The following is a 57,671-nucleotide window of genomic DNA, read 5'->3' as shown; positions in this document are numbered from 1 at the left end:
TTATTGGCCCGCCAGTTGACGCCATTCTGGCGATGGGTTTAAAAGCCACCTCTAAAGCCTTGATGGAAAAAGCCGGCGTACCACTGACACCGGGTTATCATGGCACCAATCAGGATGCTGCGTTCTTAAAACAGCAAGCCGATGACATTGGCTATCCGGTGCTGATTAAAGCCAGCGCCGGCGGTGGCGGTAAAGGGATGCGTCTGGTTGAGCGCAGTGAAGATTTCCTTAGCGCCCTGGCCTCATGTAAGAGTGAAGCCCGTTCCAGCTTTGGCAATGAAGATGTACTGATTGAACGCTATGTAGTGCAGCCGCGTCATATTGAAGTGCAAGTGTTTGGCGATACCCATGGCAACTATGTGCATCTGTTTGAGCGTGATTGCTCGGTACAGCGCCGCCATCAGAAAGTACTGGAAGAAGCACCAGCACCGAAAATGCCGGAAGATAAACTGGAAGCCATGCGCCAGGCCGCAATTGATGCCGCGCGTGCCGTAAATTATGTCGGTGCCGGCACCGTCGAGTTTATTGTCGAGCAAGACGGGACCGCCTACTTCATGGAAATGAACACCCGTCTGCAGGTTGAGCACCCGGTGACTGAAATGATTACCGGTCAGGATCTGGTCGAGTGGCAATTACGCGTCGCCTTTGGTGAGCCTTTACCAAAACAGCAGCACGAATTGCAGATTCACGGCCATGCTTTAGAAGCACGTGTTTATGCCGAAGAACCTGAAAAAGGCTTTATTCCGGCGATTGGTCAAATCAGCTATCTGCATTATCCAGCACAAAATGAAGCGGTACGTGTCGACAGCGGTATTGTTGAAGGCGATGAAATTAGCACCTACTACGACCCAATGATTGCCAAACTGATTGTCTGGGGCAAAAACCGTGAAGCAGCATTAACGCAAATGCACCATGCTTTAGGTCAGTTCCATGTCGATGGTCTGGGCAACAACATTGCCTTCCTGGATCGTCTGGTACTGTGCGATTCTTTCAAGAATGCCAATTTGGATACTGGCCTGATTCAGCGCGAAGAAGAATTCCTGCTAAAACCGGCCACAGAGCTGAACAGTACACTGGTGGTCAGCGCGGCCTTCATCGAATTGCTGTCACGTTTGGCCCAGAACCCGAGCGCCAGCAATCCGGTCTGGCAGACCAATGCTTTCTGGCGTTTAAACCTGCAATCGGGGCAGACAATCAAATTACAATGTAATGACAAAACTTTAAATATCCAGTTTGCAGCACAAGAACATGGCTTTGTCGCACAGTATGAGGGTCAGACTTTTGAGCTTGAGGGTCAGTTACTGGATGCGCATACCCTGCAATTCAAGCTGGCCGGCAAACAGCAAAAACTGGCCTTTAGCCAGACTGAACATGGCATTACCCTGTTCCAGAATGGCCAGAGCTATAAATTTACCTATCTGAAACCGGTATTTAACCAGGATGATGAACAAGGTGCTGAAAACAACCTGACTGCGCCAATGCCGGGTGTCATCACTCAGGTACTGGTCGCGGCCAATGACAAAGTCAAAAAAGACGATGTCCTGATGACCCTCGAAGCCATGAAAATCGAATACTCGATTCGTGCACCGCATGATGGCATCGTGGCCAGCTCTTACTTCCAGGCCGGTGATCAGGTCAAAGCTGGCGATGAGCTGGTGGAATTCCAGCCGCTGGCGGAGGAAGTCGCATGAGCGAATTTGTCAAAATTGTTGAAGTCGGGCCACGCGATGGCCTGCAAAATGAAAAAACACCCTTAACCCTGGATGACCGCAGACAGCTGATTCTGGATTTAATGCAAACCGGTTTACAGGCCATTGAAGTTGGTTCCTGTGTATCGGCCAAATGGGTACCGCAAATGGCAGACAGCGATGTGCTGTTTGCCGGCTTGCCCAAAGATCCAAATATTCAGTTCAGCCTGCTCACGCCAAACCTGAAAGGTTTTGAATCTGCGCTGGCAGTGGGTTGCAAAGAAGTGGCGGTCTTTACCGCCGCGTCTGAAAGTTTTACCCGCAAAAACATCAATTGTTCGATTGATGAAAGCTTTGAAAAATTCAGCGATGTAATGCGTGAAGCCAAAGCGCACAACATTCGTGTGCGTGGTTATGTGTCCTGTATGGTCGATTGTCCGTATGAAGGCGCAATTGATCCGCAGCAGGTGGCAAAAGTTTCGCAGCGCCTGCTGGATATGGGCTGCTATGAAGTATCTTTAGGTGAAACCATTGGCACCGCCACACCCGACCGGGTGAAAAAAGTCTGGGATGCCTGTCTGGCCGAACTGGATACGACGGTGCTGGCCGGTCATTTCCATAATACCTATGGCATGGCCATCGCCAATATTTACCAGTCACTGCTGCAAGGTATTCGCGTTTTTGACTCGTCAATTGCCGGTTTAGGCGGCTGTCCTTATGCCAAAGGCGCATCCGGCAATGTCTCAACCGAAGATCTGTATTACCTGCTGTCCAACATGGGCTATGAAACCGGCATTCAGCTGGATGCCTTGATGCAGGCCAGCCGTAACATCAGCAATGTTTTACAGCGCAATAATCCATCCAATTATGCCAATGCCTACTGGCAAAAAGCCTGCGCTTAATAACCGAATAAAACCCGGCTTGAGCAATGCCCTCAAGCCACTCAAGGATGTAACAGCAGCAATCTGCTGAAAAAAGGATAAAAATAGAGGTGACACATGGCAAATAAAGTCTATGACAGCGCACAAGCCGCCTTAAATGGCGTGGTTCAGGATGGTCAAACCCTGGCCGTGGGTGGTTTTGGCCTGTGCGGGATTCCTGAAGCATTAATTGCCGCGCTAAAAGACACCGGTGCCAAACAGCTGACCTGTATTTCCAACAATGCCGGTGTCGATGGTTTTGGTCTGGGGCTGCTGCTTGAAACCAAACAGATTAAAAAAATGATTTCATCCTATGTCGGTGAAAACAAGGAATTTGAACGCCAGTTCCTGAGTGGTGAACTGGAAGTTGAACTGACCCCGCAAGGTACACTGGCAGAAAAATTACGTGCCGGCGGTGCAGGTATTCCAGCCTTCTTTACCGCCACCGGTGTCGGTACCGTCATCGCGGAAGGCAAAGAAGTGCGCCAGTTTAAAGGTCAGGATTATATCTTAGAAGAATCTTTAACTGCCGATGTTGCCTTGGTCAAAGCCTATAAAGCCGACAAGGCCGGCAACCTGATTTTCCGTAAAACTGCACAAAACTTTAATCCGGTCTGTGCCATGGCGGGCAAAATCACCATTGCCGAAGTCGAAGAAATTGTAGAGATTGGCGCGCTCGATCCAGATGAAATTCATCTGCCGGGGATTTATGTCAACCGCATTGTGTTAAATGCACATCCTGAAAAACGTATTGAACAAATGACTTTAAAGGCGGAGGCTTAAACCATGGCTTGGACGCGTAATCAAATGGCGCAGCGCGCCGCACAAGAACTGGAAGATGGTTTCTATGTCAATTTAGGGATTGGTTTACCAACTTTAGTCGCTAACTATATTCCAGAAAATATCAACGTCTGGCTACAGTCAGAAAACGGCCTGCTCGGGATTGGGGAATTCCCAACTGAAGCCACGGTCGATGCTGACCTGATTAATGCCGGCAAACAGACGGTCACAGCTCGTCAAGGTGCTTCGTTTTTCTCTAGCGCAGACTCTTTTGCCATGATCCGTGGCGGCCATGTCAATATTGCCATTCTGGGGGCCATGGAAGTCTCTGAACAGGGCGATCTGGCCAACTGGATGATTCCGGGCAAAAAAGTCAAAGGTATGGGCGGTGCCATGGACCTGGTCGCAGGTGTGCAAAAAGTGGTGGTGTTGATGGAACACTGCGCCAAAGATGGGACACCTAAAATCGTTTCACAGTGTAGCCTGCCGCTGACCGGTAAAGCCGTGGTTCATCGCGTAATTACCGATTTGGGCGTTCTGGATATTACCCCAACCGGCGTGCAGCTGGTGGAACTGGCACCGGAGGTCAGTTTTGATGAAATCCAGAAAGTCACCGGGGTGCCTTTAATACGTAATGCAGCTTAATGGCTGGTTTTAAAAGCGGGCATCGGATGGTCGTGAATACATCCCCACCGCTACCTCCGCTTTTCAACTAAACCAAAAAGGACGACTTGACGTCGTCCTTTTCTATTTCCTTAACTCAATCCTTACTCTGCTTTTTTCTCGACAATACCTTGGTCATCGACCGCACGTACCACCCCGGTTTCTGTATTTAATACTTCAAACTCAATACGACGGTTCTGGAACTGCCCTTCTGGGGTTGCATTTGGTTCCATCGGCTGTTGCTGGCCATACCCCACGGCCTGTAACTGGGAAGGATCAACCCCGCGTTGTACCAGATAATCACGTACCGCTTCAGCACGGCGTAAGGACAACAGATTATTGGCTTCATTGCTGCCTACTGCATCGGTATGGCCTTTAATGGTCAAATGTACATGCGGCGCACGCTGGATTAAGGCCGCAGCCTGATCCAGAATTGGCTGATTGGCTTCCGGTACAGTCGAAGATGCCGACTCAAAATGAATCGCCTCCAGATTTAAGGCTGTGGCGACATCCAGCGCCTGAATATTATCCGGGTTAATCACGGCCAAGGCTTGTGCTGCGGTCGTGGTCGCTGGTGTGGCGGTCTGTACATCGAGATCCTGCTGCACCGTAATGGTCATATTCTTGGCCAAAGGACGCAGCTGATTGGCCACACGCTGCGCATCTGCCGGATTGGTGGACTGAATCGCAATCTGCTCACCCATCCAGGTCATATTGGTATTCGGCACATCTTTCAGGATTTTCAGTGCCGTTGGAATCACATCCTGATCAATAAATTCACTATGATAATTACTGGCGCTATTCACCCCACAACCTGTCGGATGGTTAAAAATCCGTTTAACTTCTGTTTGCAGAATGTCGGTATAAGCCGGATTGTTCAGATACAACTGACAGGTGACCAGATCGCCATTGGAACCGGTATTGACCTGCAAATAGGCCGGTTCCGTCGCTGCTGCCTGGGTAACAGGCACCTCTTCTTCATTACGGTCAGAACAGGCTTTAAATAAAAAGGCCAGTAACAATGCCAGAATAATAAAAATCAGAATCGGTACCCACGGCGAGCGCTTCTGCTCTGGCACCTCTTCATATAACTCAGGCGCCTGATGAATAGTCTGCCCGGCAGTGGCATTGACGCCCAAACCGGCCAGCAGCGCAGCGGCCCATTCCGGCAAAGCAGCCTGAATGTCCGGCATATGCTGATCAAGCAAATGCACAATCGCCTCAGGATCGGTCGAGCCGGCCTCGCTTTCTAAAAAACCTAAGGTTGGTACGATGGCCCGGTTCAGGATAGATTCAATTTCATCTGCCGGCGCCTGACCGCGGCTAAATTCCAGAAACTGCTGTTTCAGGTTCAGGTTGGTACCAAAAATTTCAGCCAGCCGCGGATTAAGCTGATTTCTCAGGCTGTCAATGAGGGATGGCCGGTGTCTTAACACCGATAAAAATACCGGATAAAAATCATTTAAGGCACGGTTTTTCTCAATGAGGTAATCCGTTTCCCCGTCTAGCACAATGGATGACACGCTATTTTTCAATAATTCTATCAATCTGGTTTGCATGATATGGCCTCATTTTTGTCATTGTTCTACTCGCATTATTTAGTGTATCTGGTCATTTTTTAGACGTTGTAAATAATTGTATTTTTCTTTATGTACTTAAATTAAAACATAAAAAAAGCCAGCAAATGCTGGCTCTTGAACAGGTGAATTTAGGCCAGGAAAGTCTGAATTACCTTGCCTTTCACGGTTTGCTGAATCAGCGGTGTATTCTTGCCTTGGGACAGAATGCTGTCTTTGTCCAGCGTCCACTCCAGTTCAGGATCAATCAGAATCCAGCCGGCTTCCTGCATCCAGCGATCTGCCATTTGCGCAACCGTCGCCGGTGCCAGTGTCACGGTATGCACCCATTCCAATGGACTGAACAGACCTTCCTCAACCAGTTGCACACCCAAGGGCACAAAGGTATCAAAAGCGGTAAAGCCCGGTAAGGTTTCAGCAAACGGTGCCATTTTGGCCGAACTGCTTAAGGGTTCATGATGGGTACAGATCGCATCAATTACGCCATCTTTTAAGCCCTGACGCAGCAATTCTTTGTCTTTTTCAGCACGTAGCGGTGGACGCACATGCGCCAGCGAGTTAAAGCCATCAATCACCTGATCAGTTAAATGCAGCTGATGCATCGCCACATCACAGGTTACTGGCAGGCCTTTTTCTTTGGCAATTTTAATCAGCTCGACCGAAGCGCCACAGGACAGCAAACCGAAATGCGCACGGACTTTGGTCGCTTCAATCATCAACAGGTATTTGGCAATGGCTACGGTTTCGGCCAGCGCCGGAATCATAGGCAAGCCCTGACGTGAAGCAATAAAACCTTCATGCACACAGCCATCTTTGGCAATTTGCGGTTCTTCGGCATAGAACACCACGGTCAGGTCCAGACCGGCTGCATATTCCAGCGTGCGAATCACGACATCATCATCAGCAAAGGATGCATTGGCATTGGAAACTGCAGTACAGCCGCCCTTTTTCAGACCGGCCATATTGGCAGGCTGTTTGCCTTGCAAGCCTTGGGTTTGTGCGCCAATCACCTGTAAATAAATACCACCATCCAGCATGGCTTTTTCGACCAGACCGTGAATCAAAGCACCATTGTCCTGCACAATCGGCTTGGAATCTGGTGGGGTAAACACGTGCAGAATACCGTTTTCACGTGCCGCCTTGCCTTCTGATTTTAAAGTACCATGCTGCTGCTGACCCGGTTCACGCATCCGCGCGCACAGATCAACCATGGTTGGCATCAGCCATTTGCCTTGTCCATCAATGGTTTCAGTCACATCTGCTGTTTCTGCAACCAGCTTGCCATTTTCCAGATATACCGTTTGCACGCGATCAGTCTTTTGCATTGGATCAAGAACGCGGACATTTTCAATTTTTACAATACGCATGACTGATTCCTTATACCGCAATCGCTTCAATTAAACCTTGTTCCTGCAGTTGACCCTGCATCGCCAGTGCCAGCACAGCCATACGCACCGCAATACCATTGGTCACCTGATTTAAAATCACCGATTGCGGACCATCGGCAATGCTGGAATCAATTTCCACACCCCGGTTCATCGGTCCCGGGTGCATCACGATACAATCCGGTTTGGCCAGCGCCAGACGCTCTTTGTTCAGGCCATACATTTTGTAGAATTCTGCCGGTGAGGACAGCGCCGGTGAATCAATCCGTTCATTCTGGATACGCAAGGTAATAATCACATCACAGTCACGGATGCCATCTTCCATTTTATTAAACAGGCGTACATCGGCCCCGTACTCCTCAAAACCAAATGGCAGCAAGGTATTCGGTGCAATCACGCGAATATCTTTACAACCTAAAGTTTGTAACGCCGCCACATCAGAACGTGCCACGCGCGAATGTTTAATATCGCCAATAATGGCAATGCTCATGTCAGCAAAGTCTTTTTTGGTTTCACGGCGAATGGTCAGCATATCCAGCATCGCTTGAGTCGGATGCGCATGACGGCCATCTCCGGCATTAATAATCGCGATATTTGGACAGACATCCTTGGCAATAAAATGCGCTGCACCTGAAGAGGAATGACGCACCACAAAAATATCGGCGGCCATGGCTTCCAAGTTCCACAGCGTATCGCGCAGGGTTTCGCCTTTAGAGGTACTGGAACGGGCAATGTCAATGTTAAGCACGTTGGCCGAAAGACGTTTCGCTGCAGCTTCAAAGGTGGTGCGGGTACGGGTTGAGTTCTCAAAAAACAGGTTCATAACCGTACGACCTTCCAGCAGGTTGTTAGTGATCAGCTGATTTTGGTCATTAAAAAAGGACTGCGCGGTGTCCAAAATTTTGGTGAGGGTTTGTTTGGAAAGCCCTTCGATGGTGATGAAATGTTTTAGATTTCCATCTTTATTGAGTTGAATCTGGCTCGGAGTATGCAATGCCGCCAAGTGCATGAGAGATTCCTTATACGTTAAGTCAACGTATTATACAGAGAATCGCCATTCTTGGCACTTGGCAATTCGGCTACTTGTATAAAAACCGGCTCGATAATAAAAATTGATTTTGAAATTCCTATGTATTTTTTCAATAAGATAATTTAAACGAATTTTTAGAATGAATATTTTATGTTCTAAAATGGCACCCAAGTCTGGAGCTTGAATGCCATAACTGATCTAGCGTAGTGCGCCAATATAATGATGTGAGACTTGTGCCCGATAAATGTCATCTTCAGTTGGTTCAACTTTCATTAATTCATCGTTATTTTTTTGCTGTAAACCCGCTTTTTGACTTATGTTCGAATCGGAAGAGAACTCGAATACGTCTTTAAATTTTTCAACCAGACGCAGTAATTCCGGATCGCGTGTGGCTTCGGCTAATGCAATCACATGTTCGGCATAATCACTATTTTCAGACAGATAAATGGCATCAATTACCCGGCCTGAAACTCGTCTCAAACGTGCATAGATTAAAGTCGCAATTGAAAAACTTTCTGTATTGACCATTCTTGATTCCCCAATCATTTAAAAATCGAGATTGCAGCCTCTCCCCAGCGACTGCAATCTCGTGATAATTACAGCAATATCCATACCAAAATTAAAAAGCCCATCTGCAATTAAGACAGGCTTTTTATAAAAACTACAATTCAGTTATAAATCAGAATAGGCTAAAACTTACATGGCCTTCATCATATTTGGCCGAACCACCTTTTCTTGATACATCATCCTGAATATTCTCATAATTTCTTCTTTCCAGCTGTTCGTCATCTGGAAGATCCAGCAACTGACGCAAACGCTCGACATGCGTTGCCAGTTCAGCATCCCGGGTTTCTAGCGCCAGCGTAATCACATGATGTGCATAGGAGCGATCCTGCATCAGATACATCACGTCAATTACTCGACTATTCACTTTTCTTAACCGTGCATACAACAATGTTGCAATGGAAAAAACATCATCACGACCGGATGTAATATTCACCCTATATCCCTCTGTAAAATAAAAGATTTAATCAACAAGTTCCTCTTGTTGATGGTGTGTAATTATACATATCTCATGAATTTTCAATTTGCTTTTTATGCCAAGATTAAGAGCTTTTTATAATTATTAGCTCTAACAGAGATGTGCCAGATTTATAAAAAATTCCACAGCTTTAATAGCCAAAATACGGTAAACTTGGCGCAGTTTTTATTTATTCTTTTCCGGTCTCTCTATTTTATGAATACCTCTTCACGTTTAAGCAATTATTGGGTCACCTGTGCCGATGGTCTGGAAACCTTATTAGAAGAAGAAATCAAAGGTTTAGGTGTTCAAAATGTTGAACGTTTCCCGGGTCGTCTAACCTTCAAAGGTACGCTGGAAAATGCTTACCGCATCTGCATGTGGTCTCGTCTGGCGTCGCGTGTCCTGATGCCAATCCACACCCATGAAATTGAATTTTCACATGATGCCCGTGATGTTGCTGAAGAGCTTTATGAAGGTGCAATCAGCTTTGATTGGTCACTGATTTTTGCACCACAAAGTACCTTCGCCATTCGTTTACACGTTGAACGTGAAATTAAGGTCAATACGCAGTTTGCTACGCTACGTGCCAAAGATGGTGTGGTTGATTCATTTATGGAAGCTGTCGGTAAACGCCCAAGTATCGACACCAAATCACCTGAAATCACCATGTATATTTTGGCAGGTAAAAAAGAACATACCTATTGCTTAGATTTATCGGGTGATTCACTGCATAAACGTGGCTACCGTCGTTTTATGACCGACGCCCCAATTAAAGAAAACCTGGCCGCGGCAATTTTGCAAAAAGCCAAACTCAAAGAAAAGAATCCGGACATTATTCTGGACCCGATGTGTGGTTCAGGTACCTTTATTATTGAATCCCTGCTGATTTTAACCGACCGTGCACCGGGTCTGGTACGCCGTTTCGGCTTTAATGGCTGGAATGGCCATGACCATGAACTGTGGATGTCATTAAAGGCAGAAGCGGCTGAGCGTCATCAACAGGCGCTGGAACAGCCACTGCCAAAATTCTATGCTTTTGATGCCGACTGGGAAGCAGTCAAAGCCACCAAACAGAATATTATTGCTGCCGGTTTTGAACGTCTGCTCGATCATATCCAGATTGAAGAACGCACCTTGTCAGACTGGCCAGATTTTCAGGCCGAAGGCAAAACTGCGTTTGTGGTGACCAACCCGCCGTATGGTGAACGTCTGGGAGATAAAGCCTCGAACCGTGCCTTGTATTTAGGTCTGTCTGCCCTGCTACAAAAACATTTCCCGAACCAGTCTGCTGCTGTCATTGCAGCCCAGGTGGAACAGGCCGATGTGCTGGCATTTAATGAGCCGCAAACCTTACGTTTAATGAATGGTAAGCTGCCAATTTACATTCGTTTTGGTACGGTCAAACCATCGGCAGTAGTAAAACCATTCCTGGCCGACTGGCAGCCACAGCAGTTTGAACCGATTGAAGGTGCCGAAGACTTTACCAACCGTCTGCAAAAAAACATGCAGGCCTTAAAGAAATGGGCGGTTAAAGAAAACGTCTATTGTCTGCGTTTATACGATGCCGATTTACCGGACTTTAATGTCGCGGTCGATTTATATGGTGATCGTCTGCATGTGCAGGAATATGCACCACCGAAGAAAATTGATCCTGAAAAAGCAAAAAAACGCTTTAACCTGGCGCTGCAAGCGATTCGTGCCGTGACCGGTTTAGGCCGTGATGCCGTGTTTATTAAAACCCGTGCCCGTCAGGAAGGTAAAAACCAGTACACCAAACAAAGTACCGCATCGAAACGCTTTATTGTGCAGGAGGGTCAGGCCAAGATTCTGGTTAACCTCACCGACTATCTGGATACCGGCCTATTCCTGGACCATCGCCAGATTCGTTTACGCATTGCCAAAGAAGCTAAAGGCAAGCATTTCCTCAATCTGTACAGCTATACATCAACGGCGAGTTTGCATGCTGCTTTAGGCGGCGCAGCCAGCACCACCAGTGTGGACTTGTCCAACACCTATTTAAACTGGTCCAAAGAAAACTTTGTCTTAAACGGCTTAACCGTCGACCATGCCGATGAACAACACCAGTTCTTTGCCAGCGACTGTTTTGAGTGGCTAAAAGAAGGTCATGAGCAATATGACCTGATCTTTATTGATCCGCCCACCTTCTCTAACTCGAAGAAATTCTACGGCACTTTTGATGTACAACGTGACCATGTTTCGCTAATTAAACGCGCCATGAACCGTTTAACCACAGAAGGCACCCTGTACTTCTCAAACAACTATCGCGGTTTTGAAATGGATGAAACCTTGCCAGCGCTGTTTGATATTCAGGAAATCAGCCATGAAACCATTGGTCCAGATTTCAAGCGTAACCAGAAGATTCACCGCGCCTGGAAAATCCAGCATCCACAAATCTAAAATGTGAATGGTAAAGGATGATTTAATCCTTTTCTATTCACAGTTCATTCGATTAGCAATAAAAAGCCTGCTACCCCATAGCAGGCTTTTTTTACATCGGAAACTTTACGCTGTCACTCATCATCCAGCGTGGACTTACTTTGCAGAGTGAATCGCTACATCTGCCCGGCTTTTTGCTGCAGATACCTCCATAAAAAAACCCGGCCGAAGCCAGGTCTTTGATTAAACAGTTTAGATGAACCGTGTGCGGATTAGTTCAGTTTCAGCTTCTGGAAATCCAGTTGGCCTGCATCTGCCGTAATCACAATGGTATCTCCCGGCTGGAAGTCACCGGCCAGAATTTTCTGCGCCAGATTATTTTCTACCTGTTGCTGGATGGCACGTTTTAATGGACGCGCACCGTAAACTGGGTCAAAACCGGCTTCAATCAGCTGGTCAAAGGCAGAATCATCTACCGTTAACTTGATATCGCGGTCGGCCAGACGGGCACGTAAACGGTCCAGCTGGATATCGGCAATACCACGAATCTGGGCTTTTTCCAGGGCATGGAATACCACCAGCTCATCAATACGGTTGATAAACTCCGGACGGAAATGCTCAGACACAGCTGCCATCACCACATTGCGTACATCGTCACGGCCTGGATTATCGCCCAGTTCACGCACATCGCTTGAACCCAGGTTCGAAGTCATTACAATCACGGTGTTTTTAAAGTCCACCACACGGCCCTGCGAGTCGGTCAGGCGACCATCATCCAGTACCTGGAGCAAGATGTTAAATACATCCGGATGGGCTTTTTCTACCTCATCAAACAGCACCACGCTATACGGTTTACGGCGTACGGCTTCGGTTAATACCCCGCCTTCTTCATAGCCGACATAGCCCGGAGGCGCACCGACCAGACGACTGACTGAATGTTTTTCCATAAATTCGGACATATCAATCCGGATCATGGCGTCATCGCTGTCAAACAGGAAGTTGGCCAAGGCTTTGGTTAACTCGGTCTTACCGACACCGGTTGGACCCAGGAATAGGAAAGAACCACTTGGACGGTTCGGATCCGACAACCCGGCACGTGAACGGCGCACCGCATTGGATACCGCAATCACCGCTTCATCCTGCCCTACCACACGTTGATGCAGGAAGCTTTCCATTTGCAGCAGTTTTTCACGCTCGCCTTGCAGCATTTTCGCAACCGGAATACCGGTGGCTGCGCTGACCACTTCCGCAATTTCGTTATCGGTGACTTTATTGCGCAATAACTTCGGTTCTTCTTTCTCTTCCACCAGCTCATCTTGGGCCAGCTGTTTTTCCAGTTCCGGAATCACGCCATATTGCAGACGCGACATCTCGCCCAGATCATTTTCACGCTGTGCTTTTTGCAAGGCAATACGCGCCTGATCCAGCTGCGCCTGAATCTGCTTAGTGCCTTCGACCAGAGTTTTTTCAGACTTCCACACTTCTTCCAGATCGTTATAGTCTTTTTGGACGTCTTCGATCTGTTTTTCCAGATGACTGACTTCTGCACGGCTGCCGGCATCTTCATCTTTTTTCACAGCTTCAAGTTGCAGCTTTAACTGAATCAGACGGCGTTCCAGCTTATCCAGCGCTTCCGGTTTAGAGTCCAGCTCCATCTTGATGCGCGATGCTGCTTCATCAATCAGGTCAATGGCTTTATCGGGCAACTGACGGTCAGTGATATAACGATGTGACATTTTCGCTGCAGCAATAATCGCCGAGTCGAGAATTTTCACCCCGTGGTGGACTTCATAACGCTCTTTCAGACCACGTAAAATGGCAATGGTGTCTTCGACACTTGGCTCATCGACCAGCACTTTCTGGAAACGGCGCTCAAGGGCGGCATCTTTTTCAATGTACTGACGATATTCATCGAGCGTGGTTGCCCCCACGCAGCGTAATTCACCGCGTGCCAGCGCCGGTTTCAGCATGTTGCCGGCATCCATCGCGCCATCACCTTTACCTGCGCCAACCAGGGTATGCAACTCATCAATAAACAGGATGATTTCGCCTTCATGCTTGGCCAGATCTTTCAGGACCGCTTTTAAACGCTCCTCAAACTCGCCGCGATATTTGGCACCGGCCAGCAATGAACCCAGGTCCAGCGATAACACGCGTTTGCCTTTTAAGCTTTCTGGCACTTCACCATTCACAATACGCTGTGCCAGACCTTCTACAATTGCGGTTTTACCGACCCCAGGCTCACCAATCAGTACCGGGTTATTTTTGGTCCGACGTGACAAGACCTGTACGGTACGGCGGATTTCATCATCACGACCAATCACCGGATCGAGCTTGCCAGCCAGCGCACGTTCGGTTAAATCTACAGTGTATTTATTGAGTGAATCACGTTGATCTTCATGATTATTACTCATCACTTTTTCATCACCTCGAATTTTTAAAATCACCTGACGCAGACTGTCTGCGCTGACACCGATACTGTTCAATAAGCTTTTAGTGGCCCCAACTTCGCTCAGGCCCAGTAATACCCAGTCGGTAGACAGGAATTCATCGCCCGCTTTCTGGGCATAGCTATCGGCCAAGTTTAAGGCTTTAACCGCTTCCGGACTTAAATTAATGTCGCCAGTCGGATTGGCTAGCGTTGGCGCATCATTCAGTGCCTGCTGCAACTTGCTCTGCAAATCACGCAACTGGGCACCGGCCTGCTGTAACAAGCTGACATTGGATGCTTCTTCTAACAGAGTGGCCAAGACATGAATGCCGTCAATGGCGGTATGGTCTTTGCCCATTGCCAGCGATTGCGCATCGGAGAGAGCTTGCTGTAAGCGATTTGTAAATTTTTCAAAACGCATTCTTGTTATTCCTCACAACAATTTTTTCACTTGAAACATATATGGGAGTACTTTTGGCAATTTCAAATGATTTTTCATATATTTTTCAAAGTGTTATTTTAATGCAACAGATATAACTCAATTATAATATTGGTCTGTGACCGGCCAATTTCAAGTCAGCATCAGGATTATTTTTATACAGTAATGCAGCTGCGACCTATGTAATAGGAAACACATATTTTGAGAGCTCTGCCCATTGCGGCCAATTTTTTGCGAGGTCTAAAACCATGGAAAAATAAAAAAGCCGGTAATTAACCGACTTTTTACATGACTTTACAGTCATGATTATTCTGCTTCGATAATCTCGAAATCGTGGCTAATTTCAACACCACCATCTGACAGCATTTTGCTGGCTGAACAGTATTTTTCTGCGGATAATTCAACTGCCTTGGCGACCTGCTTTTCCTTGACTGCCTTGCCTGTCACCACAAAATGCAGATGAATTTTGGTGAACACCGCCGGAATCGAATCGGCACGTTCTGCTTTCAGCTGACAAACCACACCAGTCACATCCTGACGTGATTTCTTTAAAATGGTCACAATATCAAACGATGCACAACCACCAAGTCCCATTAAAATGAGCTCCATGGGACGTGGTCCACGGTTTTCTCCACCATACTCGGCAGAACCATCCATCACCACGCTATGGCCACTTTCCGATTTTGCTTCAAAAGCAACATTCTCTAGCCAATGAACACTCGTTTGCATTGCAAGTCCTTCAAAAAAACTATAAATTTACAAGGTGCCTGTACACTAACATAATTTGAGTTGATAAGGAATTTCATCTCTACTGTGTGACAAGTTCATACTAGGTCTTGTGCGATCTATTATTTATCCATTTTCGGAACCGTTAGCATGACTTCAAACTTTTCACAATTAAGCACCGATGCCCTGTCTCCTGGTCAATTACCAGATTCAGTCAAGGCATTATTAAAACGTGCATATATCAACCGTTATCCGAAACGGACCACAATTGTTGATGCGGGGTCTGAATCAAAATCACTTTATTTGATTCTGAAAGGATCTGTTTCCATCATTCTGCGTGAAGATAATGATCGCGAAATTGTTGTGGCGTATTTGAATCCGGGTGACTTCTTTGGGGAAATGGGTCTATTCGAAGCAAATCCACAACGTACTGCAGAAGTACGCACACGTGACGTTTGTGAAATTGCAGAAGTGACTTATGAAAACTTCCACGAGCTCAGCAAGCAATATCCAGATTTAAGCTATGCGGTATTTGCCCAGCTGGTGCGCCGTTTAAAAAATACCACACGTAAAGTGACCGATCTGGCCTTCATTGATGTTTCAGGCCGTATTGCGCGTTGTCTGATTGACCTGTCTGCGCAGCCTGAAGCCATGATTTTGCCAAATGGCCGTCAAATCCGTATTACCCGTCAGGAAATTGGCCGTATTGTGGGCTGTTCACGTGAAATGGTCGGCCGTGTTCTGAAAACCCTGGAAGAACAAGGCATGATCGAAACTGATGGTAAAGCCATTCTGATTTTTGATGCCTCTTTAGAGCAAAATGATGCAGCAGATGAACAGTTTGATGATGAATAAGTCTTAAACTGCTATATGCTTAAGGCAAATCTTCGGATTTGCCTTTTTTATGCCTGTTCGCTATGTGAAAAATATTTACAAACTAACCTAAAATATTGATTTAACAGTCTGCCTGCGATGGTTTAGCCTAGTCCCTATTCGCTTGATGATATTTTGAATAAGGACATCTTATGCAGTTCAATCCCCTTGCTGATACCGGTATTTTATTGCCTGAAATCTGTCTGGGCACCATGACCTTTGGTGAACAGAATACCCAGGATGAAGCCTTTGCCCAGCTGGATTATGCGCTGGAACGTGGCCTGTATTTCTGGGATACCGCCGAAATGTATCCGGTGCCACCGAAACCAGAAACTCAAGGTGCCACCGAAGTCATGATTGGCAACTGGCTCAAGACGCGCGGTGGACGGGACAAGCTGTTTTTGGCCTCAAAAATTGCCGGACCGGCTCAAGGCGGCAGCCATATTCGTGATGGTCAAACCCGTTACAACGCTACCGATATTCGCACTGCCCTGGATGGCAACCTGAAACGCCTGCAAACCGACTATATTGACTTATACCAACTGCACTGGCCACAGCGCCCGACCAACTTCTTTGGCAAACTGGGTTATGGCAATGCCGAAGCCCATGCACAGCAGCATGTCACCGACCTTGAGGAAACCCTGACTGCCTTGCAGCAGGAAATCCAGAACGGCCGGATTCGCTATATTGGCCTCTCCAATGAAACCCCATGGGGCACCATGAAGTTTTTGCATCTGGCGGAAAAACTCGGTTTAAGCAAATTTGTCAGCGTACAAAACCCCTATAACCTGCTAAATCGTACCTATGAAATTGGCATGTCGGAAATTGCCAAATATGAAGGCGTCGGTTTACTGGCTTATTCTCCTCTGGCCTTTGGTTACTTAACCGGGAAATTCCGGCATGGCGCCCGTCCGGCCAATGCGCGTGTCACCCTGTATTCACGCTTTAGCCGCTACAGCAATCCAGAAAGTGAATGGGCCACAGAGCAATATGCGCAACTGGCCGAGCAACATGGCCTCAGTTTAACCCAGCTGGCTTTGGCTTTTATTAAGCAGCAGTTCTTTGTCACCAGTACCATTATTGGCGCGACCTCGCTGGAACAGCTGAAAGAAAATATTGATGCCTTTGAAGTCAATCTGTCCGATGACATTTTACAAGGTATTGAAGCGATTCACCGTCAGCAGCCCAACCCGGCGCCTTGATGACAGGTATTAACAAAACCTCATGCATAAAAAAATGCCTCATCATATGAGGCATTTTTTAAATCCATTTTAAACCCAGAGGCTTAACGACGGTTCTGGTTATAAATGGCCTGAGCAGCCGGCAAGTTCTCACGCATCGCTGCTATACGCTGGCTGTTCGATGGGTGAGTCGACAGGAACGATACCCCACCACCACCTTCTAAGCGGTTCATTTTTTCCCACAGGGTAATTGCCGCTTGCGGGTTATAGCCACCACGCGCCATCAGCATTAAACCACCTTCATCGGCACGACTTTCCAGATTACGTGAATATGGCAAGCCCACACCTACCTGTGCGCCCAATTGTGCTGCTGCAGTACCTAACTGGCCAACGTTACTGCCTGCTGCGCTTAAACCGATATTTAAAGCCAGGTTGGTCAGTGCCTGCGCGCCAATTTTACTCTTGGCATGTTCTTCTAGAGCATGCACCATTTCATGGCCCATAATCGCAGCAATTTCGGCATCGGTCAGATTCAGTTTATTGACGATACCGGTATAGAACACCACTTTACCGCCCGGCGCGACAAAGGCATTAATCTGGTCAGATTTTAATACTGCCAGCTGCCAGCTAAATGGCTGACCAGTCTGGTTCATCTGGTTGGCAACCGGTGTTAAACGCTGGAACACCGTGTTAATACGTTTATAGGTACTCGAACTGGTGTCCAGCTGCCCCTTGTTACGCGCATCTTGCACCATCTGGCTATAACTTTGCGCCGCGGTTGCATTTAGGGTTGCGGTATCTGCACCGGCCATATCGGCCACGGTGGTACAGCCTGAAAAAGTGATTGCACTTGCGGCACAAAAACTCAATACCAATTTTTTGTTCATTATAATAATCTCCGCCATTCGGCTATACACATACTCATGAATTATATGAAATCATTTCAATGCTTTAAATCTGAAATGGCTTCATAATCATATCATTTATGTAAACAATGGCAGTGCTGTGTAAACTGTAGCTACATCAGCAGCAACGAGCGGAATACGGCCTTAATAGGCAAACTGATAGAAAATCCAGAATACCAGACAGAAAATATTCAGGCCCAGATACATCTGCGAAACCACTTCCATTTTCTCTTCCAGTGCCGGATTTTTACGTTTATAGAATAAATAGGCGTTTTGGATCAGTACCAGCGGCACCAAAATACAGGCAAAAATCACACTCAGACCAATAAAGGCCTGATACATAATATTCGGATCATGCTTTTGTAACAGAATCAGCAACATCGCCATGGTCGGTGCACCGCCCATGGCAAATAATAACGAATAGAAAATGGTGCTTGAAATATTTTTATGCATCCTGCCTGACCCAATGTTTTTTCTGTGTTTTATTCTAGCAAGCACCATCTGAATAGACAGTGCTGATGTGTGCAACTTTAGTCTTGAATTACTTCGCAGCGCGGTAATACTGCATTGCTTCCGGCATCATCTGCTGTAACGCGGCAATACGGTCATTGTTACTTGGATGGGTCGACATAAACTTGGCAATAGCGCTATTTCCACGGGCATCGTTGGCATTCATTTTCTGCCAGAGCGTAATTGCTGCATTCGGATCATAACCGGCTTTGGCCATTAACAGTAAACCGCCTTTGTCGGCGCGGCTTTCCAGATTACGCGAATAAGGCAACCCTACCCCAAACTGGCTACCCAAATCCAGCAGTAAACCACCATAACCACCCACCGACTGGCCCACATATTGCGAGCCAATACTAACCGCCAGATTGGTCAGGGTCTGGGCACCAATTTTACTTTTGGCATGTTCTTCCAGTGCATGTACCATTTCATGGCCCATGATCGCCGCGACTTCATTGTCAGTCAGTTTCAGGTTTTCAACAATGCCTGTATAGAACACTACTTTGCCACCCGGAGCCACATAGGCATTAATTTCAGGTGACTTAATCACCGCCACTTGCCACTCAAAAGTCTGCCCGGTCTGGTTCATCTGGTCGGCATAGGGCTTCATCTTTAAAAACACGCGATTAACCTTCTTATAGGTGGCAGAACGGGTATCTAGCACCTTTTTCTGCTCGGCTTCCTGCAACATTTGCTGATAGCTCTGGCTGGCGTTTAAGTTTAAAGTCGCTGAATCTGCCCCGGCCAGTTCTGCCACAGTGGCGCAGCCCGTCAAATGCGTTGCCAATACAATTCCAATGGCTAAGTTCTTATATTTCATAACATTCTCTAATTGTTCGAAAGTGCCTAGCACTATAAACAAAATCAGGGAATTCTCAAGATGGTGCGCTATTTTTCTGAGCCAAAAATAAAAAACCCTGTGCAAGCACAGGGTTTTCTCATTTCAGCTTAAACGATTAAGCTTCAAACGGATGGCGCAGAATAATGGTTTCTGCACGGTCTGGACCCGTTGAAATGATATCGATTGGACATTCAATTAACTGCTCAAGACGCTTGATGTAGTTGATTGCATTTTCAGGCAATTGTTCAACACTGGTCGCACCCACAGTTGACTCAGACCAGCCTGGCATGGTTTCGTAAATTGGCTTCAAGTTTTCATAAGCCAGCGCGTCAGAAGAACCGACACAACCTGAATCGGTGTTTTCATAGCCAACACAGATTTTAATTTCTTCTAAACCATCCAATACGTCTAACTTGGTCAGGCAGATTCCAGACAGTGAGTTTACATCGACTGAACGGCGCAGGATTTCTGCATCGAACCAGCCACAACGACGTTGACGGCCAGTAGATGCACCAAACTCGTGACCCACTGTACCCAGGTGTTTACCAATTGCATCACCCACATCATTTGCCGCGTCGTAGACCAGCTCAGTTGGGAACGGACCAGCACCCACACGTGTGGTGTAGGCTTTGGTAATACCCAGCACATAGTCAAGATGCAATGGACCTAAACCAGAACCTGAGCTTACGCCGCCCGCAGTGGTGTTTGAAGAAGTCACGTACGGATAAGTACCGTGGTCAACGTCCAATAATGAACCTTGCGCACCTTCAAACATAATGTTGTCACCGTTTTTACGGTAATTATGAATTTCAGTAGTTACATCCACCACTAATGGTGCAATCACTTCACGCCATTGGTCACACAGCGCAATCACGTCGTCCAGTTTAACTTCTTCAACACCGTAGTATTGAGTTAACTGGAAGTTGTGGTAATCCAGCAATTCAGCCAGCTGCGCACGTAATGCGTCACCGCCACGTACCAGGTCAGCCACACGTACTGCACGACGCGCCACTTTATCTTCGTAGGCAGGGCCAATACCACGACCGGTAGTACCAATTTTGGCATTGCCACGTTTTTTCTCACGTGCCTGATCCAGCGCAATGTGGTTCGGAAGAATTAATGGACAGTTTGGAGAAATACGTAAACGTTCTTTAACTGGCACGCCTTCCTGTTCAAGAATGGTCATTTCCTTGATCAGCGCTTCAGGTGAAAGCACCACACCGTTACCAATTAAGCACAGTACGTTTTCACGTAAAATACCAGATGGAATGAGGTGTAATACAGTTTTCTTACCACCAACCACGAGAGTATGACCTGCGTTGTGTCCGCCTTGATAACGTACTACCGCAGCCGCTTGATCTGTGAGCAGGTCGACGATTTTACCTTTACCTTCGTCGCCCCATTGGGTACCAAGTACCACAACATTCTTGCCCATAATAGCCTCATTACATCATGCTGTTAAAATTGAAAACCAGGCGCATGTGACATGAACACATGCGCTGGCGATTAAATTTTTTCGACCGTCCACTCACCGTTACGATTCACCAGCTGGTGAGTTGCATACGGTACAGAGCTTAAATCATCCTGACCCAATAACTGAATTACACTTAAGCCTTGGGTACGGGTGGCCTGAATTGCAGCCAATAAATCTGCCTGATTGCCCTTTGGTGCAACCACCACCGATTTTGCTTCGAAACGACCGGCGCTGAGCGCATATAAGTCGCAAGAGAAACCGGTTGCCGGACGGGCACGACCAAAATGCTGGCCAATACCATCATAACGGCCGCCTTGAGCCAGTGGTGCAGCACGGTTTGGTGCATAAACGGCATACATTAAACCGGTATGGTAGTGATACGAACGCAGCTCTACCACATCAATCCCGATATGCAGATTTGGCCAGCGTGCCTGAATTTCTGCCTGGGTGGTTTTTACCGCATCAAAGGCATGTTTGAATTCCACATTGGCCAGCACATCGGCGCTTAAATGGGCTTCCAGTGCATCCAGATCACTGGCAAAACGGCCCAGCGCATAGAAATCTGAACCAAAGGCTAAATCCTGGGTAAAGTCCGCCAGTTCTGGCAAGGCTTTACGCTGATATAAATCAGACAACTGACGCTCAGTGGCTTTGTTCAGACCAGCTTTTTGTACCAGACTGCGGAACAGACCCACATGACCTAAATCCAGATGGATACCATCGGCCAGACCGGCTTCCTGAATCAGGCTGATCATCAGGTCAACCATTTCCACATCGGCATCAATACTGTCGGAACCGAACAGTTCGGCACCCAGTTGCAGAGGTGCACGGGTGGTATTAAAGCCCTGTGGCTTGGTATGCAAAACTGTACCAGCGTAGCAATAACGCGCCACACCATCTACCGGATGTACATGCGCATCAATACGCGCCACCTGTGGCGTCATATCGGCACGCACGCCAAGCAGACGACCAGACAGCTGGTCAATCACCTTGAACGTGGCCAGGTCTAAATCTTGATTCGATTCTGAAAGAGAAGAGAGAGATTCGATATATTCAATAAATGGCGTGTACACCAACTGATAACCTCGAGATGCGAGGAAATCCAGTGAATTACGGCGCAATGTTTCGATGACTTGCGCTTGTTCTGGTAATACATCAGCTACACCATCAGGTAATAACCATGTCTCTGAAATGGGCATGTTGTAAACCTAAATTCTTGTCTGCGCGGAACAAATCCGCATAAAAAAATCGGGAGCACACCCGATTTCTCCTAGTTTAGCACGATCAAATGGGCTGTGCATCGCAAATTTGATAATTTTCTCTGTCTGATCAATTCCATTGCAATCCTGCCCGACTGGAGCTGTCGTTTCGAGAGTAAAAGCTGTTTTTGCGGAAGAAGATAAAGGAGCTGGACACATCCCAAACTCATCATCTTTTTTTTCAGCGCAGATGGAAATCACCTTCACTCTGCCCTGCGTTGATCTGCTTAAAAAAGTCTTATTTGACTTTATTCGGATCCAGCACCTGAGTAATTAAATTCACCAGCTCAACATTCTGAGTTTCCAGCTGATGAATACGCTGCGCTGATTTATCCAGCGCTTCCTGCTGCACGTGCATTTTCTTGGCCAGATCCTGCATGATCTCTAAAGTCTTTTTCAGATTCTCTTCCAGACTGATGACTTTGTTTTCGAGCTGATGATTATCGCTTTGGCGATTCAAATGATCATGCTGGTTTTTAAACTGCAGCCAGATCAGAAAAATCACCGCTACGGCCAACAGTAAAATAAATCCCCAAAGTAGAATAAACATCATGTGTAGTGCTCGACTTATTTGTTTTGTTTTATCTTAACGAAAAATATAGCAAAAAGGCGAAAAATCGCCTCCAACCTGTCAATACTCGGCTATTATCGCATTTCGCCCGGTTAGACCACCATCGTACAGTCCAAGCTTAGGCAAAGATTTGGACAGATAGAAATTAATGCGCCTGATGGGCAAAAGATTCACATAAATCCAGTAAACGGTTGGCATAGCCCCATTCATTGTCATACCAGGCAAAGACTTTGGCCTGATGCCCGACCACCATGGTCTGGGTAAGATCGACAATTAAAGAATACGGCGAATGGTTAAAGTCACTCGATACCAGTGGCTCATCGGTGACCTGCATAATTTCGGCATAATCCTGCTGCGCGGCTTTCACCAGCACTTCATTCAATTTATGCACGGTAATGGGTGACTGGGAAATAAAGCTGACATCAATGGCGGCGACATTAATGGTGGGCACCCGAATCGAATAGCCATCAATACGGTTTTCCATTTTGGGCATCACCTGTTTTAAGGCGCCTAAAGCACTTGAGGTGGTTGGAATAATATTCTGACCGGATGCACGTGCACGGCGTAAATCACGGTGCGCATGATCCAGCACCGACTGATCAGCCGTGACAGCATGAATTTCAGTCATCAGCGCGGTTTCAATACCAAAAGCATCATCCACAATTTTAACCAACGGCACCAAGGCCTGAGTGGTACAGGAAACACTGGAAATAATCTGGTCTGAGGCTTTGACCTCATGATGATTGACCCCGTAAACAATGGCGGCATCAACCGTGTCAAACGGTGCTGCGCCAATAATCACCCGTTTGGCACCGGCATGAATATGCTGGGTTGCAGCTTCACGCGAACGGAACAGGCCGGTACATTCCAGCACCACATCAATATTTAACTGCTGCCATGGCAACTGTGCCGGCTGTGGCTGGCTCAGCACCTGAACTTTCAGCTTGGCCTCACCCGATTGTATGCACAGATAAATCTGTTCCTGTTCCAGCTGGATTTCTACCTGCCCCGGAAAACGGCCATGGGTTGAATCGTATTTAAACAGATGTAGTAGCGTGGCAACATCGGCAACGTCATTAATCGCGACAATATCAAAATGAAATTCTTTAGGATTTTCAAACCAGGCACGCAGTACATTTCGCCCAATTCGCCCAAAGCCATTAATCGCCACTCGTTGCATCCGTATTCCTTCAAACTGCACATCAATCTTGTCTGTGCTTATGTTAAAGGATTTCCGCCAGACACGGCGAATAATTCCTGCCAAACTCAGCAATTAATTTAAACCTGTCCAATATTTAAGCAGTTAGCAGCACTATTTTCTGCTTGATAAAAAGAAGCAGGATGCACGGTAACTGGCTAAACCGCAGCAATGACAACAGCTTGTGATTTCACAGCAGTTTAGATGACTTTAAGGTTTGGGTTTTCGCCGCAGATTTGTCATCAAAACACTTTAAAATCATTGGTGAGTGTGGCTTTTTCCGTTATAATTTGGCGTTTTTAAATTTTAAGCCCGTATAACAGCAGAGAAAATCTTGTCAGACTGTTATGCTTTTAGCCAAATCGAGAATTATGGAGTGACTTGGTTGTGAGTACTCGTTTTATGACATCAGCTGAAATTCGTGAAGCATTTTTGCGTTACTTTGAATCGCAAGGGCATACACGTGTCGCGTCGAGTTCTCTGGTTCCCGCCAACGACCCAACGTTGCTGTTCACCAATGCTGGTATGAACCAGTTTAAAGATTGTTTCTTAGGTCTGGAAAAGCGCGATTATGTCCGTGCCGTATCTTCACAAAAATGTGTACGTGCCGGTGGTAAACATAACGACCTAGACAACGTCGGCTATACCGCGCGTCACCACACCTTCTTTGAAATGTTAGGTAACTTCTCTTTTGGTGATTACTTCAAGCGTGATGCGATCAAGTTTGCCTGGGAATTCCTGACCGGTGATGAATGGTTAGCCCTGCCAAAAGACAAACTGTATGCCACGGTTTACCACACCGATGACGAAGCATTCGACATCTGGAACAAGGACATCGGTTTAGCACCAGAACGTATTATCCGTATTGGCGACAACAAAGGCGAGAAATACGCATCTGATAACTTCTGGGCTATGGGTGATACCGGTCCATGCGGTCCATGTTCTGAAATTTTCTTTGACCATGGCGATCATATCTGGGGTGGCCTACCAGGCACACCTGAAGAAGATGGCGACCGTTTCATTGAAATCTGGAACAACGTCTTTATGCAGTTCAACCGTACTGCTGATGGCGTATTGCACCCGCTTCCTGCTCCTTCGGTCGATACCGGTATGGGCTTGGAACGTATTTCTGCCGTATTACAGCACGTCAACTCCAACTACGAAATTGACCTGTTCCAGCATCTTTTAAAAGCAGCAGCTGAAATTATTGGTCTAGATACCTCTGCACTAGAAGCTGAAGCCAAAGAAAAAGGCACACCGGTACAATATCCAGCTTCACTTAAAGTGGTGGCTGACCATGCCCGTTCTTGCTGCTTCCTGATTGCAGATGGCGTCAATCCGTCTAACGAAGGACGTGGTTATGTACTGCGCCGTATTATCCGCCGTGCCGTGCGTCATGGTAACAAACTCGGTGCAACCGGTTCATTCTTCCACAAAATGCTGCAACCGCTGATTGAAGTAATGGGTGCGGCGTATCCTGAACTGGAAGCTCAAAAAGCACGTATTGAAGCGCAATTACTGAAAGAAGAAGAACAATTCGCCAAAACACTTGAGCAAGGTTTGAAATTGCTTGAAGGCGAACTGGCGAACTTAAAAGGTTCTGTGATTCCAGGCGAAGTGGTATTTAAACTGTATGACACTTACGGTTTCCCGACCGACCTAACTGCAGATATTGCCCGTGAACGCGACCTAACCATTGATGAAGCTGGCTTTGAAGTTGAAATGGCGGCACAGCGTCAACGTGCACGCGATGCCGGTAAATTCGCCATCGACTACAACAGCGTAGTAAAGGTTGATGGTGAAACCCAGTTTGATGGTTACGATGCCACTGCGGGTCAAGGTCAAATCATTGCCATCTATAAAGATGGTGAACAGGTTGACGAAGTCGCTGAAGGTGATGAAGCACTGATCGTCCTGAACCAGACGCCATTCTATGCAGAAAGCGGTGGTCAGATCGGTGATACCGGTATTTTCAAAAACGACACCGGTATTTTTGAAGTGCAAGACACCAAAAAATCGGGCGGCGCTTTTGTACACCAGGGTATTGTAACCATGGGTAGCCTGAAAGCAGCACAAAACGTGGAAGCAATTGTCAAAGCGGACATTCGTGCTGCGACTGCGCGTAACCACTCTGCCACTCACCTGCTGCACGCTGCGCTGCGTCAAATTCTGGGCTCACACGTACAGCAAAAAGGTTCACTGGTTGCATCAGACGTATTACGTTTCGACTTTGCCAACGATCAGCCGGTTTCATTTGAACAGCTGCAAGAAATTGAACGTCTGGTGAATGCTGAAGTGATTGCCAACACACCAGTAACAACTGAGTTACTCGATATCGAATCGGCCAAAGCCAAAGGCGCGATGATGCTGTTCGGTGAGAAATACGGTGATGAAGTTCGCGTACTGTCTATGGGTTCAGTAATTGAAGAGAAAAACTTCTCGATTGAACTGTGTGGCGGTATTCACGTGAAACGCACCGGTGACATCGGTCTGTTCAAAATAACCTCTGAAGGTGGTGTGGCTGCAGGCGTGCGTCGTATTGAAGCGGTGACAGGCACCAAAGCGATTGAAGCTGCGCAAAAAGCTGATCGTGACATCAACACCATTAATGCGCTGTTAAAAGCACAGAAAGAGCAAACCATTGAGAAAGTTGAAGCAATTGTTGAAACAGCATCTAGCCTGCAAAAACAGATTGAACAGCTGAATCAGAAACTGGCCAGCCTGCAAGCGGGTGAACTTTTAAGCCAAGTTCAGACCATTGCTGGCCGTGCAACACTTATTACCACTGTTCAGGGTATGGATGCCAAAGCACTGCGCAACCTGCATGACGGTGTGAAATCAAAATTAGACAACGCAGTGATTGTACTTGCCGGTGTAGAGGGTGACAAAGTGAGCCTGATTGCATCCGTTGCAAAAGACTTCACTACGTCTATTAAAGCAGGTGACATCATCAAACACTTGGCTACTGAGCTTGGTGGTAAAGGTGGTGGTAAACCTGACTTAGCACAAGGTGGCGCGCCACTAAACGAGAAGTTTGCAACCGTGATGGCAGAGTTAACTGCCTGGCTGGAAGCAAAATAACTTCACTTTTGTGTAACTGACCCTGGCGGCAATCAGGGTCATGGCTTATATGGAACAACTATGGCATTAATCGTTCAAAAATATGGCGGTACTTCTATGGGTACGCCCGAGCGCATTTTAAATGTTGCTCGTCGCGTAAAGCGCTGGCATGACCATGGCCACAAGGTGGTCGTTGTTGTATCAGCAATGAGTGGCGAAACCAATCGCCTGCTCGCTCTCGCGAAAGCCATTACCGACACCCCTGACCCACGTGAACTTGACCAGATGGTTTCTACGGGTGAGCAGGTAACGATTTCCATGTTAGCTATGGCGCTCAATTCTATTGGCGTAGAAGCTAAATCTCTAACCGGTCGCCAAGTCGGAATTAAAACTGACAGCGCGTTCACCAAAGCCCGTATTGAAGCGATTGACACCGATGTCATGACCGGTCATTTAGATGCCGGCCGTGTGATTGTGGTTGCAGGCTTCCAGGGTGTAGACGAGCAAGGCAATACCACAACTTTAGGCCGCGGTGGTTCAGATACAACCGGTGTTGCGTTAGCCGCAGCATTAAAAGCAGATGAATGCCAGATCTACACCGATGTTGATGGTGTATACACCACTGACCCGCGTGTTGCGCCAAAAGCAAAAAAAGTGGATCGTATTTCCTTTGAAGAAATGCTGGAAATGGCATCTTTAGGCTCAAAAGTCCTGCAAATCCGTTCTGTAGAATTTGCTGGCAAATATCAGGTGCCTTTACGCGTACTATCTAGCTTCGATAACGACAACGATGGTGCATTTGACGAAGAGTTTAAAAACAACGTCGGAACTCTTATTACTACTGAATTGGAAGACAACATGGAACAGCCAATTATCTCAGGTATCGCGTTTAACCGTGACGAAGCTAAACTGACTATTCTCGGTGTGCCAGATGAGCCAGGTATTGCCTCTAAAATCTTGGCCCCAATTGGCGCTGCCAACATTGAAGTGGATATGATTATCCAGAACGTTGAAGAAGATGGCACCACTGATTTCACCTTTACCGTAAACCGTGGTGAACTAGCCAAAGCCAAAGCGATTCTTGAAGCGACTGCACAGGAAATTGGTGCACGTGAAGTTGCAACCCGTGACGACATCGTGAAAGTGTCAATTGTCGGCGTGGGTATGCGTTCACATGCTGGCGTAGCGAGCAAAATGTTCACCGCACTTGCAGACGAAGGCATCAACATTCTGATGATCTCGACCTCTGAAATCAAAATTTCAGTGATTATTGAAGAGAACTATTTAGAGCTTGCAGTTCGTTCACTGCACACGGCGTTCGGTTTAGACCGCGAGTCAGGTGAATCAAGCCCGCGTGCTTAATCTGTAGTCAGCAATTATTGGAATTGTCAGACAATATTGCGAAAAACTACAAAAAATCAGAGCCACTATAGTATTTTTTATAGTGGCTCTGTTATATTGAAATAATGAGAATTAGAAATCTTAACAGAATTGTATCCGACAAGGTTTTGTCAGGGAGAGTTCTGATAAAATTTCGCTTGAAATATTTTGTGCTTTTCAAAACTTTCAAATCAATGCAGGTTTAGCATTTTGCAAGGAGATAAACATGCTGATTCTGACCCGACGTGTCGGAGAAACATTAATGATTGGGGATCAAGTCAGTGTTACTGTACTTGGTGTCAAAGGCAACCAGGTGCGTATTGGTGTGAATGCGCCAAAAGAAGTGTCTGTTCATCGTGAAGAAATTTATCAACGTATTCAACATGAACGTGCCATGCATGAGCATTTGCAACATCTCGATCAGGATTATCAGCCTTCTTATGAAGATGATAATTACCCACAAAATAACTTTAACCGTTAAGACTTAAAGTTATCTTGTTATAAAGCGGCTCTACGGCCGCTTTAAGTTTTTTTAGCGCTTCAAAATTATTGCTGTTCCAGCAAAGCCAGCGCTTTACGTACTGGTCCGAAACTACGGCGATGCTCTGTAGTCACGCCATGCAAAGCTATTGCTTCAAAATGCGCTTTGGTCGGATAGCCCTTATGTTTGGCAAAACCAAACTGTGGAAACTTCTGGTCCAGTTCCAGCATCTGCCGGTCACGGGTGACTTTGGCCAGAATACTGGCTGCGGAAATTTCGGCGTGCAAGGCATCTCCACCCACCACCGCTTCACACGGCATGTTTAGTCCTTGCGGAATTTTATTGCCATCGACCAGGACCTGATCGGGCTGGACCTGCAAGGCTTCAACCGCACGGCGCATAGCCAGCAATGAGGCCTGTAAAATATTCAGCTCGTCAATTTCAGCCGGACTGGCTTCAGCAATGGCCCAAGCAAGGGCTTTTTCCTGAATCTCAATGAATAACTTTTCACGTTTCTTTTCACTCAGTTTCTTGGAATCATTCAAGCCCGCAATCGGATTGTTCGGATCCAGAATGACTGCCGCAGCCACCACGGTTCCCACCAGAGGCCCGCGCCCTGCTTCATCTACACCAGCAATTTTCATCGACATTATTACCTTCAATAAAATAGGCTGAACCTGTCAGCCTATTTCTTTCATCTTGCGCTTATTGTACTGCTTCTTGCACACAAGCATGAATGGTTTTTGATACAACATTGCTCACAATGGTGGCACGCGCTGCCGGGTCAATCGCTGCTGTCGCCAAGTCTACCGCAGTCACATTTTGTGGTGCTTTTTCGCTGACACAACCACAGATTTCAGTCTGGATATTTTGCTTTTGGGTGCTGGTCATGACTTTGGTGGCCGTTTGCCATGCCGGAATGTTGTTCAGCTCGGTCACACATTTGGCATTAATCGCAATTTTCAGTGCTGCGCCGCCCAATTGCTGGGTCGTTATTGCCGCTGTAGGCTGAGTGGTGCCTGTAGATGCACATGCGCTTAACAGTAATGCCAGCGGTGCTAAAACATAAGCCAACTTTTTCATGTATTTTCCTTCAGTTTTGCGTCATTTTACCGGCCTATTTTAAGGGCTTTAGCGCGGATTCGGTTTATCTTTTTGACCGCAATGCACAAATAAATGGCAAATTTAAGCATTATCCAGGGCAACTGCCTGCTTCATATCCGCAAATACCGTTGGACAGGCCGATTGCACCCGGTTCCAGCTTGGAATAAAAGACTGCTGGTTCGGATAATTCATAAACTGCTCCCCTGCCTCGACAATACTCTGAGCAAATAATTCCACCACATTTTCTTCGCTGTGCCGGTCATAGTTCAGGCCATTGGTGGTGGCATCATAATAATAGTGATCAATCAGATCCAGCGCATTACGATAATAGGCCGCGCGGATAATCCGAATATTGTCCAGACTGACCTGCACCCCCAGCGCCGCCAGCTTACGGAAAAATGCCAGTGCGATATCCCGGCTCATCCGTTTTAGACCACCATCCCCATTGGCGGTGGTGACTTCCTGATGTTTATGTTCATAATCATCGGCAATATCGACCTGACAGATGCGCTTGGTGGAATAGTTGCGGTAAATTTCCGAGAGCACGCCAATTTCCAGGCCCCAATCGCCCGACACCTTCAGGTCACGCAGTGCTTCGACATGAATTGCCATCTCTCCAGACAAGGGATAACGAAAGGCTGAAAGATAAAGCAGATAATCCAGCGGTCCGAAGACTTTTTTCAGCGCCTGCAATAAAGGTGACACCAGCAGACGTGATACCCGACCATTCATTTTCCGGTCAGCCACCCTCGCATAATAACCTTTAGAAAACTGGAAACTGAATTGTGGATGTACCATCGGATAAATCAGCCGGGCCAGCATGTCACGCTTATAGGTACGAATATCGCAATCGTGCATGGCCACCACCTGACTCTTGCCTTCGGCCATGGCATAACCGGCACAATACCAGACATTACGACCTTTGCCACGCTGCAAAGGCGCGACATTTAACTGATTTAACTGCTGATGCAGCTGCTGCAAACGTGGCCCATCATTCCATAAAATCACATGGTTCTGCGGCAATACCGAGAAAAATTCCCGCGCATGAGCAAACTGCTCCGCATTGGCCTGATCCAGACCGATAATAATCTGCTGGATATAATCGGCGCCTTTTAATTCTTCGACAATCTGGGTTAGCGCCGGATGTTCAAGCTCGGAATATAAGGAGGGTAAAATTAAGGTGACCGGTTTGGACTTGGTAAATTCGCGAAGTTCCTGTTCATATTCATGTAGATGGCGCTGTTTTAAATCATGTATTGTTGTAATCATGCCTTCTTGTGCAAAATCGACCATCATCCTCTCCAGTTTATTGTTGTAAAAAGTACTGTAATCCTTCTGCCCAACCCGCTGGTGCCTGCTGCCGGGTGAAGTACACAGAATCGTGTTCTAATGCCAATGCTGCTTTATACGGCCGTTTGACCACCACAGCATGCTGACAGGCTTTCAGCATATCGAGATCGTTTTCACTATCCCCCAGCCCAATACACACCATTTGCGTCGGATAAAACTGTTTCAGCCAGTTCACCGCCAGCGATTTATCACAGTCACGGCTTAAAATATGGCTAAAGCGTCCACCATGAAGCATATGCAAATTGCTGGCCAGATGTTGCGATAATATCGCTTCATCTTCGGCCCGGCTGTCCGGATTCCAGATAATGACTTCGCTATACGGACGTTCTAAAGCCCGTGCTGCATCGTCCAGCGCCAAACCGGTCAGCGCTGCAATCTGTACGGCATCACAATCACTAAAGCATTGAAAATTTAAGCCATAGTCTGCTTTTAACTGCTGTAGTTGCACCGCAATGTCGGTACTGGATAAGGGACTTTGATAGTCATGCTGCGCATTAAAATAGATATATGCCCCATTTTCAGCCACAAAAGGCATGCCGCTTAAACCGAGCTGTTGCTGCAAATGGCGGATTTCCGCTGCGGTTTTACTGCTACATAAAATAACCGGAGAATCCGGAATTAAACGCTGGATCAGCTCTATGTTCTGCCCATAGCTGTAATTATCATGATTTAATAAAGTCCCATCTAAATCTGTAAAAATTATAAATTTTGGCATCTGTACTTATATTGGCTTTATCTGTTTAGAATCCTATAAGATTCTTAGCCTAATATTGCTTTAACTTACTTTTTTATAACAAGAAAGTAACAGGCCTACATGAAGTAGGCCTATTTTTTTCATCATTTTATGAAACTAGATGCGCTTATAGCGCCTGGATTTTTTCAATCCAGGCCTGTTTCTGCGCTGCTGGCAGGAACGAGGCTTCAAAAGAGTTAATCGCCAGTTGCTTTAACTCATCTGCCGTTAAATCTAACGCTTCGGTAATGGCAATAAAGTTGTCATTCATATAGCCGCCGAAATACGACGGATCATCCGAGTTAACCGTCACCTTCACGCCCTGCTGTAACAAACGGCGGATATTGTGCTGCCGCATATCCTGCACCACGCACAGTTTTAAATTACTGAGCGGGCACACCGTAAGCGGCATTTCATCCTGAATCAGACGCTGCATCAGTGCCGGATCTTCTTCAGAACGCACGCCGTGGTCAATACGATTCACTTTCAGCAAGTCCAGTGCTTCCCAGATATATTCTGGTGGACCTTCTTCACCGGCATGCGCCACCACCAAGAAACCGTATTCACAGGCTTTGGCAAAAACGCGGGCAAATTTAGCAGGCGGATGCCCCACTTCGCTGGAATCCAGACCGACTGCAATAATCTGTTCTTTATACGGCAGTGCCTGTTCCAGCGTTACAAATGCTGCTTCTTCGCTAAGATGACGCAAGAAACACATGATTAAACGGGAACTGATGCCCAGTTTGCTTTGTGCATCATCACAGGCACGTTGCAAACCGTTAATTACTGTCGCAAAGGCAATCCCGCGGTCAGTATGAGTTTGCGGATCGAAGAACATTTCGGTATGTACCACCTGATCTTCTGCACACTTTTCAAAATAGGCCCAGGCCAGATCATAAAAGTCCTGCTCATGTACCAGTACATTGGCACCGGCATAATAGATGTCTAAAAACGACTGCAGGTTATGAAAGTTATAGGCCTCTTTGACTTCCTCGACTGACTGATATGGAATGGCAATGTTGTTACGCTGCGCGATGGCAAACATCAGTTCTGGCTCAAACGTCCCTTCAATATGGACATGCAACTCTGCCTTGGGTAAGGCGCGAATTAGCTCAAGTTGATTCATCTCTCATCCTCATGAAAATAAAAAAGGGTGCAAACCGAGTTTACACCCTCAAAATGGTTGCTGGGGATTAACCGCCAAATAACGCGAATTTTAATGCCCACAATACTGCAATAATCCACACCATATACGGCACAGATGAAGCTTTACCGGTCAACAGCTTGATCAACGCATAGCTGATAAAGCCCATGGCAATACCGTCCGCAATTGAGTAGGTAAATGGCATAAATACGATGGTCAGGAAGGCTGGAACCGCTTCGGTAATATCTTCCCAATCAATATGTACAATGCCCTGAATCATCAGCACACCCACAAATAACAAGGCAGGTGCAGTAGCAAAGCCCGGTACCGATTGGGCCAGTGGCGCGAGGAATAAACACAGTACAAACAGCACCGCCACCACTACCGCAGTCAGACCGGTACGCCCGCCCGCAGCAACACCGGCAGACGATTCAATATACGGTGTGGTTGAAGAGGTACCCAGTGCTGCACCCGCTACAATGGCAGATGAGTCGGCAAATAAGGCTTTTTTCAAACGTGGCAATTTACCATCTTTGAGCAGGCCTGCACGGTGTGAAACGCCGACCAGTGTACCGGTGGAGTCAAACAGATCGACCAGGAAGAAGACGAAAATCACCCCGATCAGGCTGGCAGTAAACAGACCTTCAAAGTCCATTTGCATGAACGTTGGCGCGATAGACGGGATTTCACCGACCACACCTTTAAATTCGCTTAAGCCCAAAGCCGTAGAAATAGCCGTTAATACCAGAATACTGATGATAATTGCACCACGCACCTTGAATTGGTGCATCACCACAATCATCAGGAAGCCAAATAAGGCCAACAGCACTGAAGGCTGTTTCAAGTCACCCAGACCCACCAAAGTCGCCGGGTTATCGACAATAATGCCTGCGTTTTTTAGTGCAATTAAGGCCAGGAATAAACCAATCCCGCCGCCAATGGCCAGTTTCAGGGACATTGGAATGGCATTGACAATGGCTTCACGAATTTTGAACATGCTGATGGCAATAAACACCAGACCGGATACAAACACCGCAGCCAGCGCAGTTTGCCAAGGCACACCCATGCCCAGACAAACCGAATAGGTGAAATAGGCATTCAGGCCCATACCCGGTGCCAGCGCAATCGGATAGTTGGCAATCAGTCCCATCACCAGACAGCCAATTGCGGCTGCCAGACAGGTTGCAACAAAGACAGCCCCGTGATCCATCCCGGTTTCGGATAAAATCATTGGATTGACAATAATGATGTAACACATAGTTAAGAATGTGGTTACACCGGCAAGAACCTCAGTACGAAAACTGGTCTTGTTTTCGCTTAACTTAAATAAGCGCTCAAGCACATTTTCTGAAGATGGATTAGGAGTCGTCATGACCTCGCCCTTGTAAATAAACTTAAATACCCAACAGTGATGCGAAAGTACGGAGAAAATTCATCCCTACCCCTAGCATTGCCAAGCAACGGATATGCCAAAAGTTACACGCACAGGATAAGTCTATTTAGCCATTATGCTTTGAGCCCTTAACAGCTCAAATCAGATAAATTCTAAACAAAAAAGCCGCATAACTTTATGCAGCTTTACTTACCATAATTAAATCAACTATTTAAAAAATAAATACGCTAATTTAATTGTCTAATGGGTAAATTATATCACACTGATTTTTCATTGTTTCTAAAATTTATCTTTAATTTTCATTCAGAGCATTTCATGCTGAATTAGAATTTTTGGCCTAAACTTCCAGCCCGCTCAATAGAGGGTTCGATCTGTCGCATGTGATCATCCAGCGATGAACGATGTGAAGCCCGATCTTGTTCAATCAGATGCAGAGAGTCGCGTGCCTCCTGCACAATATTCTGCATTTCTTGTTGTCTGCGGTGTTGTTCCTGCTGAAACACCCAGACCATTAACAGGACAACCATGACAATAAAGGTCACGATCAGGATTTGCCTCATGTTCTTTACTATTATTAAACAAATTTAATTTATACTAACAGAAAAATAAACAATATGTGAACCATGTCACAACTTTTAGTTTGTGTATTAATCAAATTTTAACAATTCAAGCATTCAATTGGCCTTTAACTCACTCCTACCCTCACCTATTGAAATTTCAATTTCCTGACACCCATAAAAAAGTCCGCACTGGGCGGACTGTTTAGCCTTAACCGCAGGATGCTTGCACAATTTTATTACTGTTCGGATCAATGGTTACTGTGACTCGGTCAGCGCGATAATCCATGGTGACCGGCTGGCCAGGATGGACGCTGCGAACAATTTTGGCCTGGGTCCGCTGCTTGATTTCGCTCTGTGGCAAACTGCCCGATTGCCCAATCAGTTTTTTGGCTTCTTCTGCCACACACTGGCCTGGCTGCTGACGGAACAGCGCCCATTCTTCAACGATACTGCCATCTGGCAAATGGCAATAGCCCACCTGACCACTGTGTTCGTCTTTAATTTCCAGTCGGCCGCCCTGTTCAATACAATATTGACTGGCCGGATTGGCAAGTCCTACCTGTGCTGGGGGTTGCTGTACGGTGCTACAGGCCATAAGCGAGGCTGCAAGCGCAGCAAAAAGAACAATATTTTTCATGGGCAGTATTCTTGTATAAAAAATATTAGCCTAGCAAATTTTACTGGACCTGCTGTGTCTTTTTGCAAAAGAGGGAGAAAGCTTCTTGTTAGTCTTGATGAGGGACAGCTTTGACTTATATAGAGCTATTACTGATAAATTAGTGGATGGAGAAATTACAGAGATAAAAAAAGGCTTATAAGTGTTTCACTTATAAGCCTTTAAAATTTGGTAGGCATATCCTCTACCGTAGCAACATTTAATCCAATGATTTTAAATAACTTTTTCTACAACTCAAATTTAGTGATACACGTGGTGATACAAGAAAATATATGCTTTTTGTTGTAATTTTTTGTAAAAATTAAGTGCTTTGGCACTAAATTCAATAACCCTTCCCTCTACAAGAAAATCAATTTTTTTATTGAACTATGCGATGATGGGTTCCCAGATATCTTTATTGAACTTTTACAATACAGAGCTTTTTGGTGAAGGAGGAACCGACATCTATATAATAACAATTATCGACTTTAATTAGCTCTTTCACAATGGTGTGACCTAGATAAATTTCATCAATATTCTCGACACTATCATAGTGAGCTGATTGCTGGCGAATACGTCCTCTCCCCCATAATGCATTACTATAAGCAGAAGTTACACCTGATATTTTGTAGTCACCTTGCATAATGTCTTGCTTAAAAGCATTCCAATCGTGAATATCAATATCTGCGTGTACCACACCAATCTTTTTATGTCCCAATTGAACTTCTATAACCAAAGGCAATTGTTGAAAACGGGAGCTAATTTCGGATTGCTTTCTTGAGCTGAGTTGATAAAACCATTCTCCTCCATTTCGTGCATGAATGTCTTTTATTTTACGATCATGAGGCGATCTTATACACATCTCCTCATGGTTACCACGTACCGTAAAAAACCAAGGCTGATCCAACAAAGAAATACATTCAAGATTCTCCACACCTCGATCCACAAGATCACCTGTACAAATGACCAGATCATTTTCAAAGTCAAAATCAATTTTTTTAAGTTCTTGCATCAACAAGCTATAGCAACCATGTAAGTCACCTACAATGTATACAGAAGAAATTTTTTGACCGTCTATACTTTTAACAATTTCTACCATAATGCCTATACCTTTGTAGTCATTAGCCTGAGAAGGCTTTTAATTCATTATCCTACAAAAGCCTAGCCTAGTATCATAAGAGATCCAGCTCGACTGCTTATTAGTCACTATTTTTGATTCCGCTGATTTATAGCTATTGAATCTATTAATGAGAAAATATCTTTCTCGTTATTACGCAATATGGCGTTTAGAATCAACAACTTAAATACATTAAAGTCAAATCTAAAACAGTTATTCAGAGCTCAAAAAATCAGGAAATATCTTTCTCGCTCGTCTATCGCCAGTGCGAAAATGCGAAGTAAAATTCTTCTACAGTCAACAAAATCAATAACTTGCATCCATTAAAGTAGAATCTAAAACAGTAAATTCAGGCTAAACTAAAAAGGAAATATCTTTCTCGCTCGTATACAGCCAGTGCGAAAATGCGAAGTAGAATTCTTCTACAGTCAACAAAATCAATAACTTGCATCCATTAAAGTCGAATCCAAAACAGTTATTCAGAGCTCAAAAAATCAGGAAATATCTTTCTCGCTCGTCTATCGCCAGTGCGAAAATGCAAAGTAGAATTCTTCTACAGTCAACAAAAATCAATAACTTGCATTCATTAAAGTAGAATCTAAAACAGTAACTTTAGACTCAACTAAAAAGAAAATATCTTTCTCGCTCGTCTATCGTCAGTGCGAAAATGCAAAGTAGAATTCGTCTACAGTCAATAAAAATCAATAACTTGCATCCATTAAAGTAGAATCTAAAACAGTAACTTTAGACTCAACTAAAAATAAAATATCTTTCTCGCTTTGCCCCTATGCTACCAATCCAAGGATTCTGAACTTTTATTATTAAGTTTTTCAGTCTTACCTGATGCACGTTTACGTAGCTTACCTCGTAATTTCAAAAGTTGTATTGGGGACAACGGTGGTTCAGGTAAAAATAAATTTAGGTGATCAACTAAATCCAATGCCTGCAAAATCGCTATTAAATCAGCTAGGCGTACATCACCTTTCTCTGCGTTTAAAACGGCTTTGTTGCACAAAGATTTCATAACTATATGATTTTAAAAGTTTTGATTGTTTTTGACCCAAAATTAAATTTATTTAAATCAGATGCTTACATATTTATGCAACAAAGCCAAGCTAACGTAAATAAATTTGAATAAGTTTATTTAAATTTAAAGAAGCCAATACGATCTATTGGCTTTTTTATTACCTACCTTTTTAAGCAAAAAAAGTCTAACCACAAGGAAAAGACTTAATTTAGATCAGGTTCAGCTAGTACAATTGAGCAGCCTCTAAAGTTCCACGAACAGTCAGATGATTAATGATCATTCTACAAACCAGTTTATTCACTTAATAAATCAAATAGCTCATTTTTAAGATCAGTATTTGGTTTTAGCATGTCATCAGCAAGTTCTCTCTTACTTGATAAAAGCTTGTCTAATTTTACTTCGAAAGTAAAGAAATCTTCTGCCACTACTGTTGGATAGTAAACAAAAACTTCTTTATCCTGCCCAATACGATATGCTCGGTCAGTCGCTTGATCTTCCTTCGCTGGATTCCAACTACGTGTATAGTGAATCACATGATTAGCACGTTGAATGTTAACCCCAAACCCTACGGCTGTAGTGGACAAGATAATGATATTAAACCCTGATTTTTCTTGAAATTTATCAATCAAATTTTGCCGTGTTAAGCCTTTTTTACTACTTGTATTTGAATCACCATTAACCGTTGTAACGTTTACGCCGAATCTCTCTAAAAGAATTCGTTTAAGAAATACTTGAATGTCTCTAAATTCAGTAAAAATAATGACTTTTTCATTTTTTTGCTTGATAGATTCTAAAGTTTCGATTAACCAACTTACCTTCGGAGAGTCACTTAAAGTAGCATTTGGTTGAAACTGTAATGGATGAGCACAGATCATTCTCATACTATGTAATGAAGTTAGCATCGCCCCCTGATTACCTTCTGCGGACAATTTTTTAAAGCGGTTAACCACATCAATATATAATTGTCTTTGCAATAATGAAATTTCAATATTTTTACAGTGTTCTACCTCAGTTTTAGCAGGTAAATCTGCGACATCATGTTTCATTCTGCGTAAAACTTGTGGGGCTATTAACTCACGAAGCTTTAATAATGCTGCTTCATTATTATTTTCAGTATTTTCTATAGGTTTACGATAGTTTGTACCAAACTCATTTAAGGGACCTAATAGGTTTTCTTGAATAAAATCAAATAGACACCAAAGATCGGTTAAAGAGTTTTCAACTGGAGTACCTGTACATGCAATTTTAAAATCTGCTTTTTGAGCCTTCGCAGCCTTTGTAACCATTGCTGTAGGAACTTTAATTTTCTGTGCCTCATCGCAAATCATTATACTCCAGTCTTCTCGAGCTAGAGAAAATTCAAGATCACGCATCGTCTCGTATGTTGTTAAAACAATACCAGCATCACCACGCCAATCATCTTCTAATAGATTGGTAATACCATGATTCTCTCTTAACTGTGCTGAGACCAAATGCTTAGGAATTTTCCTGTCTTTTAAGTTATCACCATATAAACTTAATATTTTGGGAAATTTACTACTAAAAAATCGATTTGCTTCTGCTTCCCAATTTTCTAATAGAGAAACAGGGGCTACAACTAATACTGGTTTCTTATCCTTAGCATTTTCAAGATACTCACCAATGAAGCATAAGAGCTGAAGTGTTTTACCTAAGCCCATATCATCAGCTAAAAGACAACCACTAACCTGCTCAGGCGCATATTGATGTAAATTCTGCAACCATGCAATTCCATATTCTTGATGCGGCTTTAAACTAAATTCTTGGCTTCTAAAACTAGTAGGTAATCTCGCTACAGGAGGATTATTCTCATCAAAAAGTAAGCGATTTACTCGCTGTTTTGTAAATTCAGCTTCATCAATATTATTAGCAATTAATAATGTATCTTTTTTCTTTTTCTGTGAATTAGCGTTAGATTCTTCCAATATCTCTTTTGGCTCTTCTTTCTTGGAAGCATATAAACGGTCTAGTAATTTTTTGGCATCATCTAATGATACTTCTTTATCTGTATATGGAATTTCAACTTCATCTTGACTGTTTTGCTCTGCCTGCTGAATCCGTTGCTCAAGCAATTCGATGGTTTCATCAAGATCTTCGTCTTGCAGTTGCTGCTCTAAGTCCATTAAATGTTGTGGCAGCCATTCGGATTCACCACTGTCTCTTCTAATAAATTCAGAGTTCAGCTTTTCTGCTTCACCAATACCAATAACACGACCGCTATAATTCGACAAATCCAATACTTTTTGAGCTTGTATTTCATCTTGATATTTTTGAATTTGATTTAGGTCACTTTTTAATTCTTCTATTTGATCATCTAAATAACTACATCGGTCAATTTCATACCCTGCCCAAACAAAAATAGGCGATTTTTTCTCATAGGCTTGAATAAAATGATAAGTCTGATCTAGATTGTATAGTTCTAATATAATAGGATTTTTTTCTCTTTCAGAATTCTCTTGTAGCTCTAATTTTGCAGAAACATAATGATTTAACTCATCATAGTTTTTTTCTATTTCTAAAGTATAAGTATAAATTTCTGCTTGCTGTTTTGACTCCTCAAAACTCTCAGGTGAAATAACTTCAATCGCATCATCACCTAGTTGAGCAAATGGATTGTGTAAAAATGCTTGTGCACGCTCACCAGAAATACGTCTGTTTGGCATTTTTTTAATTTCATTAAGAACTTGCTTCACTTGAGGCTCAATCACTACATGTGCAATTCCACCATCAGGTAAACTAACACTGTATTGATCTTGAACATTATTATATTGATCAAATGTCTTTAGCCAATTTGATGGAGCTTCATCAAATTCAGGCTGAACTTCTACAACAGATTCCTGGCTAATCAAATTTTTTCGAAGATTTAACTGTAATTTATCAGGTGCTAGAACTAATGTCTTTCGTAAAAAATCATCTAAATTTGCATTAGATTTATTGGCTAGTTTTCTGATGTTCGCCCAATATTTTTGATTCTGTTTCGTATCTTTGTTTTCTAGACGTGAAAACTCTTTTAATTTTTCGACAAGTTGAAAATTTGGTTCATTCAATAAATGTTCTGTACCATCAATCGTTAAGATCGCTCCAACTCGCTGAATAAGACTTTTAACCTTAATGTTATTTTCGTTCAGCCACCCATCTAAAATGATTTTGAAATCTGGGTCACTTAATCCCCTTTCACTTCTAATTATTGGACGAAGAGAAGCCTGTTTTGGAAGATTTAGTAAATGAATTACATTTTCATGTTCTGAATCTTGCTGAATTTGAAAAAGCTCTTCCCAAGGTAATACAAAATGGTCATCTATTCTGTATGCAAGTTCTTCCTCTTCCAAGCTCTCCCAATAGAAATCGGCATCTGTTTTAGCATTTGGTGTATATAAATAAATGACACCTATTTCATCATACGTAAAAGACTTAGAATTCGATTGAACAAGTTCTACCTGCTTTTCTTCTGTGCTTTTCTTTCTTTTCCAAAATGCTAATTTCATTTAAATATACCTTTTATAAATTAGTCTGGATAAATCCCCAGACTTTTTAATCTATTATCGAAGGATTTCTCCCAAGCACCATTATGTGATAAATAAAAATCAGCCTTTACTGTAGATTTCAAATCTGTAATACTGACAACTTGTAGGTTAGATTTAGAAGATTTGTAAGGTAGATTTCTATAAAAATAAGTAGCATTATTTAGTTCAGAGAACTCTACAATATAATAACCACCAATCTTTATCATAAATGCATTGGCTGCTGAACTCTTACCAATAATTCGTTTGAATCTTCCTTGGTTTTTCCTTTTAAATTCTTCTTGCTGTCGAGTTGCACGAAAAATTGCATCCTCATTCAAAAATATTTCAGAGAGAGAAACTTGTTTAATAAAACGCATCCAATAATTAAATCTTCGCGTTTCTGCACCATAGCTAAAGACTTTAAAAAATGCTTCTAGATCAGCTCTTACGAACCATTGAATGACCATTCTTTTTGTATCAGCATTTACATTATTCCAACCTGCAGAAGACTCATATTGTGGATTTCCCCAATGATTCAAAGCTAAATGTTTTAATTCCTCATGAACTTTTGCTCGTTCAAAGGTACGAGCATAACGCTCTAACAAAGCAACCAGAATATCAGTAGTGTATAAGACTTTTTGCTCAGCCAATGATAAGAAACGAGGAATAACTTTGAAATATTCACCTTCATTCATGGTTTTGATAGATTGAATAGAAGACTGAATTAAATCATCCCAAAACCAACTATTAGGTGCCATCCTTAAGCTTTCTAATTCACTTGAAAGTCTACTTGTATCTTGCTCTTGTAAAAATCTTTTAACAAATAATTTTGTTGGTGTATTAGATAAAATCTCAGAGTAATCAATAAGGGTATTCATCCACTTTTTAGGTTGCTTTAACTCTTTATAAATACTGGACCTCTTTGTATTTAATATCTCCCTCAATTGAAGCCAAATTACCGGCCTATCTTTTACATCTTCATTTTCTAATGCAAAATAGCTGTACAACAATGGAAAATAAACGACTCCAATAAGATCGATCTCTGATTGTTGGAAGTGACTGATAATCCTTTTACCAATATCACTAAAAATAAGTTTTTCTTGTGTGCCTGGCAGTATTTTGCTTAATGCCCAAGCTAAATTTTTCCAATCTCTTCGTGTGAGGTGTTCAAAACCAGAGCTTTCTAATTTAGAAATTGACCTAAAAATTTTTTCATCTAAAGGAAGGCTATTCTCTAAATCATCAAACCTCTGTTCAAGTACAGAAAGTGTTTTGAGCAGTCGTTGAGGCTTTACGAATTTAGTATTAGCAACATCTACAATTGAATTACCACCTACTTTCTCTTCCAAACGACGTTTCAAATTCGCTATGGTCATTGATATCACCTCGTCAATTGGCATGTTTCAATGGGTGAAGAAACAAAATGAGGTTGAGGATCAGCACTGTCTTTTTCTTTAAGGCCATAAAACTGCATTCTTAATTCAACACGGCGGGATGCTTCTTTACTATCTTTAGCCGAGTTAAAAGATACTCCTCCAGCCAAGAATAGCTGCTTAACCTGGTTTTTTTGCTGTTCAGTTAAAGAAAGACCAGAACTAAATTTGGGATCAAGTAAACTACACATGACCCATTCGGAACGGCGCAAACTCAAGTTTAAATTATATAGATATGAACCATCTGTATCTGTAAAGCCTTCAATCACTATTTGCTTAAACCATTTTTCACCTTGTGGGTTATTTGCTTCTTCCAGAATAATTGGCACAATAGTATTTAGACGATTACGACCCACCTCATTTAAACGATAATCATTATGTGAAAAACGACCAGCTTCACCAAAGTTTATACGATTGTTTTTACAATCGACTTCAATACCTGCATCTTTTAACTTCGCACTATGCTTGATGCTTTGACAAATATTTAAAATTTCTGCACTTCTTTGATCTTCAGCCTGAGTTGCCTCATTAATCTTTTTTGTTACGATCATCAGTGATACTGCCATAACAACAAGAAATAAAGTCATTAAGGCTGTCATTAAGTCTGCAAAAGAAATCCAAAAAGGTTTTTCACCTTCATCTTTAGGACGTGACTTTTTAGAGTACCGATTACCTAGCATGATCCATGTACTCCAGACTTAGTTTTTCTTCTGTCTTACAATATCTTCAAGATCCTCAACAAAGCTACCTAAGCCTTCTACACCACTTGAGAGACGTTTAACTGCTTGGTCGAGCGTATTATCATAGATGCCCAATGAGTGATTCAGGCTTGTTTCAACTGAAGCCCCAAAACTCTCAAAACTTTTTACTAGCACATCACTTACTTGCTCAAGATAATCCTGCATCTCTTTCTTCACTTGATTCAATGCTGTGGTCATTTGCCCCATATCTTCAAGTATTTTAGTACTCATACCGGTTTCAGATTGCGCTTGCTTAATCAGTCCCTCAAGCGTACTGATCGCCTTATTAACGCTATCCTGAGAGTTTTTATAATCACTCAACAACGAAATAAGATTACTGCTTGCACTAGTCAAATGAGTAGATGTAGTAGTTACTTCTGAAATCAATTGTGATGTTTTATCAGTGACGCTAATCAGCGATGTACCCGCCATATTAAATTGTTCTGAGGCTAGACGCATTTTTTCTGCGCCGTCGTTCATTCCGGTAATACTATCTGTTGTCACCTGACTGAGCTTTTGAATATTGTTTTTATAAGCTTCAACTGCATTTTGACTTTGAACAATTAACTCTTTGATTTCTCCCCCAAGGCTATCAATTAGGGTTGAAGATTGTTCATGTAATTTATGCTGATTATCTGCAATTTTACGATCTTGCTCTATACGCTGTTGAGCAATATCAGCCATCATGCCTGACATTGTTCCACTCATATGCTCAATCAGCTCAGAAACCTTTCCATTTAATTGTTCAATCGCATATTGTCCCTGCTCTCCAATTTTTTCTGCACCTTTTGACAAGTGCTCCACCATAGAGTTCATTTGATCGGACATCGCATTTTGCTTTTGTTGGATATCTTCAATCATTTTAGACATTTGGATTTCTAAGCTCTTTGTCGAACTTTCACTATTCACCTTCATATCAGTAATTAATTGGGTGAATCCTAATTGCATTTCTTTCATTGCAGAAACTGATTGAGTCATCATCTCACTCATACCATTCATTTGAGTACCAAAAGTTGATTCTAATTTGGTCATAAATGCAGTAAGCACATCTGTCATTAACTCTTGGACAGCAGAGCTTTGATCACCACTAACCTGCTGTACACTTGATGCAATTTTCTCTAGAGGAACCTGTAAAGTATCAGAGATAGACTGGCCTATTTGATCTGCCATATCTTTACTTGTTTTGGCATAACTGTCTGTCAATTGAGATGCAAAAGCCATTTGATTCTTTTTGTTTTCATCAACTAAGTTAGTCATCATTGTCTTTAAATCATTGACTAAACTATCTTTTAATTGTCTTGCGTTTGTTTCATTTGCCTGTGATGATTTTAGCAATCTAGCTAAGTATTCCTCCCCCGTATCATCAGGTTCAAAGAAGTCATCAATCTCTGTTGTTAACATTTCTAATTGCGCATAACACTGTCTTAACCATGACTTCTCACGCCATGTGATTAACATTGCTGTAGCAATAGCCAAGGCAGACGCCATAAAGGCTTCACTCACACCGCCTAACAGTAATCCAAGACTATCTTGAACTTTTTCAGGATCTCCAGCTGGATCAAAAGCTAATAATCCGAATAGTAAACCTGCAAACGTAGCAATAATACCAACACCAGTAATAATACCAGGTAGGTGCTTATAAAACTCAACTCTTAAGGGAGTATCGACAATAACTGACTGCGAGAAAAAAACATCACTAGATACAGTGGCACGAGATGAACTCAAGACATCTGTACCATCAATGACTTCATAGTGATCATGAAAAGAATGTTTATAATTCAACCAAGCATGTTTTAATGGAATACTGTTATCAAAGACATGATCTAAAACATTTTTACCCACATTTGATTCTTGTTTAACTTTTTTTAAAGCCTTAATCGCATCAGACAATTGACTATCAAGCTGTTTTGCTGGCTTAATATATTTTATGTAAAATTTATAGCTAATCACTGCAACAAATATTCCCATAAGTACCGGAATAATAAAATAACTTTGTAAAAATGCTGCAATAGCTAAAAAACTCACAACTACACCCCTTCAACTATTCTAAAGTTGATTTTTATTAAATAATTATGTGCAATATATCACAAAATATAAATCTATCTAAAATCCACCAATAAATGCATTGTTTTTCATAATTAAAGAAGATATTTAAAATTTTATTGAAAATTATCAGCTATTTACGTCAAAATTTAAAATAAATTTTCAATTATTACCCATTAAGTAATCAAAATCTTACTCAATGAGTATCTATGTTGAGTTTGGCACAAAAAATTGCACCTAACACCAGGCAAAGTAGCTACAAAATTTTAAAACTTTCTGGCTCATCCAAATTAAAAGGCACAACCCGAAGTTTTGCTACCATCGTATCTCTAAATAAAAAATCATCTAATGGGTGATCAAACTTTCCTTTTCTATATGGATAAACCAAGATCACTTCACTTTTATGTTCAAGATAATAATGGCTATAAGCAAACATCTGCTGAATATCACTGTCCTTTAAGCCATAACGGCCACCACGATCACTCTGGTCAATCAGCTTCCATTTAGTATCCATGACAATGTTTTTATCATCACGTTCTATGAAAATATCTGGTTTTAGTTTGAAGATATGACCGGACTGATGTTTACATATATGCTCAGTGGCATGCTGCATCTTGACTTTACATTCAGGCAAGTTACGGTGCAGATGATAAGCAACATAATGTTCGAACAGCTTTTCCATTGGGAACAACAGACTCATACCATGCCACTCACCGGATGTCGAAACAGGCATGTATTCACCTAAAATCAGTTCAGTCCATGGCTTAATCTCATCATAGAGTTCAAGTAAACGCCCTGTTTGCCATTGTCTGAGATCTTGCCTGATATTCTGGCTTCGTGGTATCTCACCCGTCATTAGGCGCAGTTCTTGAGCCAATTTCCAGTTACTTGCATCTTTGGTCCTCTTACAGACGATTTCTAATGCGGTACGAATCAGCCTATTTTCAGCGCGATTGACCTCATATACATCATGTTCGATTGGGAAAATATGCTTCTTCGCTGGTGGCTGGCGCATGTATTTAACATGCTGTAATTGCCCTCTTAAGAACTTCTGTTCTTCCTGCACACGGTTATAGTCAAAACGTAATCCACGCTGAACCAAACGCTCAAATGATGCTAAAAATTGAGAAATTATCCATTCATGCAAAGGTTGGTTTTTAAAGCGGTTTAGACTTGCAGCACCAACCTCTCTGTAAGGTAAATGCAAACATACACTCAGCATTTTTTGCAGGAGTTTGCGCTCTTCTAGAATAATCTCTTGATCACTTGTCCCATTTAGCTCCATATGCTTAGGTAGTATTTCTATACGTGTACCACACGGCGTTTCAATCACACCCACATATTGATCTAGCTTTAGCTTTCTACGTCCTGCAAGTTCAAATACTTTCGCGCCGTGCTTAGAAAATGATGCTGAAAGCTCGCATAGATGTTCAAATGCTTTTTCAGGTATATAAGCATGTCCCAAACTAGATTCAGGACAGCCTTCATAGGCAATGCTTATGAGGGCATATTCTCGGACAGTAAAGTCAGACATAGATCATCAGCCCTTTGGACCTAAAATCTGAAGAAAAGCATCAATCGTGTTGAATGCTTCAGTTTTTATTTTCCAAATTTTCTTTTCATTTGAATAGCCCAACTCTTCCTCAAAATTTGATGGGAATAAGTTATTTTTCTTGAATATGTCATCTGCAATCAACATTCCATTATTGAAGAACACCAAATTAATCTTTGCCCAATCATCAAAGAAGTATTCTTGAAGCTGAGGAATGATTTTTTGTGTAAAAATCGAAGCTAAATGCTCAAGTGTTGGTTGGTTTTTCAAACTCATAAAATTAGCATGACCAATACAGTGATCTCGATCTAATAACACCTCAATACGCTGATTGATGACTTCTAATAGCTTGCCAATATTCAGCCCTTCAACAATTATTTCATTTAAAAGCTCAGGCTTCGGTGGCATTTCAACAAAGGTAAATCGACGGCGCAATGCAATATCCAAACCTGTCAGAGACCTGTCTGATGAGTTCATTGTGCCAATAAGATAGATATTTTGAGGTACAGAAAACTCTTCTTTTGAATACGGTAAAGTCACAGAAAGAGTTTCATCTGCTCCTTCACGTTTGGAGTCTTCAATTAACGTAATCAGTTCACCAAAAATTCTTGAAATATTGCCACGGTTGATTTCATCAATAATTAAGACATATTTGTTGTCTAAATTACTTACAGGCATTGCTTCAGGTTGAAGCAGCACAGCTAGCTTTGATTTATCAACAGCATTTTCTAAATTATAAACAGTAGATTGCGAGAAAATTTTCTTAAAATAGTCTTCATTCTTCAAACTTGGAGAAAACGTTTTTAACCATTTAACTTTTCTAAGCTGGTGATATCCAAATTCTTGGTTCTCGTCGTATTCATATTCATCTGTCACCTCTGCAATCGCTCTGAATTTTAGATTGCCATCTGTGATAATGACTAAATCACCAATTTTAATTTTATTCTTAAAGGTATTTACATAACCTGCAGCAGTGTCTTCACTATCTTTATGGTAATGTGCCTCCTGTAATTTATTTTTTACTGACTGGATATCATTGCAATCACTGAAATTTATTGCATCTCCCCAACCTAAAAGAATGACATCATTATCTAAACACGAACGGTATAAATCATCTTCAACCCCAGCTCGGCCTAAAGACATTTTCCAAACTTTTTTATTGGACAGATCAATTTCACTGTCAATATTGGATTGAACATTACCCTTAGCGAGCTCAACAATTTCCTTAAACACCCCTGCTTTCACTGGATATTTTAAGTTACCAACAGCATCCGTTTCAGCTCGGATACCCTCAACAAAATCTTCATAACTAAAACTTTGATGAAACGTCACAAACTTGATCTGACCTTGGGCTTTATATTGATCAAAACGCTGTTTTAACTCAGTACGGTCTTCTTTTTCTAATACCTCTAGAGGTTTATTTTCGATAATCGACAACGCATGGTTAATCGTATGAAATGTTTTACCTGTGCCGGCAGCACCAAAGAGAATACGGTTTAAAGGTTGTTGAGTCATCACATCATCCACTAATTCTTCAATTTGCTGTTTCTTCTGTTTGTTATCTAGGTAACCTTTTCTAATCATTGCAAAAAGCTTTTCAACATATGGGAAAAACTCTAGATCTCCCTGATCTGCCAGTAAAATAGGCAAAAACTCTGGTACTGGCGTTTTTACATAGGATTCATAGCCAATCCTTTTTATGTTAGTTTCCCCTACTATGGGAATCACACAAGGATTGCTAAAGTCCTGATACAAAAACGCAATCATCCATTTCAGTCCTTTAGTAAACTGAATATCGGCAATTGCATTTAAATCACGGCGCTGAGCTGCATCTACAATCTCTAGTATTTCCTGTTTGATCTTCTGAAAGGCCTGTTCAGCATTATCTCCAAGTCTTTTATTCCATGAATATGGTCTTTCATTATGATATTTATCATTGTCACCTAAGCTGACTGGCTCCCAAAGATCAAAATAGCAAGCAAAGGTAGGATCGCCTTGTGTTGGATCAAAACTGTCAATCTGAGCAATGAAGCAATCTTTGTTTCTAGCTTGATGATATTCTTCAACGGTTAAATTTTTCAGGCGTTCAGCAGGCCATAATTCTAAGAATGCATTAATTTTACGTTCCAGCGCCGTAGTCTGGTCATGGCTTTGCTCATACCAATTACAAAATTTCTCTAATTCTTCTGCAGAGCTAATTTCAATGTAATAAATTTTATTACCTAACCACAAATTTTTACTTTGTGATTTTAATCCACTGTGGCGTCCATCAGATTCAGTGTATTTACCTGATGCTACATTTTGCGTAGATTTAAACTGAAATTGAAAATCCTGAGTATCAGATGGATCAATCTCGATAAAGAAACTCGCTTTAGAACCTGTTAAAACCAATGCAATTTCACGACCATTTTCATTCGTGACCACTGTTATTTTCTGCCGACTTATATATTGATCTGGATATTTTGCATTTAAAATTTCATCTGCTTCAGCGGGTGTCAAATGTCCTTGTTTCGGATGCGCATCAATATATTCTTGCACTAAGTCATTACTGTACTGCAGTAATGATCTATCACCCTGTTGACGAATTAGATATTGATAAGACTGAGCATAATTTAACTTTTTATCCTCTGTCAGAAAGTCCAGCATCGTCTTTGAAAAAATAGAGATGATTTTCGGCTGTGTCTGATTTTGATATAAAAAGGCTATTTTCCATTTCACTACAGGTGAAAAATCCAAAGCATCAATAGCTTCTAAATTCCCTGTTTGTGCATTTTCAATTGTTTCAATTATTCGTCTTTTAATTTCTGCAAATGCTTGTTCTTTGGTCGCACCATATTTTTCTAACCAAGCATATCCATCTTGATATATCTTGCCTTTTCCATCGAGTTTTTCTTCCGTAGCACTGCGGTGAAATATACCGAACTTAAATGCTGAGCCACCTAAAATATTTGCTATTGGTTTGGTTTCCCGTTCTAGGCAATATGTAAAATTTTCTTTATCTCCAGCCTGGGAGTATTCCTCGATGGTCATATTTCTCAGTCGCCCAAGTGGCCAAGCCTCTAAGAACTGATTCCATAATAATTGTTGGTGTTGCTCTACTGACACTCTTTACCCCAATCTTTCAAAATCTACTGTTTTAAATCTTAATAGCTACTTACTTTTGGTTTCTCTTACGCCATGCTCTAGCCAATGCTACCCAAGCTTTACTTTCTTTTAACCATATACGTCTACAAAACTCTGTCAGGTCATAAAATTGCTGGTCTGTTTCTTTTGACACCCCATGAGCCCAATGTCCTTCGTATATACGACCAGCTAGCTCTAAAATTCTAATTGCTAAATCTTGATGCGCTTGGATAAATTGCTGTACCGCTATGTCTTGATATGCAAAATCACGTATATATCGTTCAGACTGTTCCAACACTTCCTCTGTTTCCCATACCCAAGGTTTAAAGCAACGGTCTCCACTTAAACAATCAATCAGCTGTTTAAAGTCATTTAGTTTTTTAGTGAATGTGATATTGGCTTTTACCGTATTGTGAAACGATTGTGGAAGTCCTTCAGTGTCGTAAATATCAATCTGTAAGTTGTATAAATAATCTTTCAAAGCTCTATTGTTTTGCGCCGTGTTTAACACTTAACTCCCCTCATTTTTTTGTATATACGACAAAAATACACTTACTATATTTAACACATTTCAGTTTTAAGCTTTCTAGATCTTCAAGAACTTTTAATCAATATCCGCATTAGATTCTTTATATTATGGCAATATTACTCATTAAAATTGTTCTCTACATATACATAAAAATCATTTCCCACACGATCATATTTAAAGACCATGGTGTTACGACTCATCCATCGCTTTAAAAGTTTTTCATAAACATTGGCTTTTTTAGTTGAAGTGGCACTAAAAGACCAATAATGAATCCTATGCTTATAAATAAGTTCTTCAACTCTCTGACTAATCGCATTAAAAACTTTCAAGGCTGGTAACTTCAAGTTGAGATCTTCATATATGGGGTCATCTCTAAATAAGGCTAATTCTGGATGTCTACGATAATTGATTCGGACTTTGGCGCGTGGTGGGTTATTCAATGAGAAGGAAAAACTATAATGATCAAACTTTAATACGTAGTGTAATCCATCAATAGACCTCTTGCGAAAGTAAAAACTACCTCAATATGCATATTCCTGCATAAACATACCACCTATTCCTGTTCGTAACGTACCAGTCATTCTTATTCGTAATGAGCCAAAAATGAATAAACCACAAATAGCAGAAGCACAATTTAAACTTAGATTACCAACAACACTAAAGTTAAAAATTGAAAATGAAGCTCAAGGCTTGAAACGATCTATGAATGCTGAAATTGTAGCACGACTAGAAAATAGCTTTAAAAACTTTAAAAAATTAGACAATAATGGTGTACTGAGTCCATATCAACTTCTTGATCGTAAGAAAGAACTGTCAAATCGCTTAATCAAAGCAATAGAGTATTTTAATTCATTACAGGCAAAAGAAATTAAATATACACACATTGCTGAACAACTAGGATATGCAACTGCTGAACCTATCTTAGACTGGATACAAGGTAAACATGAACCATCTTTCCCTCAACTCCGAGAGATAGCAAAGTATCTGAAAGTTAATCCGTCTTGGCTTCTACATGGAGATGGTGAAATCAGCTCTTGAATAATAGTATCATTATTGATGCTATTTAAGGATTGGAATTATTGAGCATATTAATGGCTAATATTGATCAACTCATAGAGCAAATGCGGAATAATCCAAAAAATATTCGTTTTGTGGATTTACTCAAGGTTTAAGATGATAGTGGAAAAGCTAAACCGTATCAGGTGAAGCAAGTTTTGGCTGCACTTGATAAACTAAATGCATTGTGAGGTGGAAAATGGATAGTAAGCAATATACTTACCGTGTTATGTGGTCAGCAGAAGATAATGAATACGTTGGACTATGTGCTGAATTTCCATCGTTATCTTGGCTTGATGCAGATCAATCTAAAGCATTTTTAGGCATTGTTAATCTTGTTGCTGAGGTTGTAGCCGATATGATTAGCAATAATGAAAAAGTACCAGTGCCACTTTCAGAGAAAAAATATAGTGGTCGTTTTGCTGTACGTGTTCCATCAATGGTTCATCAAAAACTAGCCTTGGAAGCAGCAGAGCGTGGTGTAAGCATGAATCGTTTAGTATCTGCAAAATTAGCGATGTAAGCAGTTTTAAGGATATGAGGTTTTCCTCATATCTTGTGGCTCAAGAAACAGGAATGACTGGTACGTTACGAACAGGAATAGGTGGTCGTTTTATCCAGTATTTTGCACTCAATATAGATTTCATGAAATATCAGAAATTAAACCGTTTTTCAGATTCTGAATTCCAGCGCTTGGTTGGCGTACCTCGACCAGTTTTTAGTGAAATGGTCGAAGTTTTAAAAGAAGCAGAATCACTTAAAAAGAAATCTGGGCGTCCTCATACTTTAGCTATAGAGGATCAATTGTTATTAACACTCAATAGCTTTGTTGCACAAAGATTTAAAAGTTAAAACCTCCTTAGATTACTCAAATTTAAGGTACAACAGAGGTGGTTCCCGCAGGGGGAACAACTTCATTAAGCGACTTCGTGTCGCACTTCCACCCAGTTATTGCAAATCGGTAGATTGCCATCATGCAGATAGCGGCTTAAAGCTGGCCAACGCTTCAGAATGTAATTGATGGCCTTGGCGGTTGGAGAACTCGATGGTACCGTCAGATAATGTTGGTTGAGCCATTCATACAGTTGTTGCATCACCGGTTGACTATGCTGTTGTCGGTATTCGCGGCGGTGTTCTTCCGTACCGTCGGTCTTTCTCCTGAGTTCTGCTTCTATGGCATACAGTTTCTGAATCATCAGTAATGCCTGTTCAGCGACCTGACTTTTTTTGGTCACATGCAGTTCATGAAATTTACGACGTGCATGTGCCATGCAGCCCACCTCAATCGTCACCGAGTTAACTCATCGAGCAGGTGATGCCGTAAAAATCGCTGATGCAGGCGCTATTGATGCCGAAGAGGGACTCTCTAATGTTATTGAAAGCGGCAAAATGTTAAGCGGTATTTCAGAATCCATAGGTCAAATCGCTTCTATATCGACCCAAATGGCTGCAGCAGTGGAAGAGCAAGCCCATGTTGCTGAAGACATTAACCGGCAAATAGTAAATATTTCAACGCTTGCCGATTTAAGTAATGACAGCTCGATGCAGCTTTCAGAGACGATTATTTATTTGAACAAGATTGCTGATGAGCTTCATAAACTGGTAGTACGGTTTAAGCGGTAATCTTTCAAGTGAAAGCCTAAAACATTTAACAGTGTATTCTTGCAGTACAATTGATAATAATCGATTAAGCAGCAAATTATTGGAGTAACGTTTTGAACGCACCTGAATTCCCTGTTGATGAAGCTGCTCGTTTACTTGCATTACAGCGAACTAATTTGCTGGATACGCCAGCAGAGAAGCGCTTTGACCGCATTACAAGATTAGCAGCGTCTGTATTTAAAGTGCCAATATGCCTTATCTCTTTGGTGGATAGTGACCGGCAATGGTTTAAATCTAAAGTGGGTCTTGACGCTTGTGAAACAGGCCGTGATATCTCATTTTGTGGCCATGCGATATTGCATGAGGATATTTTAATTGTTTCAGATGCAACAAAAGATGAGCGCTTTTCGTCAAATCCTTTAGTAACCCACGCGCCGCATATTCGTTTTTATGCGGGTGCACCGCTGCGAGAGACAAGTGGGCAACCCATCGGCACTCTATGTCTCATTGACTCCGTGGCCAGAGACTTTTCAGCAAAAGAGCAGCAAGAACTGCGCGAATTTGCAGACATGGTTGAGTATGAAATTGCCAAAGAAGATCAAGCTCGACTTCAAGAGCAGTTTTTAAAAGGCATGGCAAAAACAACCTTAATACTGGCAACACTGCCTGATATGGTATTTGTTATTGACCGAAACTTTCGTTTTTTGGTTTGCAAAGAGCATCCTGACTTACTTAAACCTCAACAAGCGATTTTGGGGCGTACCGTTCATGAGATACTACCCAATGAGCTAGGTCATCAACTCGTAGAGTGCCTCAAGCAAGCCTTTTGTAACAACGATGTGATTCATCATAACTACACGTTTGAAAAGTCAAATCAATCGTTCGAAGCCCGATACAAAAAAATTGATGATAATGAAGTATTAGTGGTCATTCGTAATACCTCTGCACAAGTTGAAGCGCAGTCAGAAATAAGACGCCTTTCTGAAGTTGCAAGGCAGACAACCAATGGTGTGGTAATAACTGATGTCAAAGGTCGAGTTATATGGATTAATGAAGCCTTCTCCTTTCTTACAGGATATAGCATTGAAGAAATGCAGGGTAAAAAGCCTGGGGAGTTATTACAAGGGCCCGACACTGATCCTGCCACTGTTGCAATAATGAGAGATGCGCTTGCTCAACAGAACGGCTTTAATGTTGATGTTGTAAATTATTCAAAAGCGCAAAATTCCTACTGGGCGAGAATAGCTTGTAACCCGCTGTTTAGTGAAAGTGGTAGTTTGAGCGGCTATATTGCAATTGAAACAGATATTACAAAAGAGAAACAGGATGAAGAGCTCATAAGGAACAGTCAGAATTTACTTAAGGCCGTAATAGAGGCTAACAATATAGGCACATGGCATTTTAATATTCAAACAGGCGAGTTGATTATCAATGATAAATGGGCCGCATTACTGGGTTACACACTTTCTGAGTTATTACCTGGAAACAGATACACGTGGGAAAGGCTAACGCATCCTGATGACCTGGCTTATTGTGCAACTATTCTTGAAAAGCACATGTCAGGCCTAATACCCATATATGAAGCCAATCTTCGTATGAAACACAAAAATGGTGAATGGAAATGGATAAACACCAGAGGGCGCATTTCTTCAAGGACATATGATGGCAAAGCTCTATGGTTATTGGGTACACACTTTGATATCAATGACCAAATAATTGCAGAAAAAGCGCTTAGTGATAAGTCAAGGCAGATGGAAGCTGTTGTTGAAGGGTTGCTTGATGGCATTATTACTATTGATGGTCGTGGTAAAATTCTGACATTTAACCAAGCCGCACAGGAAATCTTCGGCTATACGGAAGATGAAACGCTTGGCAAAAATATTAGCATGTTGATGGGGTCACCTCATCGAGAGCATCACGATAGCTACTTATCAAACTATATAGAACGTGGTGTCAGTGACATTACTGGGCGTATTCGTGAGCTTGAGGCCTTGCGCAAAGATGGTTCTATGTTTCCAATCGAGCTTGGTGTAGTTGAAGTTCAAATGGCTGGTGAAGTTAATTTTATCGGTGTTGTCAGGGATATCACTGAGCGTAAACAACGTGAAAATGAAATTCACCAGTTAGCATTTTATGACCCATTAACATTGCTACCTAATCGACGTCTGTTGTTGGACAGATTGACGGGAGCTATAAATCATAGCGTTCGTACAAGGAACTTCTCAGCATTATTTTTTCTTGATTTAGATAACTTTAAAAACCTTAATGATAGTGCTGGTCATAATAAAGGTGATTTGCTGTTGTGTCAGGTCGCTGAGCGTCTTGTCAACTCAGTGAGACAAGGTGATACCGTAGCGCGTTTAGGCGGCGATGAGTTTGTTATTATTGCATCAGATTTAAGTCATGAACCAACATTAGCAGCGAACCAGGCTGAGAGACTTGCACAAAAAATCGTGAGTAATTTAACAAGGGAATATAATCTTGACGGTCTAACTTACAATAGTTCGGCAAGCATTGGTGTAACACTTTTTAACAGTGAAAATCTGTCAAAAGAAGATTTGTTAAAGCAAGCTGATATGGCTATGTACAAGGCTAAATATGCTGGCCGAAATGGTGTGCAGTTTTTTGACCCGCAAATGCAAGTTGCAGTAAGCTCAAGAGCAGCAATTATTAGCGACTTATACTCTGCAATACAAAGCCAGCAATTTGTACTTTTCTATCAAAAACAGGTCAATCACCTGAAGCAGTGTATTGGTGTTGAAGTATTGTTACGCTGGATACACCCAGAAAAAGGCATGGTGTCGCCACTGCAATTTATCCCATTAGCGGAGGAAACAGGTCTTATTGTACCCATTGGCGAGTGGGTGCTAGAGGAAGCTTGCGCCACTCTGGCAAAATGGTCTTTAGAATCCGAAAAACAACACCTAAGCATTGCGGTTAACATAAGCGTAGTTCAATTTAGCAAAGATAATTTTGTTCAGACTGTTTTAAATGCATTGAAAACCTCAGGTGCAAATCCACAGTTGCTAAAGCTGGAAATTACGGAAACGTTGCTCGCAAATAACATTCCTGATGTTAAAGCTAAGATGAAAGAGTTGCAGCAGCACGGCGTGACTTTTTCAATCGATGATTTTGGTACAGGCTATTCATCCTTATCCTACTTAAAACAATTGCCTATAAATCAGTTGAAAATTGACCAAGGGTTTGTTCGAGATATTATCAATAGCAGTAATGATAGGGCCATCGCTCAGGCAGTTATAACATTAGCCGACTCAATGGAACTGCAAGTCATAGCTGAGGGTGTTGAAACAGAAGCCCAGCGCGCGTTATTGCAGAGTATGGGGTGTCACACCTATCAAGGCTATTTATACGGAAAACCGTGTCGGATAGAAGAGCTGCATTTTTAAAAGATAATTAGTAAGGTACATTAAGCGAGTTTTAATTTAGTAGATTCCCTACAATTAACATAATACAGGTTATACGAAATCAAAAATGGGAGCTTTAAGCTCCCATTTTTATTGTATTTTTTAAATTTTTAGGCGTGTTGTACTGTGATCTTTAAACCTAAAGCATTCACTACACGATTAATCGTATCAAAACGTGGCGCAGAGTCGTGACGAAGTGCTTTATACAGAGCTTCACGTCCAATTCCTGCTTCTTTAGCAATTTGAGTCATACCACGAGCTTTGGCAATTACACCAAGTGCATGGGCTAATTCAGCCGGATCATTTTCTTCGAGAACCATATTGAGATACATTACAATATCTTCTTCAGTTTTGAGTGACTCAGCCATATCAAAACTTGGTAAATCAGCGACTTTAACCATTTTAATCCTCCAATGTTTTCGATAATTTGACTGCACGATCGATGTCTTGTTGTTGAGTTGATTTATCTCCTCCACCAAGCATTACAATCACTACGTCACCATGTTGGATGTAATACATTCTCCATCCAGCACCGAAGAATTCTCTCATTTCCCAAACCCCATCTTGGAGAGGCTTAATGTCTCCCCAATTTCCACGTTGAACCTTATCTAATCTACGATTCAGGCGAATACGGGTCATATTGTCTTTAATGCCATCCAACCATTCATCAAATTCTGGTAGACGTTTAATTTCAATCATGAGGGTTCCTTATCTTCTCACTATATTGTATTCGATCGAATACAATATGCAAGTAATTTATACGAACATCTATTA

At 42.7% G+C, this 57,671-nt stretch carries 48 protein-coding genes and 2 pseudogenes (1 of these 50 running past the window's edge); 15 read left to right on the top strand and 35 right to left on the bottom strand.

What is annotated here, in order from left to right; genetic code table 11:
• The 4 genes from ACPEPR_RS11225 to ACPEPR_RS11210 all read left to right on the top strand — a co-directional run.
• A protein-coding gene (locus ACPEPR_RS11225) for an acetyl/propionyl/methylcrotonyl-CoA carboxylase subunit alpha (RefSeq protein WP_286424359.1) crosses the window boundary here: on the top strand, positions 1-1,691 show its 3' portion. It extends 304 nt beyond the left edge of the window; only the last 1,691 of its 1,995 coding nucleotides appear in the window; the start codon falls outside the window, past its left edge; it ends in the stop codon at positions 1,689-1,691.
• The gene (locus ACPEPR_RS11220; protein ID WP_016658374.1) at positions 1,688-2,590 is read left to right on the top strand and encodes a hydroxymethylglutaryl-CoA lyase; all 903 of its coding nucleotides are present in this window, start codon (positions 1,688-1,690) and stop codon (positions 2,588-2,590) included. Before ACPEPR_RS11225 ends, ACPEPR_RS11220 begins: the two co-directional genes overlap by 4 nt.
• A 96-nt stretch (positions 2,591-2,686) precedes the next feature.
• Entirely contained in the window at positions 2,687-3,391 is a 705-nt protein-coding gene (locus ACPEPR_RS11215) for a CoA transferase subunit A (RefSeq protein WP_005177058.1), read from the top strand.
• A 3-nt stretch (positions 3,392-3,394) separates the two neighbouring features.
• Positions 3,395-4,033, top strand: coding sequence for a CoA transferase subunit B (locus tag ACPEPR_RS11210; RefSeq protein WP_005177056.1), 639 nt, complete (start codon positions 3,395-3,397; stop codon positions 4,031-4,033).
• A 122-nt stretch (positions 4,034-4,155) separates the two neighbouring features.
• On the opposite strand, the gene ACPEPR_RS11205 is transcribed toward ACPEPR_RS11210, so the two are convergent.
• The 5 genes from ACPEPR_RS11205 to ACPEPR_RS11185 form a co-directional block, all read right to left on the bottom strand.
• The gene (locus ACPEPR_RS11205; RefSeq protein ID WP_411687622.1) at positions 4,156-5,610 is read right to left on the bottom strand and encodes an OmpA family protein; all 1,455 of its coding nucleotides are present in this window, start codon (positions 5,608-5,610) and stop codon (positions 4,156-4,158) included.
• Positions 5,611-5,759: 149 nt separating this feature from the next.
• A complete protein-coding gene (locus ACPEPR_RS11200) occupies positions 5,760-6,995 on the bottom strand; it encodes a dihydroorotase (RefSeq protein WP_005177048.1) in 1,236 nt (411 codons plus the stop codon).
• Positions 6,996-7,005: 10 nt separating this feature from the next.
• Positions 7,006-8,022: an aspartate carbamoyltransferase catalytic subunit gene (locus tag ACPEPR_RS11195; protein ID WP_005177046.1), complete on the bottom strand. Its 1,017-nt coding sequence runs from the start codon at positions 8,020-8,022 to the stop codon at positions 7,006-7,008.
• Positions 8,023-8,241: 219 nt separating this feature from the next.
• Positions 8,242-8,571: a hypothetical protein gene (locus ACPEPR_RS11190; RefSeq protein ID WP_005177044.1), complete on the bottom strand. Its 330-nt coding sequence runs from the start codon at positions 8,569-8,571 to the stop codon at positions 8,242-8,244.
• A 151-nt stretch (positions 8,572-8,722) separates the two neighbouring features.
• Complete coding sequence (locus tag ACPEPR_RS11185) at positions 8,723-9,043, bottom strand: hypothetical protein (protein ID WP_160241446.1); 321 nt, start codon at positions 9,041-9,043, stop codon at positions 8,723-8,725.
• 237 nt (positions 9,044-9,280) lie between these two features.
• Here ACPEPR_RS11185 and rlmKL point away from each other — a divergent pair, with 237 nt between their 5' ends.
• A complete protein-coding gene (gene rlmKL, locus ACPEPR_RS11180) occupies positions 9,281-11,485 on the top strand; it encodes a bifunctional 23S rRNA (guanine(2069)-N(7))-methyltransferase RlmK/23S rRNA (guanine(2445)-N(2))-methyltransferase RlmL (protein ID WP_423562449.1) in 2,205 nt (734 codons plus the stop codon).
• 251 nt (positions 11,486-11,736) lie between these two features.
• On the opposite strand, the gene clpB is transcribed toward rlmKL, so the two are convergent.
• Positions 11,737-14,316, bottom strand: coding sequence for an ATP-dependent chaperone ClpB (gene clpB, locus ACPEPR_RS11175; protein ID WP_423562448.1), 2,580 nt, complete (start codon positions 14,314-14,316; stop codon positions 11,737-11,739).
• Between the two features lie 324 nt (positions 14,317-14,640).
• Positions 14,641-15,063 (bottom strand): OsmC family protein, encoded by a 423-nt coding sequence (locus ACPEPR_RS11170; RefSeq protein ID WP_005177032.1) that lies wholly within the window; start codon positions 15,061-15,063, stop codon positions 14,641-14,643.
• A 147-nt stretch (positions 15,064-15,210) separates the two neighbouring features.
• Between ACPEPR_RS11170 and crp the strand changes: the two genes are divergently transcribed.
• Positions 15,211-15,915 carry a cAMP-activated global transcriptional regulator CRP gene (crp, locus tag ACPEPR_RS11165; protein ID WP_168398835.1) on the top strand — a complete coding sequence of 235 codons (705 nt, stop codon included), beginning with the start codon at positions 15,211-15,213 and terminating at the stop codon, positions 15,913-15,915.
• Positions 15,916-16,085: 170 nt separating this feature from the next.
• Positions 16,086-17,135, top strand: coding sequence for an NADP(H)-dependent aldo-keto reductase (locus ACPEPR_RS11160; protein ID WP_242912017.1), 1,050 nt, complete (start codon positions 16,086-16,088; stop codon positions 17,133-17,135).
• 83 nt (positions 17,136-17,218) lie between these two features.
• On the opposite strand, the gene ACPEPR_RS11155 is transcribed toward ACPEPR_RS11160, so the two are convergent.
• From ACPEPR_RS11155 to ACPEPR_RS11125, 7 genes are all read right to left on the bottom strand, one after another.
• Complete coding sequence (locus tag ACPEPR_RS11155; RefSeq protein ID WP_423562447.1) at positions 17,219-18,001, bottom strand: M48 family metallopeptidase; 783 nt, start codon at positions 17,999-18,001, stop codon at positions 17,219-17,221.
• 162 nt (positions 18,002-18,163) lie between these two features.
• Positions 18,164-18,472, bottom strand: coding sequence for a hypothetical protein (locus tag ACPEPR_RS11150; RefSeq protein WP_423562446.1), 309 nt, complete (start codon positions 18,470-18,472; stop codon positions 18,164-18,166).
• 88 nt (positions 18,473-18,560) lie between these two features.
• Positions 18,561-19,346, bottom strand: a complete 786-nt coding sequence (locus ACPEPR_RS11145) for a M48 family metallopeptidase (protein WP_104469896.1) — start codon at positions 19,344-19,346, stop codon at positions 18,561-18,563.
• A 136-nt stretch (positions 19,347-19,482) separates the two neighbouring features.
• The gene (locus tag ACPEPR_RS11140; RefSeq protein ID WP_005177019.1) at positions 19,483-20,802 is read right to left on the bottom strand and encodes an adenylosuccinate synthase; all 1,320 of its coding nucleotides are present in this window, start codon (positions 20,800-20,802) and stop codon (positions 19,483-19,485) included.
• Between the two features lie 71 nt (positions 20,803-20,873).
• Entirely contained in the window at positions 20,874-22,040 is a 1,167-nt protein-coding gene (locus ACPEPR_RS11135; protein WP_005177016.1) for an ATP phosphoribosyltransferase regulatory subunit, read from the bottom strand.
• 298 nt (positions 22,041-22,338) lie between these two features.
• The gene (locus tag ACPEPR_RS11130) at positions 22,339-22,653 is read right to left on the bottom strand and encodes a hypothetical protein (RefSeq protein ID WP_005177014.1); all 315 of its coding nucleotides are present in this window, start codon (positions 22,651-22,653) and stop codon (positions 22,339-22,341) included.
• Between the two features lie 163 nt (positions 22,654-22,816).
• Positions 22,817-23,851: a type I glyceraldehyde-3-phosphate dehydrogenase gene (locus ACPEPR_RS11125; protein WP_075166664.1), complete on the bottom strand. Its 1,035-nt coding sequence runs from the start codon at positions 23,849-23,851 to the stop codon at positions 22,817-22,819.
• Between the two features lie 405 nt (positions 23,852-24,256).
• Here ACPEPR_RS11125 and alaS point away from each other — a divergent pair, with 405 nt between their 5' ends.
• The 3 genes from alaS (at position 24,257) to csrA (ending at position 28,790) form a co-directional block, all read left to right on the top strand.
• Entirely contained in the window at positions 24,257-26,950 is a 2,694-nt protein-coding gene (alaS, locus tag ACPEPR_RS11120) for an alanine--tRNA ligase (protein ID WP_423562445.1), read from the top strand.
• Between the two features lie 60 nt (positions 26,951-27,010).
• On the top strand, positions 27,011-28,291 hold the full coding sequence (locus tag ACPEPR_RS11115) for an aspartate kinase (RefSeq protein ID WP_160232502.1): 1,281 nt from the start codon (positions 27,011-27,013) through the stop codon (positions 28,289-28,291).
• Between the two features lie 244 nt (positions 28,292-28,535).
• Positions 28,536-28,790 carry a carbon storage regulator CsrA gene (gene csrA / locus ACPEPR_RS11110; protein WP_016658388.1) on the top strand — a complete coding sequence of 85 codons (255 nt, stop codon included), beginning with the start codon at positions 28,536-28,538 and terminating at the stop codon, positions 28,788-28,790.
• A gap of 65 nt (positions 28,791-28,855) precedes the next feature.
• Here csrA and rnhB read toward each other — a convergent pair whose 3' ends face one another.
• The 18 genes from rnhB to ACPEPR_RS11020 form a co-directional block, all read right to left on the bottom strand.
• Positions 28,856-29,434 carry a ribonuclease HII gene (gene rnhB / locus ACPEPR_RS11105; RefSeq protein WP_104500160.1) on the bottom strand — a complete coding sequence of 193 codons (579 nt, stop codon included), beginning with the start codon at positions 29,432-29,434 and terminating at the stop codon, positions 28,856-28,858.
• A 61-nt stretch (positions 29,435-29,495) separates the two neighbouring features.
• Positions 29,496-29,873 carry a hypothetical protein gene (locus tag ACPEPR_RS11100; protein ID WP_423562444.1) on the bottom strand — a complete coding sequence of 126 codons (378 nt, stop codon included), beginning with the start codon at positions 29,871-29,873 and terminating at the stop codon, positions 29,496-29,498.
• A gap of 102 nt (positions 29,874-29,975) precedes the next feature.
• On the bottom strand, positions 29,976-31,187 hold the full coding sequence (locus ACPEPR_RS11095; protein ID WP_005176998.1) for a hypothetical protein: 1,212 nt from the start codon (positions 31,185-31,187) through the stop codon (positions 29,976-29,978).
• 13 nt (positions 31,188-31,200) lie between these two features.
• A complete protein-coding gene (locus ACPEPR_RS11090) occupies positions 31,201-31,959 on the bottom strand; it encodes an HAD-IIB family hydrolase (RefSeq protein ID WP_423562443.1) in 759 nt (252 codons plus the stop codon).
• A 145-nt stretch (positions 31,960-32,104) separates the two neighbouring features.
• Positions 32,105-33,103 carry an adenosine deaminase gene (locus tag ACPEPR_RS11085; protein ID WP_423562442.1) on the bottom strand — a complete coding sequence of 333 codons (999 nt, stop codon included), beginning with the start codon at positions 33,101-33,103 and terminating at the stop codon, positions 32,105-32,107.
• A gap of 67 nt (positions 33,104-33,170) precedes the next feature.
• Complete coding sequence (locus tag ACPEPR_RS11080; protein WP_005176982.1) at positions 33,171-34,493, bottom strand: NCS2 family permease; 1,323 nt, start codon at positions 34,491-34,493, stop codon at positions 33,171-33,173.
• Positions 34,494-34,837: 344 nt separating this feature from the next.
• Positions 34,838-35,074 (bottom strand): hypothetical protein, encoded by a 237-nt coding sequence (locus ACPEPR_RS11075; protein WP_075166657.1) that lies wholly within the window; start codon positions 35,072-35,074, stop codon positions 34,838-34,840.
• Positions 35,075-35,282: 208 nt separating this feature from the next.
• Positions 35,283-35,711 carry an I78 family peptidase inhibitor gene (locus ACPEPR_RS11070; protein ID WP_005176977.1) on the bottom strand — a complete coding sequence of 143 codons (429 nt, stop codon included), beginning with the start codon at positions 35,709-35,711 and terminating at the stop codon, positions 35,283-35,285.
• Positions 35,712-36,144: 433 nt separating this feature from the next.
• Positions 36,145-36,828 (bottom strand): metallophosphoesterase, encoded by a 684-nt coding sequence (locus ACPEPR_RS11065; RefSeq protein WP_086044901.1) that lies wholly within the window; start codon positions 36,826-36,828, stop codon positions 36,145-36,147.
• A gap of 808 nt (positions 36,829-37,636) precedes the next feature.
• Entirely contained in the window at positions 37,637-37,870 is a 234-nt protein-coding gene (locus ACPEPR_RS11060; RefSeq protein ID WP_423562441.1) for an XRE family transcriptional regulator, read from the bottom strand.
• Between the two features lie 296 nt (positions 37,871-38,166).
• On the bottom strand, positions 38,167-41,376 hold the full coding sequence (locus tag ACPEPR_RS11055) for a DEAD/DEAH box helicase (protein ID WP_423562440.1): 3,210 nt from the start codon (positions 41,374-41,376) through the stop codon (positions 38,167-38,169).
• A 20-nt stretch (positions 41,377-41,396) separates the two neighbouring features.
• Entirely contained in the window at positions 41,397-42,770 is a 1,374-nt protein-coding gene (locus tag ACPEPR_RS11050; RefSeq protein ID WP_423562439.1) for an EH signature domain-containing protein, read from the bottom strand.
• Positions 42,771-42,775: 5 nt separating this feature from the next.
• Positions 42,776-43,507 (bottom strand): type I Zorya anti-phage system protein ZorB1, encoded by a 732-nt coding sequence (gene zorB1, locus ACPEPR_RS11045; protein ID WP_423562438.1) that lies wholly within the window; start codon positions 43,505-43,507, stop codon positions 42,776-42,778.
• An 18-nt stretch (positions 43,508-43,525) separates the two neighbouring features.
• Positions 43,526-45,592, bottom strand: coding sequence for an anti-phage ZorAB system protein ZorA (gene zorA, locus ACPEPR_RS11040; protein ID WP_228722186.1), 2,067 nt, complete (start codon positions 45,590-45,592; stop codon positions 43,526-43,528).
• Between the two features lie 274 nt (positions 45,593-45,866).
• Positions 45,867-47,144 (bottom strand): McrC family protein, encoded by a 1,278-nt coding sequence (locus tag ACPEPR_RS11035; RefSeq protein ID WP_423562437.1) that lies wholly within the window; start codon positions 47,142-47,144, stop codon positions 45,867-45,869.
• A 6-nt stretch (positions 47,145-47,150) separates the two neighbouring features.
• The gene (locus tag ACPEPR_RS11030) at positions 47,151-50,267 is read right to left on the bottom strand and encodes an AAA family ATPase (RefSeq protein ID WP_423562436.1); all 3,117 of its coding nucleotides are present in this window, start codon (positions 50,265-50,267) and stop codon (positions 47,151-47,153) included.
• 49 nt (positions 50,268-50,316) lie between these two features.
• On the bottom strand, positions 50,317-50,796 hold the full coding sequence (locus ACPEPR_RS11025) for a hypothetical protein (RefSeq protein WP_086043908.1): 480 nt from the start codon (positions 50,794-50,796) through the stop codon (positions 50,317-50,319).
• Positions 50,797-50,930: 134 nt separating this feature from the next.
• The gene (locus ACPEPR_RS11020; RefSeq protein ID WP_423562435.1) at positions 50,931-51,158 is read right to left on the bottom strand and encodes a hypothetical protein; all 228 of its coding nucleotides are present in this window, start codon (positions 51,156-51,158) and stop codon (positions 50,931-50,933) included.
• 259 nt (positions 51,159-51,417) lie between these two features.
• Between ACPEPR_RS11020 and ACPEPR_RS11015 the strand changes: the two genes are divergently transcribed.
• The 3 genes and pseudogenes from ACPEPR_RS11015 to ACPEPR_RS11005 all read left to right on the top strand — a co-directional run.
• The gene (locus ACPEPR_RS11015) at positions 51,418-51,852 is read left to right on the top strand and encodes an Arc family DNA-binding protein (protein ID WP_423562434.1); all 435 of its coding nucleotides are present in this window, start codon (positions 51,418-51,420) and stop codon (positions 51,850-51,852) included.
• Positions 51,853-52,069: 217 nt separating this feature from the next.
• Positions 52,070-52,393, top strand: a complete 324-nt coding sequence (locus ACPEPR_RS11010; protein ID WP_423562433.1) for a type II toxin-antitoxin system HicB family antitoxin — start codon at positions 52,070-52,072, stop codon at positions 52,391-52,393.
• 122 nt (positions 52,394-52,515) lie between these two features.
• Positions 52,516-52,692, top strand: a pseudogene (locus ACPEPR_RS11005) (IS5/IS1182 family transposase); the annotation flags it as partial.
• Positions 52,693-52,808: 116 nt separating this feature from the next.
• Here ACPEPR_RS11005 and ACPEPR_RS11000 read toward each other — a convergent pair.
• Positions 52,809-53,156, bottom strand: a pseudogene (locus ACPEPR_RS11000) (IS66 family transposase); the annotation flags it as partial.
• Between ACPEPR_RS11000 and ACPEPR_RS10995 the strand changes: the two are divergent.
• Both ACPEPR_RS10995 and ACPEPR_RS10990 read left to right on the top strand, forming a co-directional pair.
• The gene (locus tag ACPEPR_RS10995) at positions 53,140-53,493 is read left to right on the top strand and encodes a hypothetical protein (RefSeq protein ID WP_423562432.1); all 354 of its coding nucleotides are present in this window, start codon (positions 53,140-53,142) and stop codon (positions 53,491-53,493) included. The pseudogene ACPEPR_RS11000 and the gene ACPEPR_RS10995 overlap by 17 nt on opposite strands.
• Before the next feature lie 92 nt (positions 53,494-53,585).
• On the top strand, positions 53,586-56,879 hold the full coding sequence (locus tag ACPEPR_RS10990; RefSeq protein ID WP_423562431.1) for an EAL domain-containing protein: 3,294 nt from the start codon (positions 53,586-53,588) through the stop codon (positions 56,877-56,879).
• 128 nt (positions 56,880-57,007) lie between these two features.
• Here ACPEPR_RS10990 and ACPEPR_RS10985 read toward each other — a convergent pair whose 3' ends face one another.
• Together ACPEPR_RS10985 and ACPEPR_RS10980 are read right to left on the bottom strand one after the other, a co-directional pair.
• Positions 57,008-57,298, bottom strand: a complete 291-nt coding sequence (locus ACPEPR_RS10985) for an addiction module antidote protein (protein WP_134245015.1) — start codon at positions 57,296-57,298, stop codon at positions 57,008-57,010.
• A 1-nt stretch (position 57,299) separates the two neighbouring features.
• Positions 57,300-57,596: a type II toxin-antitoxin system RelE/ParE family toxin gene (locus ACPEPR_RS10980; protein ID WP_005175534.1), complete on the bottom strand. Its 297-nt coding sequence runs from the start codon at positions 57,594-57,596 to the stop codon at positions 57,300-57,302.
• Between the last annotated feature and the right edge of the window lie 75 nt (positions 57,597-57,671).

Source organism: Acinetobacter sp. AND/436, from assembly GCF_049546925.1.
Lineage (GTDB): Bacteria > Pseudomonadota > Gammaproteobacteria > Pseudomonadales > Moraxellaceae > Acinetobacter > Acinetobacter indicus.
Note: the sequence above shows the minus strand (reverse complement) of the source record. Positions and strands in the feature narration are given on the sequence as shown.

What these genes read in the sequence shown, in the direction of transcription:
- ACPEPR_RS11220 (WP_016658374.1), top strand. Translation starts at nt 1,688, where the DNA reads ATGAGCGAATTTGTCAAAATTGTTGAAGTCGGGCCACGCGATGGCCTG.
- ACPEPR_RS11215 (WP_005177058.1), top strand. Translation starts at nt 2,687, where the DNA reads ATGGCAAATAAAGTCTATGACAGCGCACAAGCCGCCTTAAATGGCGTG.
- ACPEPR_RS11210 (WP_005177056.1), top strand. Translation starts at nt 3,395, where the DNA reads ATGGCTTGGACGCGTAATCAAATGGCGCAGCGCGCCGCACAAGAACTG.
- ACPEPR_RS11205 (WP_411687622.1), bottom strand. Translation starts at nt 5,610, where the DNA reads ATGCAAACCAGATTGATAGAATTATTGAAAAATAGCGTGTCATCCATT.
- ACPEPR_RS11200 (WP_005177048.1), bottom strand. Translation starts at nt 6,995, where the DNA reads ATGCGTATTGTAAAAATTGAAAATGTCCGCGTTCTTGATCCAATGCAA.
- ACPEPR_RS11195 (WP_005177046.1), bottom strand. Translation starts at nt 8,022, where the DNA reads ATGCACTTGGCGGCATTGCATACTCCGAGCCAGATTCAACTCAATAAA.
- ACPEPR_RS11190 (WP_005177044.1), bottom strand. Translation starts at nt 8,571, where the DNA reads ATGGTCAATACAGAAAGTTTTTCAATTGCGACTTTAATCTATGCACGT.
- rlmKL (WP_423562449.1), top strand. Translation starts at nt 9,281, where the DNA reads ATGAATACCTCTTCACGTTTAAGCAATTATTGGGTCACCTGTGCCGAT.
- clpB (WP_423562448.1), bottom strand. Translation starts at nt 14,316, where the DNA reads ATGCGTTTTGAAAAATTTACAAATCGCTTACAGCAAGCTCTCTCCGAT.
- ACPEPR_RS11170 (WP_005177032.1), bottom strand. Translation starts at nt 15,063, where the DNA reads ATGCAAACGAGTGTTCATTGGCTAGAGAATGTTGCTTTTGAAGCAAAA.
- crp (WP_168398835.1), top strand. Translation starts at nt 15,211, where the DNA reads ATGACTTCAAACTTTTCACAATTAAGCACCGATGCCCTGTCTCCTGGT.
- ACPEPR_RS11160 (WP_242912017.1), top strand. Translation starts at nt 16,086, where the DNA reads ATGCAGTTCAATCCCCTTGCTGATACCGGTATTTTATTGCCTGAAATC.
- ACPEPR_RS11155 (WP_423562447.1), bottom strand. Translation starts at nt 18,001, where the DNA reads ATGAACAAAAAATTGGTATTGAGTTTTTGTGCCGCAAGTGCAATCACT.
- ACPEPR_RS11150 (WP_423562446.1), bottom strand. Translation starts at nt 18,472, where the DNA reads ATGCATAAAAATATTTCAAGCACCATTTTCTATTCGTTATTATTTGCC.
- ACPEPR_RS11145 (WP_104469896.1), bottom strand. Translation starts at nt 19,346, where the DNA reads ATGAAATATAAGAACTTAGCCATTGGAATTGTATTGGCAACGCATTTG.
- ACPEPR_RS11140 (WP_005177019.1), bottom strand. Translation starts at nt 20,802, where the DNA reads ATGGGCAAGAATGTTGTGGTACTTGGTACCCAATGGGGCGACGAAGGT.
- ACPEPR_RS11135 (WP_005177016.1), bottom strand. Translation starts at nt 22,040, where the DNA reads ATGCCCATTTCAGAGACATGGTTATTACCTGATGGTGTAGCTGATGTA.
- ACPEPR_RS11130 (WP_005177014.1), bottom strand. Translation starts at nt 22,653, where the DNA reads ATGATGTTTATTCTACTTTGGGGATTTATTTTACTGTTGGCCGTAGCG.
- ACPEPR_RS11125 (WP_075166664.1), bottom strand. Translation starts at nt 23,851, where the DNA reads ATGCAACGAGTGGCGATTAATGGCTTTGGGCGAATTGGGCGAAATGTA.
- ACPEPR_RS11115 (WP_160232502.1), top strand. Translation starts at nt 27,011, where the DNA reads ATGGCATTAATCGTTCAAAAATATGGCGGTACTTCTATGGGTACGCCC.
- csrA (WP_016658388.1), top strand. Translation starts at nt 28,536, where the DNA reads ATGCTGATTCTGACCCGACGTGTCGGAGAAACATTAATGATTGGGGAT.
- rnhB (WP_104500160.1), bottom strand. Translation starts at nt 29,434, where the DNA reads ATGAAAATTGCTGGTGTAGATGAAGCAGGGCGCGGGCCTCTGGTGGGA.
- ACPEPR_RS11100 (WP_423562444.1), bottom strand. Translation starts at nt 29,873, where the DNA reads ATGAAAAAGTTGGCTTATGTTTTAGCACCGCTGGCATTACTGTTAAGC.
- ACPEPR_RS11095 (WP_005176998.1), bottom strand. Translation starts at nt 31,187, where the DNA reads ATGGTCGATTTTGCACAAGAAGGCATGATTACAACAATACATGATTTA.
- ACPEPR_RS11090 (WP_423562443.1), bottom strand. Translation starts at nt 31,959, where the DNA reads ATGCCAAAATTTATAATTTTTACAGATTTAGATGGGACTTTATTAAAT.
- ACPEPR_RS11085 (WP_423562442.1), bottom strand. Translation starts at nt 33,103, where the DNA reads ATGAATCAACTTGAGCTAATTCGCGCCTTACCCAAGGCAGAGTTGCAT.
- ACPEPR_RS11080 (WP_005176982.1), bottom strand. Translation starts at nt 34,493, where the DNA reads ATGACGACTCCTAATCCATCTTCAGAAAATGTGCTTGAGCGCTTATTT.
- ACPEPR_RS11075 (WP_075166657.1), bottom strand. Translation starts at nt 35,074, where the DNA reads ATGAGGCAAATCCTGATCGTGACCTTTATTGTCATGGTTGTCCTGTTA.
- ACPEPR_RS11070 (WP_005176977.1), bottom strand. Translation starts at nt 35,711, where the DNA reads ATGAAAAATATTGTTCTTTTTGCTGCGCTTGCAGCCTCGCTTATGGCC.
- ACPEPR_RS11065 (WP_086044901.1), bottom strand. Translation starts at nt 36,828, where the DNA reads ATGGTAGAAATTGTTAAAAGTATAGACGGTCAAAAAATTTCTTCTGTA.
- ACPEPR_RS11060 (WP_423562441.1), bottom strand. Translation starts at nt 37,870, where the DNA reads ATGAAATCTTTGTGCAACAAAGCCGTTTTAAACGCAGAGAAAGGTGAT.
- ACPEPR_RS11055 (WP_423562440.1), bottom strand. Translation starts at nt 41,376, where the DNA reads ATGAAATTAGCATTTTGGAAAAGAAAGAAAAGCACAGAAGAAAAGCAG.
- ACPEPR_RS11050 (WP_423562439.1), bottom strand. Translation starts at nt 42,770, where the DNA reads ATGACCATAGCGAATTTGAAACGTCGTTTGGAAGAGAAAGTAGGTGGT.
- zorB1 (WP_423562438.1), bottom strand. Translation starts at nt 43,507, where the DNA reads ATGCTAGGTAATCGGTACTCTAAAAAGTCACGTCCTAAAGATGAAGGT.
- ACPEPR_RS11035 (WP_423562437.1), bottom strand. Translation starts at nt 47,144, where the DNA reads ATGTCTGACTTTACTGTCCGAGAATATGCCCTCATAAGCATTGCCTAT.
- ACPEPR_RS11015 (WP_423562434.1), top strand. Translation starts at nt 51,418, where the DNA reads ATGAATAAACCACAAATAGCAGAAGCACAATTTAAACTTAGATTACCA.
- ACPEPR_RS11010 (WP_423562433.1), top strand. Translation starts at nt 52,070, where the DNA reads ATGGATAGTAAGCAATATACTTACCGTGTTATGTGGTCAGCAGAAGAT.
- ACPEPR_RS10995 (WP_423562432.1), top strand. Translation starts at nt 53,140, where the DNA reads ATGCAGCCCACCTCAATCGTCACCGAGTTAACTCATCGAGCAGGTGAT.
- ACPEPR_RS10985 (WP_134245015.1), bottom strand. Translation starts at nt 57,298, where the DNA reads ATGGTTAAAGTCGCTGATTTACCAAGTTTTGATATGGCTGAGTCACTC.
- ACPEPR_RS10980 (WP_005175534.1), bottom strand. Translation starts at nt 57,596, where the DNA reads ATGATTGAAATTAAACGTCTACCAGAATTTGATGAATGGTTGGATGGC.